Source organism: Rhodohalobacter mucosus, from assembly GCF_003150675.1.
Classification (GTDB): domain Bacteria; phylum Bacteroidota; class Rhodothermia; order Balneolales; family Balneolaceae; genus Rhodohalobacter; species Rhodohalobacter mucosus.
Genome location: NZ_QGGB01000007.1, coordinates 346,029 through 398,890 on the forward strand (window position 1 = coordinate 346,029; position 52,862 = coordinate 398,890).

A 52,862-nucleotide genomic window follows, 5' to 3' on the forward strand; every position below is an offset into this window, starting at 1 on the left:
TACGATCATTTTGTGAACTGGATGAGTGCCATACGCGACGGGGCGTCCGTGGTTCAGGACAGTACATTCGGACTTCGGGCAGCGGGTCCGGCACTTCTTACCAGCGTCAGCCTCAGAGAGAAGAGATCCATCGATTGGGATCCGACAGCCATGAGGGCCGGTTAAACATAAACCAAGTTGAATGATAACGATGAAGAGTAAAAGACGATCCATTTTTTTCACCCTGATACTGATCACACTGACAGGCACTATGGCATATGCTCAGCACAATACCCTTACGGAAGAGGAGAAGGCGGACGGATGGATGCTGCTTTTTGACGGCGAAAGCACAGAGCACTGGCGCGGGTACAACATGGATGAGTTTCCCGACAGGGGATGGCATGTGGAGGATGGTGCACTGGTCTATCGTCCCCCGCAGACCGATACCTGGAGCTCAGCACTTGATATCATCACGCGGGAGAAATTCAGTGACTTTATGTTCAAAATTGAGTGGATGATTGAAGAGGCCGGAAACAGCGGCATCTTTTATCATGTGCTGGAACAGCCAACCCAGGCGATCTACTGGTCCGGACTGGAGATGCAGATTCTTGACAATATCAATCATCCCGATGCAGACCAGGGAATTGCGGGCAACAGAAAAGCGGGGTCCCTCTATGACCTGATCCCCGCCGATCCGCAGAACACGCGCCCCCATAACCAATGGAACTCCGTTACCATCGTATCGGACGGACCCAGGGTAGAGCACTGGCAGAACGGAGAAAAGATACTTGAATATGAGCGCTGGACCCCGGAATGGTTCGAGATGATCCGGAACAGCAAGTTTAACGGTCACCCCGAATTCGGTGCGATGCGGGAAGGGCATCTTGGCCTTCAGGATCACGGGGATGTGGTAAAATTTCGCAACATCAAGATCAAGGAACTTTAGAAGTACGTAATTAGCAACAGAATCAGAACATAAGTAAGTACGTGTATTATGAACCTAAACCTGAAAGCCAGACAGAACAATACCTACGACGCTATCGTGGTGGGTACGGGAATTAGCGGCGGCTGGGCTGCAAAGGAACTGACTGAAAACGGATTAAACACCCTGGTGCTGGAGCGGGGACGTAATGTGCGCCACGTTGAAGACTATCCGACAATGCTGATGAAGCCCTGGGAAATACCGTACAATAACCAGGTTCCGCCGGAAGAGGCGAAACACTATCAGAAGCAGATGCGAACCGGCTATACAATCCGGCAGACCACGAAACACTGGTGGGTCCGCGATACGGATCAGCCCTATGAAGAGGTCAAGCGATTCGACTGGATACGTGGATATCACGTGGGCGGCCGATCCATTATGTGGGGCCGCCAAAGCTACCGGCTGGCCCCGATGGATTTTGAAGCCAACGCAAAAGATGGCATTGGAGTGGACTGGCCGATTCGGTATGACGACCTGGCACCGTGGTACACGCATGTGGAGAAGTTTGCGGGCATCAGCGGAGAGGCTCTGGGACTGCCTCAGCTGCCCGACAGTGATTTTCTGCCTCCATGGGAGCTGAACTGTCTGGAGGAGGTGCTGAAAGAGACCATGGCCGAACGATTTAACCGCGTGCTCACAATCGGCCGGACAGCAAATATGACGCAACCGCACAACGGCCGCGGAAAGTGCATGTCGCGAAACCTCTGCAGCCGGGGTTGTCCCTATGGCGGATATTTCAGCAGTAATGCATCTACGCTTCCGGCTGCTGCCGCGACAGGAAATATGACCCTGAGGCCTCATTCCATCGTCGATTCAGTGATTTACGATGAAGAGCTGGGTAAAGCAACCGGTGTAAGGGTGATTGATGCCGAAACACTGGAAACGACTGAATACTATGCAAATGTCATCTTTCTGAACGCATCCTGCATGAATACGACCCTCATCATGATGAACTCCATTTCCGACCGTTTTCCGAATGGACTTGGAAATGATTCCGGTGAGCTGGGGCACAACGTAATGGACCATCACTTCAGGGTAGGTGCAAACGGCGAGTACGACGGGTTTGAAGACAGATATTATTGGGGCCGCCGGCCAACCGGATTTTATATCCCCCGTTACCGAAACCTGGAAAGAAATGACCGTCCTTACCTCCGGGGGTTTGGCTACCAGGGAGGAGCCAGCCGGGAGGGATGGCAGCGGGGCGTACGTGAGCTTGCCATTGGCGAACCCCTGAAGGAGTTTGTTCAGGCCCCCGGAAGGTGGACCATGGGGATGACCGCATTTGGCGAAATGCTCCCCGATCACTCCAACCGTGTGTACCTCGATCGCGATAAAACGGATAAGTGGGGTCAGCCTACACTGGTTTTCGATGTGGAATTCAAGGAAAATGAGTACAAGATGCGTGAGGACATGAAAAATGACGCGGCTGAGATGCTTGAGGCGGCCGGGATGAAAAATGTGCGGACATTTGACGATCCGGGCGGACCCGGCCTTGGCATTCACGAGATGGGTACCGCCAGAATGGGGCGGGATCCGAAAACATCGGTGCTGAACGGATGGAACCAGGTTCACGCCTGTAAAAATGTATATGTGACGGACGGGGCCTGCATGACCTCAGCCGCCTGCCAGAATCCATCACTGACCTACATGGCATTCGCTGCAAGAGCAGCCAACCATGCAGCTGAAGAACTCAAAAAAGGAAACCTGTAAGATCATGGAAAAAATCGACAGAAAAGAAGCGATCAAACGAGCCGCGGCACTGATGGGGGGCGTGGTTTTTGCTCCCAGCATCCTGGGTGTTCTGAAAGGATGTACCGCATCGCCCGGGCCCTGGCAGCCTGAACTGTTCAGTTCGCGACAGGCGGCGTTTACTACAGCCATGGCCAACACCATTCTACCCGGCGCCGCCGAGCAGGGCGTCCCTGCATTTATCGAAAGCATGGTGAAGGATATCTATACCGAAGAGCAGCGTGAGATGTATATTGACGCCATGGACACACTTATCGAGAAATGCGTTGTTGAAACCGGCAGCGACTTTGCGGAGCTTGATGAGCAGGCACAATTTGATTTTGCAACGATTGAAAACACAAATGCAGTTGAAGCCGGATATGCGGAAGGCCCGCAGTTTTTCCTGATTCTGAAGGAACTCACCATGGTAGGATTCTTTACATCGGAATACGGGGCTACGCAGGTGCTCAGGTATCAGGAAATACCGGGTGTTTACCAGGGGTGCATACCGTTTGAGGATGTGGGTAAAACCTGGGCCACAAGCTGAAACTGACTTAACTTATGTCGGGTTGCCACCGGGGCATGGAAGCATGAGTTGTGATCTTGTTCCGCAACCGCGATAATCAATTCATTACCTAACGATATGAGCATCTCTCCTCAGCCGCGTCCCAAACTTGGTTTCTGGGAAATATGGAACATGAGTTTCGGATTTCTGGGTATTCAGTTTGGGTTTGCACTCCAGAATGCAAACGTGAGCCGTATTTTTGAAACGCTTGGTGCCAATGTAGACCTGATTCCGCTTCTATGGCTCGCGGCTCCGGTTACCGGCCTTGTCATTCAGCCGATTGTCGGATATTTCAGCGACCGGACCTGGACCCGTCTTGGTCGCAGGCGACCCTATTTTCTATGGGGAGCCATTTTTGCCTCTGCGGCGCTTATTGTGATGCCCAATTCTCCCGTTCTCTGGGTGGCTGCGGGGATGCTCTGGATCCTGGATGCATCCATCAACATCTCCATGGAACCGTTTCGTGCATTTGTGGGCGATACGCTGCCGTCCGAACAGCGCACCAAGGGTTTTGCCATGCAAAGTTTTTTTATCGGAACCGGTGCCGTGGTCGCATCCGCGCTTCCCTGGATGATGACCAACTGGTTCAATGTGGCCAACACCGCTCCGGAAGGGGTGATACCGCCGTCCGTGAAGTGGTCGTTCTACATTGGAGGTGTGGTCTTTCTGCTGGCGGTTATGTGGACCGTTTTTCGCTCCCACGAATACTCACCGGATGAGCTGGAAGCTTTTGAAGCGTACGATGATTTACAAATAAGCGGAGCTGATGAAGCAAAACGGGATATCCCGATCGAAGCCGGGGAAGGGAAAAAGAAAGTGACGTTTGGAAACATCGCACTCCTTGCGGGATTGTTGCTCTCGTACTGGGTCTGGTCGGGGAGTTACGACAGTGAGCTCTACATCCTCACCGTGGGCACGGCCGTGCTGGGGCTGGTATCTCTGATGGCAGGGTTCCTTCAGAAATCCGGCAATACAAGCCAGGGTTTGGTGGTTGTGGTTCACGATTTTCTGACCATGCCCAAAACCATGGTGCAGCTCGCGGTGGTACAGTTCTTCTCCTGGTTTGCACTTTTTGCAATGTGGATCTATACAACCGCAGCCGTTACATCCCACATCTATGGAACCAGCGACACCACATCCATTCTATACAACGAGGGAGCCGACTGGGTGGGAATTCTATTCGCTGTTTACAACGGTTTCGCGGCCGTCATTGCCTTTGCGCTGGCGCCTATGGCAAAAGCAACCAGCCGCAAGATTGTTCATGCCATTGCGCTGATTGCGGGCGGACTCAGCCTGATATCGATCTACTTCATGCCGAACCCAAATCTTCTCATCATTCCGATGATCGGAATCGGCCTTGCCTGGGCCAGCATCCTTGCTATGCCCTACGCCATCCTGGCCGGGTCACTCCCCGCGAGTAAAATGGGACTCTACATGGGAATTTTTAACTTCTTCATCGTGATCCCGCAAATTATCGCGGCCAGCATGCTGGGTTATATCACGCGCAACTGGTTTGAAGGGGAGGCGATCTACTCCCTGATGCTGGGAGGTGGCGCCATGATCATTGCCGCTGCATCGATGTATTTTGTAGATGATGTGGATAACCCGGATGCGTGATTGGTTTGGTGTTTTCTCTTAATAGTTCTTCCCAGAAACCCCTCGAAAGTGATTCGGGCGTTGATGAATATCCAGCCTCGGGGTTCAGATGGGTGCTTCATCCAACCCCGGGTTGCACCCGGGGCTACTGAGATTCAACGCCTCCGGCGTTGGAGGCAAGAAGGCATATCTGGCGGCGCGGTAAGGAGCTTCCTGCATTTTGGATTCTTATGCGCCGCCCCTGTCAACTCCGCTACCTGTCATCCCGACTAAGTGATCCGTCCCGATTTTTTGCGGGGCGGAGCCCGCATGGAGGGAACCCCCAAGCGTCTCATTTGGATAATCCTTACTGTAAGCCCCTCGACAAAAATCCGGGCGTTGATCAAAATCCGGCCTCGGGGTTCAGATGGGTGCTTCATCCAACCCCGGGTTGCACCCGGGGCTATTGAGATTTAACGCCTTCGGCGTTGGAGGCAAGAAGGCATATCTGGCGGCGCGGGAAAAGAACTTTTATCAATTTAGAATTCTTATGCGCCGCCGCTGTCCACACGAGGACTGTCATCCCGAGTGAGTGAAGCGATCAAATCGAGGGATCTCCCAGCGTCTCAATTGGATAATCCTTCCCATTAACCCCTCGACATGAAACCGGCATTGAGAACAGGCCTCAGGTTTGATTTAAGAAAAAATATTACTTCAGGAAACTTCATACATCGCTCATCGCTCATCGCTCATCGCTCATCGTCCATCGCCAGTCGCCAGTCATCCACTATTTTTCATGACTCTTTTCTTAGTTGCAACAGTTTTGTAAATTGGTTGCAACCAATATAAGGGCCATCGAATGTCTGAAAAGAAAAAAAATATCGTTTGGTTCGGGATGAAGCTCACTCCTGAAGAAAAGCGGAAGATTGAACTTCTTGCCGATAAGAAGGGGATGTCTCAAAAAGAGATGATTCTGAGCCTCGTGGAAGAGGAAGTGCTGGAATACACCGTAACACTCCGTGAAGGTTCGCTGCTCGATCGTGCTCAAAGCCTAACAGGCGTTTTTGAGGGCCCTGATGATCTTTCTGTAAATCCAAAATATCTGGAAGGATTCGGTGAAAAGAATCTTCATTGATACAGGTCCCATGATATCTCTTTTGAATAAAAGAGATTCGCACCATCTCTGGGCCACCCAACGCCTGAATCAAATGGATGAACCCATGACCATTGTCACGGCATCCGTTACGGAAGTTCTTTTTATTCTTAAAAGAATGGGTGTTACGGCTGCGCATTTTTTTAACTGGGTAGATGAAGGCATCCTGGTTGTCGAAAATCCTTATCCGGAAAAGAAAGAGCTCATTCACAGACTTTACGGTAAGTACAGTGATATCCCTGTTTCTTTTGCGGATATTTGTCTGCTCGCCGCGGCTTATTCCAATTCAAATGTATCTGTTTTTACACTCGACAGCGATTTTCTGTTATTCAGGAATTCAAAAGGAAAACCACTGGATCTCATTTCACCTTTTGCCTGATATCCGCCTGAAAAGTTCCTATCATTCAGGCTGAATAAATGCTTCGAAATTCACGAAGCAATAGTTTAACATTACAACTCATAAACTTGTATTAAGCAAAGTGAACCACCCCCGACCCCTCCTTGCCCCATAGGGATCCCTGCGGGGAAAAGGAGGGGAGACTCTCTTCCAAAATTCGTATATAGAGTTCACGTTAAACAGATATTTAATGCGACTGGACCCCAAATATTTCAACCTGTTTATTGCCATTTGCGCACTGCTCACGCTGATTGTGATCATCTATGGTACTATCAACTACAGCAACCAGCAGGCACTCGAATTTCGCGACAATCTGGAGGCCGTACAGCTCGATACGCTCTCATTCAACCGCTTCAACAGTGATGAAATCATATCCCTTACACAGTTTGAGGGCGAACCGGTGATTATCCAGTTCTGGTCCACATGGTCGGGCAAGTCGATTGGGGTGAACCGGTTTCTGGATGAGTATATTGATGTGCATCCCTCACTCAGGGTGGTCGCTGCCATTGTACGTGACGGCGATGAACAGGTAAGCCGCTATCTTTCAGAGAATAATCATGACTTTATCATCGTGCAGGGAACCGAATTTTTTCAGGAGATTCTCATTCCGGGCGTACCCTCGCAAATTCTGATCAGCCGGTCGGGAACGTTGTTCGACGCTCAGGTGGGTGACGATATCGACGCCCTTCGCACAAAACTGGACAGCCTGTTGCGCGATGGCACTTAATCCCCCTACAGACTCCGGATACGTAATGCTAAACGGGAAGATCCTGCCCAGAGACGGGGCGCGGATATCACCCGAAATGAACGGCATCTATCACGGAACGGGCGCATTCGAAACCATGCTATCCGATCGCGGGGCCATCTTCCGGTTCGAGGATCACGTACAGCGACTGCAGCGGGGCCTGCAGTACCTCGAACTGCAATCGGACGCATTTCAAGATGCCGAATATTTGCGAGGTGATGTGGAGAAGCTGCTTGATGCAAACGGACTGCAGGAGAAGCGCTCGCGGGTCAGAATTCAGGTATCGGAAGCCGGCGACGGCGGGTACTCGACACAGGCACCGCTCCCCGGCATCACCCTCATAACCGCAGATGAATTGCCTGATGCGGCCGTGAATCCTGTTCGCCTGGTAACCTCTCCGGTCCGCACCATACCGTCCGCATCCAGGCCAGCAGAACTGAAACTGAGCAACATGCTTCACTACCGTGACGCAATGCGCCGTGCCAAACGAAAGGGCGCGGATGATGCACTGCTGTTATCAACTGGCGGAAGGGTTGCCGAAACCGCCATTGCAAATATTTTCTGGTTCAGGAAAGGCATAATCCGGACACCCTCACCGGCATGCGATATCCTGCCCGGAATCATGAGGGATGCGCTGAAACGGATGGTGAAGGAGTCTTTTGTGGAGCAGTTTGAAATGGAGGAAGGCGGTTTTCATCCGGAAGATCTTCATGGTGCAGAGTGCGCATGGATCACCAACAGCGTTAGGGGTATCACTCCCGTATCAAGTTTGGATGAAACAAATTTTGAAACAGAACATCCTTCATTTATGTACCTCAAAAAGAAGATGTCCGGCTACATAAAAGCGGGTTTGGAATGACATGACGGATCAACCGATGCGATTTGAAACAATCGAACAGGTGGAGAAGTATCTGGAGTCCATTCCCAAATTCGGGTTAACAGGATCGGGAGCAGCCAATTTCAACCTCGACCGGATGATTCGTTTCTGCAGCCGTCTGGGGAATCCGCAGGATCGTTTTCCGTGCATTCATGTGGCAGGAACCAATGGCAAGGGAACCGTTTGCCAGATGCTGGCTGCAGTCTATCAGACGGCAGGTTATCGAACAGGTCTTTACACCTCACCCCATCTGCTGGATGTGAAGGAGAGGTTCCGGATCAATGCAGAGGAGATCGATGACAGCTCACTTCTTGCATTTTTCCGGGAGAACGATGCCCTTATCGCGGAAGAGAAGCTGACTTATTTTGAACTGACCACCGTGATCGCATTCTGGTATTTCAGCCGCGAGAAGGTGGATATCGCCATCCTTGAAACGGGACTCGGCGGGAGGCTGGATGCGACAAATGTAGTGAATCCGCTCGTGTCGGTCATAACCTCCATTGGTATGGATCATGCGGATATTCTTGGAGATTCGATCGAAAAAATCGCCGCAGAAAAAGCCGGAATCATCAAGCCCGGCAAACCGTTCGTGATTGGAAATTTGAAGAAGAAGGCGCGTGAGGTGATCTGCAGGATCGCTGCTGAAAAAGGGGCTGAGTGTCTCGAAGCGGATACGGCGCGCCCTGTAGTGGAGGATGACACGTTTCAGTTCGAAGGAACAGGACGGTACAAAGGTGTCCGGTTTCACAGCAGCGCTGAGGGCAGAAAGCGGATCGATGCGATCAATGCAGCCATGACGATGATGGCAACAGAAAGAGCCTGTGAACGTTTAATGGTAAAGCCGGAAGCAATAACAGAGGGAATTGAGCGTCTCAATTCACTTTTTCCCCGTCATGCACACTTTGAGCGGCTTCTGCCGGATGTAGAATGGTACTTTGACGGAGCCCATAATGCAGAGTCCGTAGAGATATTGATTGATGAACTGCTTTCAAGGGCACCGGCGCATGAATGGACAGTTGTTTTGAGCTTCATGAGCGACAAACTGACCGGGGAGGTCGCATCGCTGTGGAACAGATTCCCCCGGATCCTGTATTATGTGCAGGATCGTGAGCGGGCGGCGAGGGAGGAACAGATGAAACGCCATTTTCCGGAAGGAGAGCAGATAACAGACCTGAAGGAGGTTTTCAGCAGAGAACAGGAGCTCTCAAAATCAGAATTAGTAATTTTTAGCGGAAGTTTTTACTTTTATGAAAAGATACGGCGCTGGATGGGAACCATGTCCGCCTGACAAAAAAACTACTTTCCGCACTACGCAGAATTAAATCCCCTGAGCGTTCCGCTGCTTTCAAGTTGTACGCTATACCCTGGATGAATTTCACTCAAGAATCAAACTCTCATTATGTCGGAGAATCAGACCGATCTCGATTCACGTATCGATTTCGATAATTTATATCAAAAAAAGCTACCTGAACTGAAGGAAATTGCGAAAGCAATGGGGATCAAAGGCGTTTCCACCCTTCGAAAACAACCGCTTATTGACAGGATAAAGAATGCGGCCGGAGGTGACCAAAAATCATCAACGGGAGCCGGTTCAGGTGAAGAAAGCGGCCCGATGTCCGTACAGGATGCTGTTTACGGAGCACAGTCTCATATTCAGACCTACGATGAACCCGGTAAATCCGGCGGCGACAGAAAACGCAGAAACAAGGGCGGACAGGATAACCGCCATCAGAACAAGAAGCCGAATAAAAATCATGTAAGCAATGTGCTTCCGGAATCGGACGCGCCCACGCTTCAGGAGCGTCTGAACGATATCATACCGGAACTGGGCAAGTTTCTGCTGAACGAAGGTACCCTTGAAATTCTGCCTGACGGATACGGTTTTCTGCGATCGGTGAACTATAACTACAAAGCCAGCCCTGACGATATTTACGTATCACCCTCACAGATCAAGCGATTCCGCCTCAAGCAGGGCGATTGCGTTATCGGGATTATTCGTCCGCCCAAAGTGGGTGAGCGTTATTTTGCGCTGCTTCGTGTGGAAGGCGTGAACGGTAAAATTCCGCGCGATATGGACAACCGCGGTGATTTTGAGGATCTGCTGCCCGTCTATCCCGATATGCGGTACAAGCTGGAGAACAAACCCTCTGAATACACCACGCGATTGATCGACCTTTTTGCACCTATCGGCAAGGGACAGCGCGGGATTATTGTGGCTCAACCCAAGACCGGAAAGACAACCATACTGCGGAACATTGCCAATGCGGTAAATGTGAACCACCCGGATACCAAGATTATGATCCTGCTGATCGATGAGCGCCCCGAAGAGGTGACCGAGATGCAGCGCACGGTAAAGGATGCGGAAGTGGTAGCCTCCACATTTGACGAGAAACCCGAAAACCACATTGGACTGTCCGAAATCGTCTTTGAAAAAGCGAAACGCCTGGTAGAGAGCGGTCAGGATGTGCTGCTGCTGATGGACTCCATTACGCGCCTTGCGCGAGCCTACAACGTGGCGGGAAGCACATCCGGACGAACCATGACCGGCGGTGTGGATTCCGAAGCGCTCAAGGCCCCGCGTCAGCTTTTCAGTTCCGCACGGAACATTGAGAACGGAGGCAGCCTCACCATCATCGCCACCGCCCTGGTGGAAACCGGCTCGCGAATGGATGACGTGATTTTTGAGGAGTTTAAGGGTACGGGTAACATGGAGCTGGTTCTGGACCGGCGTTTGGCAGAACGGCGCATCTTTCCCGCTATCGACATCTTCAAAAGCGGTACCCGCCGCGAAGAGCTGATCGTCTCCGATGAGGAGAGAGAAAAAGTTGTCCTGCTTCGCCGCTACCTGAACAACCACAACCCGTTTGAGGCGATGGAGTTCCTGCTCGACAAGATGAAAGGAACCAGGAACAATGACGAGTTTCTGATTTCGATGAATAAGTAATTCAGGTACAGGGTACAGGGTACAGGGTACAGGGTACAGGGTACAGGGTACAGGGTGCAGGCAGACGTCAGACGTGAGACGAGAAATTTGATAAATGATTGTCTTACTACTTGGATCTCACTACTCAATACTCAATTTCGCCTTTTCACTTCGTGGGAATCGCCTTCGGCTCGGAGCTCTGTTGTTCGGTTGAATATTGCCTTCAGAATGGTTCATTGTTCAGAATAGATCTGAGATCGTATATCGCCATTCTATCTTCTGAGATCACGCCCTGGCACTGTCCCGGAGGGACAACTGATCGGTAGCCCCAATCGGGCGCAAAAGCCGCCTCCGGCACGGATTGTCGAAAAATCGGGAAGCAGAATCCGGAGGTAAATCAAAGTCATTTGGGAGAAGGTTCATGATGCATGGCGTATGGTTGTACGCTTCAGGTTACATTCTGCAATCTTCAGGCACCACAAAAACAAGCTGAAGGCTGAAAGCAGATTATTCCTCAAGTCCGCAAGACGGCATATGCGAGCAGGGAATTTATTCCCCGGAAATGGGCAAAGGACAAAGAGTGCAGATTTCAGGGCGCGTGATACAAGCAGCAGTCTCCAAGCTTCAGCTAACCGTTTTAAAGTATAGTATGTTTACGTGGTAAATAGCACTTCTTCAGTTCTTCTGTTCATCCGTTCTTCCGGTCGCCTGTTTCTTTCACTTCTTCGGTTCCTCTGTTTGTCTGTTCCTCTGATTGTCGGTTGATCAGTTGTGCGGTTGCTCTCACTTTATCGGTAAAGATCTGAGAACATATATCGCCAATCTCCAATCTGAGATCATGCTTTTTCTGTCCCTGGGGGACTGCATGCAGATAATTTATTCCTCTCCATTCGATTTTTTGCATTCCCATTTTTTTCCTTTGGGTCTCATGTTAATTGAGTTATTGGGTTTAGCTCCAATCAAGCCAAAAAGAAAAGAGTCCCATACACAGTTTCATCTTTTCAAAAACTGATAGGACAACCAAGCGCCCTGCTGATTACAGTCTTGCACGAATAATTCTGAATAACTGCACTCATAATAATATCAAATGGAGAACAAGTGGTACACACAAAAAGGAGAGGTTCATTGAGAGGGAAGATGCAGAGTCATGCATACTGAGGTATGCAGCTCTGCATCTTAATTTTCAGGAACTCTAACAAAGTAATAACTAACTGGAATGACAAAAAAGCCGCATAAATATTCAGCACCAGCAGAGGCTTCGGATGTAGAAGAAATTATTTTGGCAACCATGCTGATGGACAATGGAATCATTCCGGAAGTTTCTGAACTACTGCAGGAAGAAGATTTTTATACTGAAAGACACCGGATTTATTTTAAGCAAATCGTCCATCTGCATGACTCCGGACGAGTTGTTGACCTTTTAACCCTTGAAAGCAGGTTAAAGCAAATCAATCAGTTTAAAGGGGAAGAAGATTCAGCACGTCTTTCAGATATCTTGATAAGCGCAGGTTCCTCTTCCAACATCAAATATTATTGCCAGATTGTTAAGGAGAAATCAATTCTTAGAGATCTTTTTAGGTTCGGAACGGAGATATCTGCTCTTTCTGTGAATCCCGCAACTGATGCTTTTGATTTGATTGATCAAACAGAAAAGAAAGCGTTTGAACTCTCATCTCAAACCTATTCAAGAAAATCGTCAGAAGTTTCTTCAGAATTGGTGAGTGTAATTAAAAAGATCGACGAACTTAGAAGAAACCCAACGGATATTACGGGGGTTGTATCGAGTCTTGATACTGATAAGCTAACTGGTGGTTGGCAGCCGGGAGAGCTCATTATCATCGCTGCACGGCCTTCTATGGGGAAAACTGCTTTTATGCTGACATGCGCCAGAAATGCACTGGCAAGAAATGAAAGCAACATAAATGGGGTCGCAATTTTTAGTCTTGAGATGAGTAACGAAGCGTTAACCAAGAGACTGTTAACGATGGAAGCCAGGGTTAACGCCCTAGATGCTACCAGAGGAAGGTTGGATGACATTCAAATGAAATCTCTCTACCGTGCAGCCGAAAATCTGTCGAGCTTAAAAATCATTTTAGATGACACACCCTCCATCAGTATCAGTGAGCTCCGGTCAAAATGCAGACGGATAAAATCCGAACATGATGTTGGTTTGATCGTGGTGGATTACTTACAGTTGATGCAGGCGGGATCTGACGAAGTCTATAACAGGGAACAGGAAATTGCTGCCATAAGCAGGGGGTTAAAGTCTATAGCTAAAGAGCTGAATATTCCGGTCATTGTGCTTTCTCAGCTTAGCAGGGCAGTTGAGCAAAGGGGTGGTGATAAAAGGCCTCAACTAAGTGATTTACGGGAATCCGGTTCTATAGAGCAGGATGCTGACCTGGTAATCTTTTTGTACAGACCGGAATACTACGGCATTACTACGACAAGTGAGGGGAGGCCAACGGAAGGACTGGCTGAAGCTATCATTGCAAAGCAACGAAATGGACCTACGGGTACCGTTACCGTGCGTTTTATTAAGGAGTATGCGAGGTTTGAAAATTTGATAAATGAATAGTCCTTGGAACTTAATTAGTCTTTAAAGCTCTATATCATATAAAAGACATGTCTTAGTTGGGTGCTATATATGTTATTATTCTTGATCAGTTGAAAAATACTTCTAAAATTGTCCTCACAAGTATGGGAAGGGCAGAAAAGAATATAACCGATAAAGTTGCAACGATGGATTTAAATTTGAAAGGCCATACGTTTAGATTTTCGATTTTCTCTCTAAGTTCCAGCAGGCTTTTCATTCGTTCCAGCTCAATTGTGTCCCCGGAATTCAAATCACTGTAAGAATTCGGAAGAAGATCATGGATGTGATCGTCAAGGTCATTGAGCATCTTAATTTTTTCTTCCTTCAATTTTTGAACAACGGGAGCGGGTGTGATGAATAATATGCTCAGGAGGATCATACCGGAAAAGATACCGTATGAGATCACGATACTGTTTATTGGGATCAATGAAAACAGGACACTGGTGAGGCTTAGAGCTATGTAAACACTTGCAAGTACAGCCATTTTGCGTGTCATACTCAACAAAAAGTCGGTTTTACCCGAATTGGCCTGCCATAAATCGATATTGATAAGTGGTGCAATTTTATAAGTTTGTTCTATATACTTCACCAGGCTGTATACTGCGGCGCCTGTCACAAAGTTTACAGCAAACAGGAATACTGCAAGGGTTAATTTTAAAGAAAAATGTTCGGGCCAGATATCAAATAAAAATGGAGTCAGTGAGACTGCGGTACCATAAAGCAAACCGGCAATCATCATGCCAGGGAAATGTAATATTTTTGCGCAGTACTCTTGATACCTTCCAAAAATTTCTTTTTCCGCTTCAAGATCCATCGAACTTGAAAAAAAATTCAGTCCGCGATTAGTAACGTGTTTTGCCATGGATGAAAGTCCAAAAACAAGAATGACAGTTGAGCCAAACAAAAGCCCCACGAATATGGAATCAACAATGTTTTGGGTAACGAACCACTGCAATATGAGGTAAATAAGCCCTGTAAGAATTGTTGGGGCTATAAAGGAAACTTTTGCCTTCGGGTTCGTAAAAACTGCCCGATATTTATTCTCCGTGTCCATGTTATTCAAGATGGTTGCTTATGCATTCAATCAACTTTAACGGGTTCTCCAGCATCACACTATGACCTGAATCCGGTATTTCTATGATTGGGGCGTCGTTTAAATGAGCAGACAATTTCTCCAATGTTTTTGGTTTAGCCAAACGGTCATATTGACCTCTCAAGAGTGTAATTTTAGAAGTAGGGTAGTTGATTTCTGGACTGTAAGGCTCTAGCATGATAGCCAATAGGTTATGGGCGGATTGTGGGTCGACATTCTTTATGGAGTATATCAATGGGTTTGCATCGATTGAGCGATTCCAGAGTGTTATAACATTTAGATCCTTTACAAAGATCTTTAACACCCGATCCGGTAGGCCACGCAAAGCCCTTAGAATCCAGTTAAGTTGAATGAATTTTGATAATGCAGGAATGTAATTAGGCAGACCATCTGATGGACAACCCAACAAGAATAGGTGCCGAAACTTAAATTTATGATTTGATAGTATGTGAAGACAAAGAATGGCACTCAGCGAATCAGCGACAATGACCGGTTTTTGAGTGTGATTGGTTACTTCGTTTATAAAGTGATAAATATACTCAGCATAAGATGTCATGGTAACATTTTGAGGCTGAATAGGGGATGATTTCCCAAAACCCGGAAGGTCAACCTCAAATGTTGTAAATGCAGATGAAAAATGTTCTGCAATATCTTTCCAAACCCGTCCGGAGTGGAGCCAGCCGTGAAGAAAAATCATTGGCGGACCCTGTCCTTTCTCTAAATAGTGAATGGATATGTTTCCAATTTGCTTGGATTTAGATAATCTGTCTCTCAATAGCGAATGATATGAATGCAGGCAACTATTAGTCTAAGATCAAGTATCAGAAAATGAACTATTCACAATTAAAAGGCAAAAGCAGATCCTGTTAACAAGAAATCGATTCTTGATTCTATGTAATTAAGCTATGACTGAATTGAAAAAACCAAAAATAACTTTTTGTGACAATAATCCGGATGTTGTGAACTCGTTAAGGGAGGCTTTTTCTGCAGAGTCTAATGTGTATTTTGTCGAAGGAAATATTCTGGACTATGCCCGTGATACAATCTTTTCGCCTGCAAACAGCTTAGGTTTTATGGATGGCGGAGTAGATCATGATTATGTTCGATTTTTTGGGATTAAAATACAAAACAGCGTGAAAGAGGTATTCGCTGCCCGGCCAGAAGGATTTGTGCCCGTTGGGGCAGCCGAATTGGTACTCACAGGGCATGAAACGATTCCGAGACTTATTTTGGCACCCACGATGTTTGAACCTATGGTTATACCGTCATATAACATTTTTCGTTCATTCCGTGCAGCTCTGAAAAAATACCGGAAACTAGGTTTAGAAGGGGAGATTTTTACACCCGGATTCGGGACCGGAATTGGCCACGTCTCAGCAGAGGATGCAGCAAAAATGATGCTTATGGCTTATCAGTCAGTATTTCAACACAATGAAGCTGAGTAAAATATGGGTATGCTCATTTTCCAATCATGATTAATGTTGCATGGCATAGTAATTAATTCTTTATCGAGCGATGTTGGAAATTATTACATCCATATTTTCTCCATTTCAAAATATCGCTTCTATCATTTGCGATTTTATAATCACATTTGAACTTTCAGGCATTGGTTATAAAAATTAAAAGACCCTTTGATAGGAGTATATATCTCCAATTGCACCAATCTTCGATTTATTTACCGTTGCCCAGAGTCCAACCTTACTATAGAATGAATGGCGGGAAAATTACACACTGTAAGTGATACGCTATGGTATCTTAGTTCACTCATGAGAGTAAGACATATAGACAAACTAAAAACAAATGAAGGGTCAAACTAGCATGGAAGAATCAAAAAGGAATTTTGTAAAAGACGGTGATAAATATATATACGTTGGGGAGATTGAAACCACAAATCTTCCGCCTGGCATTTACGTGCCATTTGTTTCTGACAACGGATTTACACTTGAAGACACTTACCTAGGGGAAAGGGACAGAAGCTTGTACCGACATGAAGAGAATACAAAGAACGCAAAATTCATAGGTTATCATTTGAGAAATTCGGATAAATTCAAAATCAATAAAGCTGTAAACATTCAAATACCTAATAAGCAGATTCTTCCTTTAGAAAATTATAGTCCAAATTTTAAGGCAATTTCAGAGAGGATTGAAGTTTTTCTCAAAAAAATCAATTCAGATAAGACCAATAACCAGTTCAAAGAAGATAAATATCTGATTGCAGGTGAACCTGGAACAGGCAAATCTGAGTTCGTGAAGAGAGAATGTAAAAAAATGGTCTTGCTATATGATGCTAGAGTCATTCTGATCCACAATCAAGATGACCTAAGGGCAATGTATAGCGCACATGGTTTCTCTACCATAGAAAAGAGTTTTAAAGATGAACTTATTGTTTATGTGTTTGAAGAATTTGATTCATTAATTGAAAGTTTTGGTGAAAATATATTCAAGGAATTACTGGATTCGAAGGTTCGTAATAGAAAGCAAATAACATTTATGATCACGAATTATCCGGACAAGTTACCTGTAGCTATTACTAGAAAAGGCCGGATTGATTACATTGAAATGATTGGGCCTAAAAGCTTTTCTATAAACTTTATTTATGACTTATATGAAACGTTGATTGGCGAACAACTACCTAAAAAACATAGAAATAGTGATTGGCTTGAAGAAGTAAAAAACAGGTTGACACCGGCTGAGATCGTCAATCTAATCAAAGAATCATACTTCTATAACGAAGATATTGACGAGACCTGGAGAAGAAGAAAAGTGAAAACTGAAGAAGAAGAAATCATTTTAAAACGAAATGGTGTAACAGGCTTTTAATGAATCACGAAACCATTTTTCACGATTTCCCATACTCCACTGAAGCGTCCCCATGCATTATCCAGCCGGCGGCATCGTCTTGAAACCATGCCGGGTGGGTCTGTTGCAGCCATTGGAGTGTCTGCCCATACGCCTGTCCGGCGCTTTGGGGCCGGGTGAGCCACCTGCGGTAAAACTGTTCAGCTATGGCCCGGCTCCGGTTGTCATCAATGGGCCACAGGTAGCCAATCACGCAGCGCGCTCCGGCGGCCAGCAGCCCATAGACCAGTCCCATGACTTCATCGTTCAGGTCCCCCTCCCCGTAGGTCCCCTCACAGCTGCTCAGGTAAACCAGGTCGACCCCTGTCAGGTCAAGTTCCCCATCGAGCAGCTGCCGGGCGGAGAGGGTCTGCCCGTCCAGCTGGATGTAGGAGGCTGCCGGGTCGCTGCCGTCGTAGACCCCATGGGTAACCAGGTGCAGCACGCTGATAGTTTGGTCTTGAAGCTGCCGCCGCAGCCCCGGGAGCCTCATCTGTCGGCCTTGCAGCAGGATGGCCTCCGGTACCAGGGCGCTGAGCATGGTACACTCGTCCTCACCATGGTCTAGGCCGCTGTCCAGTGGTGGGCCGGCAATGAGCAAGCGTTTTGCTGAGGGAGTATCTTGGGGCTGTTTACCCGACAAATGTACGGCCAGGGAGAGTGCAGGGGTAATCCTGGTTGGTACCTGGCTGGCCAGCGGGCCGGGCTGCGGCTGTCCATCGTACCAGTGCACCGGCGCGGATTGCAGCGGGAGTACATGGAGCATTCCGTGGGGTTCAATCAGGATCTCGGTGGGCAGTTCTTCTAGCTCGTTTAGCTCGTCAATCCAGGGCTGCAGGATCCTATCGGCAGTGGTCTGTACCGCCCAGTGGTGCATCTTTTTACGGGCCATGGCAAGAAACCGGCCGCGCTTGGCCCGCAGTGATAAGTCTTTTGTGGCGCGCACTGCCGGCCAGCTAAAACTGCCCTGGTCCCAGTCGTCGGTGATGTTCAGCTCATCGGCGGTTTTCCACAACTGGTACTTGGCCTCTTCAAGCGTCTCATCCCACCAGGGTGGGTCGTCGCTTTGCTTGTCGCCAACAGGCGCATCGAAGTCCTGGTGGGTGAGGGGGCCTGCCTGCGTAAACGCATCCTGCCGGCTGCGGGTGCCCCACATAAAGGGCTCATCCTGGCTAGAGGTGGAACCACCGCGGGACATGTATTCTTCCAGCCACTGGGACCGGCTCAGGGCCAGGTAGAGCTGGCGGATGGTATCGTCGGGCAGGGAGAAGGATTTAACAGACAGAGGCAGCTCGCGGTCTTCTTGCACCTGCCACAGGGGTACCAGATAGACGACCAGCCGGTCGCGGCCGGTAAAGCTGTAGCTGACCAGCAGGGGGCGCCCGCCTAGATAGTTGCTCATCAGTGATCGTTTAAGCGACAAGGCCAGCTGCACAGGCTCAGCCACGACAGGGCAGGGCAGGGGGTACTCGCCGGAGCCGGAGTGGCCAAACCTGATTTGTTCGCTCAGGGTTCGCCCTTTGTGGCAGTGCCAGTGGAAGGCCTGCCGGAAGTCGGCGACCTGTTCGTGCAGCAACACTTTTTGAACCTGCTCGAATAAAATTGCATACGTGTTTTGCAAGGCTAGCCGCTCACCGGCCGTTGGAAGGCCCGCCCGATGGGTGTTGAACTCCTGCAGGGCCCGTAAAATGGTCTCGTGCGCAAGCTCATACCTACCAATAACAAGATATACATGACTTTGCACGCGTAAACTATTCCATTTCACCCCAAAAGCGTTCTGCGGATCCAGTTGCTCAGCCTGCTCAAGGCGCTGCAATGATTCAGACCATTTTTGAAGACCAGATAGGCAAGAACCGAGATTAAATGCTGCCACTGCAAAATTATTTGTGAAGCAACCCGGATTAATCGATTCAATTTTCTCATGAAACTGCAACGCTTGGCGGCATGGATTTTCAGCTTTTATAAACTTGTTTTGTTTAATAAGACACTGCCCAAGATTTAATGTCGATCTTGCTAAACCTGTGGTATGCTTCCCTGGAGATAAATTCTCTAAGAGTTCGAACAGTCTATTCGCTAGCCTGAAGAATTTTTCAGACTGCTCATTCTTATATTGTCTGATTAAACTTAAACCCAAATTTAATGAGGTAATTGCCACCATATCATTGAATCTACCTGAGTTGGCAGTTTCAAGTTGCTTATATAGTTTGAGTGCTTTTTTGAAAGGCTCCTCAGCTAAGGACTCCTTTCTTTGATCCAGAAATATTTTTCCAAAATTAAACGCTGTTTGAGCTAGTTCGAGTGTATATCTCCCTGGATCTCTCGATTCTAGAACCAGATAAAGCTGATGTGAATAATTGATGACTTCTTGGGCATGTTTTAATTTATCTTGATTTTCAAGACTACTTCCAAGATTATTTGCTGATGAAGCCAGAAGTGAGGTATGTCTTCCAGGTTCAATTAGTTCGAGTCGAATGTAGAGTGATAATGCTTTTTTGAAGAGTTTTTCGGCCTGTTTGTAATTACTTAGATGTTGATGACAAAGCCCTAGAAGATCAACCACTAAGGCTAACCAATAGGTGTACTCCCCAGGACTCTTTGCTTCAAGAGCCCTGAATAGATGACGAGCTTTCATGAGGGGATGCTTGGCCAGGTCCCACTCAGCCTTATTAATATGAATTTTAGCTTGTTGAACTAGCCTTTTAGCCTCTTCATCCATTTTGCTTTCAAATGAATATCTTTGTATCTCGATTCAATATTTATATTGATGAATTAGAAATAATTAAGGGATAATTACTTGAAAAGAATATTGAAACGTAATGGCTATGAGAATAGAAACTCAGGTGTATACCCCTCTTTTATAAGTACAATCAGATCTTCTGATGGAATACGAATTTTGTCATTAACCATTTTGAAAGTTTTTCCCGAAGCTCCTTCTTTATGGAAGGTTATAGTTAGTGATTTCAGACTTTCATTCTCATCTTTTTTTATGGCAGAGAATTCTATTGATTTATCAACAGTATCAAAATGCATTTTAATCTCAAAGTCATTATTTGGTAAAATGAAAGATACAGGATAATTTTCTTCTTCGTTTAGTGCCTGCAGTACTATGTTAGTAAACAAATTGCTTTGTTCGTCTTTGTTGCCTTCACCAATTTTAGAAATGTTACGCTTTAAAATGGGATTCCAAATACTCAATCCCCTTACGTACATAGCTGAAAGAAGCGTTACTAAAAGGATAAAAAGCTCATCTTGAGAATCGGCTTCAATTAGTTGATCACGATATTCTGGATCGAGTTCAAGATCAACAGATTCACCCTCATATATCGAAGGTGATTTCTTTGCCATGAAGTTCTTCAATGCATCTTGACGCTCCTTTCGAAACTCTTCTCCGTAAAAATGTAGAAGGGTCTTTAGCTTGTTTTCTGTCAGTGAAATATTATGTTCACTTTGCAAAATACCAGAGAGATGTTCCAAACATGTGTCCCTAAGCTCAGTGGCTGCTTCACTGTTACTCACCTCAAATGTGTCGATCAGTTCAGCATTATTCGAACCTTCAAAGTATAACTGATGAAGAAATTCTGTTTGTTGTTCTTCCAAACTGTACAAACTTCTCATTACAGGCTCTTTCAAATACTTGAGTATTTTATCAGTTTCTTCTATTGACTCGAGTAGATTTTTATTTTCCATTTTTTTTTATAATTCTGGTTGAATTTATATACCTGTTTCCAAAGCAAATACTTTGTAATAGGTTGGATAATTAGTACAAATATCTTCCCACCAATCTGGTTTTGTTTGGTTCAAATGATTCATGATCTCTCCTAATTCGTTCAAACGTCTCTTTTTTTGTGCTCTTAAACTATTTTTATTTAAACCGGGGAATATAGTTTCGAACTCATCATAGTAAAATGTTGCAAGTTTTTTTTCATTCTTTTCTGTAGTGTACCTTTGTTGTTCTACAATTTTTAACTCCAGCCAAGAAAGCGTAATAAACCAATGAGGAACTTCGCTGCTCAGAGAATTTGATGGAATGTAAAAATCGTCTTGATATTTAATAACATAACTATAAAATCTTAGCACAGATTCTGGTCTGTTCTCAAGAATAGAAATGTCGAGATTATTAAATAGGACAATGAATGTATTATCTCCTAATATATTAAGTATATCCTTTTTTGATATATCAATGAGAATGTTGTTCTCTCTGTTTGGTGTATTTAAATCATCTGGTGGAGCAGTTGATTTTGGAGATTTCATTTTTAAAGTTCTATTCCTGATGACTCGGTATAAATACCCCTCTATATTATCAGTATCATAGTTACTGAGTCCCTGCCATACGAATTGATGCTTATCTTTTAGATTACTTAGATTTAAGATCAAATTCCCGATCACATCGTGAACTGCAAAATCCGTACCCCGCACACTGTAGTAAGCTTTCTCGATTGTAGTGAAATTCTTATAAAAAAACAGAGAACCAGTACAAGTTGCTAATTCTTTAAAACCTTTTTTTGATAATAGTATCGTATTCTGGATATACTCCCTGTTAGTCCAGACAGCATATGCTTCCTTCAATCTACCTTTCTGAGTTAGTTGCTCAATTTTACTTGCTTCTTCAACTATTACATCGAAATCTTTTGCCATAAAGAGAGATTTGCATTTACCTTAAATAAAATCAATTAAATATTTTAGTAAAATATTTAAGATCTTTCAAATTTAAAATTTAGTCATTAGAATCTAGACTTGCCAAAAAAGTGAGATTGTCTGTTAGTTCTTGTAAAGATTCGGACTTAAGGATTTCATCCATGTATCTAGCTATAAAGGAACCTGTAATGTTTGCATATTCAGGTTGAATTGATCGAAGAGGTTGCCCGCTACGGCTAAAAACCCCAGCCAGGATGGAAATTTCACCCGGAGTTGTAATAAATAAAGAAGCTGATCTATTTTGTTGAGTTGTGCCTGTTTTTCCAGCTATCATATCTCCTGACCAACCAATGGATTGAACTGTCGGGTGAAGTACTCCGGACGGATGTTCTACACTCTGAGACATTCCAAATACGATGTCTCTGGCTATATCTTCTTCCCACAACTTTTTCATCTTGGTCTCCTGATTAAGCTTCATCTGAAGTTGATTTGGGATGCTGCCTAAAGGCGGTACGAATGCATGTAGTACATGGAATAGATCGATGGGTCGTACTGCTTTTGGGCCCAAAAATGAGGCAGGGTTATCATCAAAATAACCCCTGAGAACCGTATCTGAAAGCTTGTTTCTCAATTCAGATGAAACCGGGCTAACTGCGATCTCTGCGACTGGCACATTTAAGGATGAACTTAGTGCTTCCAACACTGTCACATCTTTTATGTCTTGGGATAGCACTTGTGAATTTTCTACGTGCCAATTTCCATTTCTTTCTGTCGCGAAGATCCGGGGTTGTACGGGAACTTTTGTATAGAGTGTATTGCCCTGATTTAAAAATTCGGAGTATATCAGGGGCTTAAGTACCGACCCCGGTGCCCATACAGAAACTTGTGTAGCTTGGTTTGTGCCAAAAGGGTCAACGGAACCAATCATGGCGATGAGCTTTTGATTGTGTGATATGAGTATGAAGCCATCTGCGTCCGTGACACCTGTAATTGACATAACATCATCTGTCATTCCGAGAAGGGTATTCCTGGCTATGGAGCTTATGTCTGCATCCAATGTCGTTTGAATAATCTTTCTATCGCCAAACATTTGTGTCAGGTAAATATCAGCTTGTCTCATCGTCATACGCTGTTCAAATGCCCCATTGCTTACATGTATAGAAGGAATTTGAGCTGCTAATTGATTTATTTCAAAATCAGTGAAGATTCCGCTATCGGCAAGTCGGTTTACTACTGAGTTGTATCTTTGTTCAAATTTATCAGAGTTATTAATATAGGTGTTAGGGGCAGGAAGAATAGCGACCAGGGCAACCATCTGCTTAGTTGTTAGTTGGTTTAGTGATCGATTGAAGTATTCATAAGCTGCCTGGTGGAAGCCTTTCAGATCTCGACCCAGAAAGACGCTGTATGCGTAGAACTCTATCAATTCTTCATCTGTGTATTTTTTTCGAAGACCTGTAGCTATCAGGAGTTCTTTGACCTTACGAAGCAAGTTCCGCTCATAGTTGTCTAGAATAACGCCCCTTGCAAGCTGCTGAGTGATACCGCTGGTTCCTTTGGGTATTCGTTTGTGAAATACTCGGTCGAACATCTCTCGAAGTGTTCGAAAGTAATCGATGACAAAAACCCGTTTGAATCTATGATTTTCGGTGTAAATAAGTATTTCACTAAATGTCGCAGGCAGTCCATTTGGCGGTGTACCGGCATAAATAAGATCCCCTTCAGCCGAGCGGATTTCAGGCTTTGATTGGTAAAGTGCCAACAGAGAGTCGGCGTTCATGAAATTTTCTGCCGCTTTTTCTCCAATTAAAAGTTGTAATGCAGGTTTGGGTACTGTCAACATTGCAGCTCCCATCATTTGTTGAACAGGAGCAATTGGTGTTAAAAGTTCTGCTAAAATGAAAAGAGTAATCCCTATGACAAGAATTGTTATTGGATTTAAAGGGATTTGACCATTTTGGTGGGCTTTAGACCGGGGTTTTCTTTTATGCCCGTTTTTATTCGTGGCAGCCTTATTCAATGAATTTGTAAATGCACTTGTTGAAGAATTCTTTTCCTTAAACAATCTATATGTATCTCTTGCATCGTCGATGCTAAATTTGGAAGAATCCTTATTATTAATAGACGTGTTTACGATGTCTTCATGGTCGGCAATAGCTGCCTTCATTTCATTTTTTATGATTTTTCGTTTTGCTTTTTTTTCAAATCTGTCTTTTTCATTATTTAGTCTGATACTCCTGCTGTAATAACTTTCATTAAGCGCTTTCATGAAAAGTGGACTGATTTCAAATAGGAGAAAGAGTATTTTAAGTCCCCAACCCACACGCCAAAGAATTTCATCTTCCTGTTTTAGAGACTCTAAAACCTTTATGTTTTTTGCTAATCCCTGGTTTACATCTTCTTTTTTTTCACGAAATGCTTGACTGATTTCAGCCAGCACTTCTCTCTCTTTTGCCTCTTGATTAACAAGTTCAATTTGCAATTCATCTAGTTTAATCTGTACTGACTCAAGTCGTTTTTCGGCAGCATCGTATAAATCCCCTTTTCCTGGAATTCCGCTACCCCATCCTGCAACAATTTCTCCTGTTTCTTCAGCTTCCATACGGATTCTCTGGCGGTCTCTATCTTCTCTGTAGATGGATCGTATTTCTATAAGTTCTTCAATACGATCCTGGATGCGAGGAAGTCCGTATCGAATGGATAGACTTTCTCTGAGCTCTTCATTATAGATTCTTGTCTCTTCTTGAATGGCTTCATGGATGGGTTCTCGGTTGATTCTTAGCTCCAAAGGTATAGCGATAATAATGGCAAGTACCATTGCCAGTATAAGGCGTGGCAGAAGTGTCCATTTATTGAATTGACTTACAATAAAGCGGTCTAATGAAAAAACAAACGCAGAAAATAACAGACCTAGTGGAAGTGCAGAGTACACGCTTTCTGTAATGATGTAGGCTGCATATGTGCCAGAAATAAGGGCAAAGAAAGCGGTTAGAAAAACAAATATGCCAAGCTGCAACTGAATATTTCTTGAGGATTCGTAATGATCAGACGGCAGTTTTTCTAGTGCGGACTGATCAGTCATGCTGCACCATAGGAAAAAATCAGTAATGGGATTCATATCATCACTCATTTGAGTTTGTCTATCAGTTGATATTCTATTATCAACTCCTTACCCACATAAGTGATTAATCAATGGATACCGAATCAGTTGACCAGCATAATTATCTATTATCATTGCTTTGGGCCCACCTCACACGAATGTCCCCATGCAGTATCCAGCCGGCGGCATCGTCTTGCAGCCATGCCGGGTGGGTCTGTTGCAGCCATTGGAGTGTCTGCCCATACGCCTGTCCGGCGCTTTGGGGCCGGGTGAGCCACCTGCGGTAAAACTGTTCAGCTATGGCCCGGCTCCGGTTGTCATCAATGGGCCACAGGTAGCCAATCACGCAGCGCGCTCCGGCGGCCAGCAGCCCATAGACCAGTCCCATGACTTCATCGTTCAGGTCCCCCTCCCCGTAGGTCCCCTCACAGCTGCTCAGGTAAACCAGGTCGACCCCTGTCAGGTCAAGTTCCCCATCGAGCAGCTGCCGGGCGGAGAGGGTCTGCCCGTCCAGCTGGATGTAGGAGGCTGCCGGGTCGCTGCCGTCGTAGACCCCATGGGTAACCAGGTGCAGCACGCTGATAGTTTGGTCTTGAAGCTGCCGCCGCAGCCCCGGGAGCCTCATCTGTCGGCCTTGCAGCAGGATGGCCTCCGGTACCAGGGCGCTGAGCATGGTACACTCGTCCTCACCATGGTCTAGGCCGCTGTCCAGTGGTGGGCCGGCAATGAGCAAGCGTTTTGCTGAGGGAGTATCTTGGGGCTGTTTACCCGACAAATGTACGGCCAGGGAGAGTGCAGGGGTAATCCTGGTTGGTACCTGGCTGGCCAGCGGGCCGGGCTGCGGCTGTCCATCGTACCAGTGCACCGGCGCGGATTGCAGCGGGAGTACATGGAGCATTCCGTGGGGTTCAATCAGGATCTCGGTGGGCAGTTCTTCTAGCTCGTTTAGCTCGTCAATCCAGGGCTGCAGGATCCTATCGGCAGTGGTCTGTACCGCCCAGTGGTGCATCTTTTTACGGGCCATGGCAAGAAACCGGCCGCGCTTGGCCCGCAGTGATAAGTCTTTTGTGGCGCGCACTGCCGGCCAGCTAAAACTGCCCTGGTCCCAGTCGTCGGTGATGTTCAGCTCATCGGCGGTTTTCCACAACTGGTACTTGGCCTCTTCAAGCGTCTCATCCCACCAGGGTGGGTCGTCGCTTTGCTTGTCGCCAACAGGCGCATCGAAGTCCTGGTGGGTGAGGGGGCCTGCCTGCGTAAACGCATCCTGCCGGCTGCGGGTGCCCCACATAAAGGGCTCATCCTGGCTAGAGGTGGAACCACCGCGGGACATGTATTCTTCCAGCCACTGGGACCGGCTCAGGGCCAGGTAGAGCTGGCGGATGGTATCGTCGGGCAGGGAGAAGGATTTAACAGACAGAGGCAGCTCGCGGTCTTCTTGCACCTGCCACAGGGGTACCAGATAGACGACCAGCCGGTCGCGGCCGGTAAAGCTGTAGCTGACCAGCAGGGGGCGCCCGCCTAGATAGTTGCTCATCAGTGATCGTTTAAGCGACAAGGCCAGCTGCACAGGCTCAGCCACGACAGGGCAGGGCAGGGGGTACTCGCCGGAGCCGGAGTGGCCAAACCTGATTTGTTCGCTCAGGGTTCGCCCTTTGTGGCAGTGCCAGTGGAAGGCCTGCCGGAAGTCGGCGACCTGTTCGTGCAGCAACACTTTTTGAACCTGCTCGAATAAAATTGCATACGTGTTTTGCAAGGCTAGCCGCTCACCGGCCGTTGGAAGGCCCGCCCGATGGGTGTTGAACTCCTGCAGGGCCCGTAAAATGGTCTCGTGCGCAAGCTCATACCTACCAATAACAAGATATACATGACTTTGCACGCGTAAACTATTCCATTTCACCCCAAAAGCGTTCTGCGGATCCAGTTGCTCAGCCTGCTCAAGGCGCTGCAATGATTCAGACCATTTTTGAAGATTGGCAAGACACAAACCAAGCAAAAACGATGCCTTGGACAGTTGAGTGGTATATTGATGCGGGTTCAACGTTTCGAGCTGCTGGTAAAGCTTTTGGGCGCGACGGCAGGGCTCTTCTGCCTGGCCCCACTTGTTCTGATATACAAGGCACGCTCCTAAATAATCGGCCGCATTGGCAAGTTCGGTAGTGTATTGTCCCGATTTTGAAGATTCGAGCTGCTCATAAAGCTCTACAGCCTGGATGAGGGGCTCTTCGGCTTGATCCCAATTTTGCCGATTGCCAAGGCACACTCCTAGATTGGAAGCTGAACAGGCTAGATCGGTGGTATATTGACTAGGCATTAAAGATTCAAGTTTTTTGAAGAGTAGATATGCTTTTAAATCATAACTTTCTGATTCTATTTGTTTATTCAGTTTACTAAGATAAACTCCAAGTCTACCGTATGTATGAGCCAGTTTGCTAACAAATTCTCCAGGGTGTTTAAGTTCGAGTTTTTTATATAAAGTAGACGCCTTTAAAGTATAGATTACTGCCTTCTTATAAGTGCTTTTATAACCTAGATTCATGCCTAGACCGAAGTATGAATCAGCTAATTTATCGGTATACTTTCCATGATGCACCAACTCTAACTTTTCATACATATTACAAGCTATTCGATGGTAGGTTATAGCTTCCTCATAGTTATAAAGATCAGTATTACACGAACCCAAATTGTATGCGGTTCTTGCCAAATCAGAGGAAAATTGACCTGGCAAGGTCACCTCCAATTTTTTATAAAGTTTAAATGAAACAAGATTAAATCTGTTGGATTCTTTATATAGACATTTTCTACCTAAATAAGCTCCAATCCTTCCGGATACACTTGCTAGCTCATTAATAAATTTTCCCCCGTTTAGATATTCTAGCTGTTCATACAAAGTGTATGCTCTTCTTGCATATGTTTCTGCCTTGTTATAGTTATTTTGTTTAGCACCACATTCTTCTAAAATTCTAATTACATTAGTTAAATCAATGATATGTTGCCCTGGATTCGAGGATTCGAGCTCTTCGTAGAGCTTTAAGGCGTTCAACATGGTTTCTTCGGCTTGGTCCAACTTGCTCTGGCCGAATAGACACACTCCAAGATTGTGGACCGCATTTGCAAGTTCGGTAGTGTATTGTCCCGATTTCGAAGATTCGAGCTGTTCGTAGAGATTTACGGCATGTCGACATGGCACTTCGGCTACTTTCCAGCATTTTAGATTTAGTATTGAAAAACCAAGCCTTGAAGCAATATCAGCAAGTTCTACAGTGAAATAGATGCCGTAGTCAACTATCAAGTCTGAAAGAGTTCTAGAAACTAATAAATAACTCTGTTCATGGTCGATCAACTGTTTAAATATATTTTTAATGGTATATGCAGGAAGATCATTTTTTGAAAAGCTAGAATGACTTCCCGAACTAAAATTTCTTAAGATAGTCACCCAGCATTGGTGGGCAATCCAAAATCTGGAGGCATTGATTGCACATGAACTCAGGAAAATTAAATATGTTAAGTATTTAGAGTTTTCTTTGATAGAAAGATTTTTAGTTGAGGTTTGAAAAACATTGTCTAATAATAGGGCAACCTCTTTCTCAAATTGATTTTCCGGATTTTTCAGGACTTCTTCGATATGGTTAAGTAGTTTCATGGACCTACTGAGTAAATCAGTTTTTTCGGAATTTTTTAATTCATTAATAATGAGCTGTAGCCTGCTTAGTATATTGGGTTGCAATGTCCAGACCCACAGGTTCGGATCATTACTCAAATCCTCGAGAAGTGCGACCTCTTTACCCAGGTTTCTTACTTCCATAATAATTTGGCCGGCTTTTTAATCTTGCTTTGATTTTGTACTAGCTTAATAGGACGATTTAACGTAGTAACCTTTCTTTTTTGAACCAAAAACCTTGTCACTTTTTGCCAAATGTGTGTTAGAATATTTGCTGAATTCTTTGCCCCAGCCATATTTTTTCCGTCAGAAGGATTTTTTTGAAGGGTGGGTGTTGATGATCCAGATCTGTCTTTTGTTATCTGATGGGACGTAATTTTTTGAGGATTTATATTTTGTAAGAGTTGTTTCCGTTCACACCAGGGGCAGTCACGTAGGTGTTCACCAAAAATATGTTTTTTGTTTTCACTGCAACTCTGCAAGTAAAGTTCGCTTGTATCTAACTCTTCTCTCCACTCGTTTGCAGTTGGTCGAATAGATGGATCATGAGAACCATCTCGAAAACAGCGGATAAATAATTTTTGAATATGTGGGTCGAGCATTTCAAAAGGAGGACTGCCTGAACGAGGCTTGTATTCCTGTTTTCTCTCAGGATCGTACGTCCAATGCTTTTGCTTTATGTTATGTGCTACATTGGCCTCTCCATTTCCATATTTGTACGACCCTGAAAAGGGATGCATACCTTCCATGAGTAATTGAAAAAAAAGTACGGCCATCGAAAATGCATCGTGCTTTGTACCCCCGTTAAAAGATGCGTAGTTTTTATTCTGGTGCTCCGGAGGTGTATAATCCGGAATACCGACCCTGCAAGTATAAATTTTACCGGTTGACGGATCTCTTATTTCAAAAGAATCACAATCGATCAGAGTTACCAGAGCGTTCTTTTTGACTAAAATATTACTCATGTTTAGATCGCCTACTGCGAAACCATTACTATGTATTTCTTCAATTGCAGAAGCAATATTCCGGCAAATTCTTATTTGTGTTCGGTAATTTGCATGTGCATGCTGCTGTTTCCTGGATTTAGGAAGAAGATAGGAAAATGCAGAACTTCCTTCGGCGAGTGGCATTATAAATCCAACTGTCATTCCATTTTCGTTTACCACAAGGTCTTTAGGCCATGCTATGCTGTGATGTCCCATAGTCGCCATTGGATCGTTGGGAGGATTATGAATCATCACATTTAGTTTATTTGCTCTATCCTGAATCACTTCGTGATAGATTTTAGCAACGGTATTCTTTTCGTTTTGTAGGCGATAAACACTTCCCTCACCTCCTCGCAATAGAGTTGACGGGTCTAGATGTAATCTTGTTCCAGTTGATTGGATCCAAAGCGATTTCATTCTGATAGTGCTATCTTATCATTTTAATTCTGAGCCATATCGTCTGTTAGCTTAGAAGAGATACCTCCTGCCACCAGAATGCAGCAATCATCAAATGTTCTCGATTGTACTCTATTCGAGCGAAGATATTTTTCTAATTCGAGATTATCTCTTTGTTCATTATTGCTTACACTTGCGATCCGGATCAGTGGATTTAAAAATGATTGCCGGGGTTCCTTTTCCTTTTTATCAAATGCGATACGCGCCAATCCATCTGTGAATAGGCAAACACCGTTAATTGGTTTCTGTACAAAGCCGGATTGGATGACTTTCAAGGCATCCTCTGACGTAATAAATGTGGTAATATTTGCAAATTTACTATGATCTTCTGTAAGCTGATGAAGTTCATAATCAGTGTTTTTATGATTTGAGTCAATAGCTGTCTGTACAACGATACCTCCATCTCCAACTTGGCCATAAGCCACGAAGTGCTCAGTTGCAACAATGATGAGCAATGTTGTGGCAAATGCATCCATCGTAATCTGTAATGAATTCGCTCCATTGTTTAGATAGTTTGTACGGTCCTGAATATGGTTTATGGTTTCTGAGAAACATTGATCTATAAGTTCCTTCCATTCCCGTCCTGCATCCTGTTTTTCAGACTCTGGCCAGAGGTCTATTACACTACTGAGCCATGTAACTGCAAACTTCGTTGCCCATCGTGAACCTACAGAAGAAAATGGAGCCGAGTTCGACCCGGCACCATCTGCAACAGCTGCAATCAATGTCCCATTATCTATATGATTGTAGTAGAAGGCATCTTCATTTGGTTGCCCCTCATTGTGGTATGATCCCTTTTGTGAGGCTGCTAAAACATGAAATTTTGGATTCGAACTCATTTTTGTATTGTGTTTGGTTCGTGATTTAAGCTGTAATTGGTTTAAAGCAATTAGCAGGCGGCAAAGCCAAGGTTTGTCCAGGCTGTGAGGAGCTAATTATCGTCACTGATCTGCTGATGAATTCAAACATGGCTTTGAAATCCATATTCATTAATTCAACAACCGGTTGATTCACTGCAAATGCCTGCAGTGCATTGAAATTCGCAGTTGCAGTTCCAACAGGAAAGAAAGTACAAATGTCATTTACGGCATGTACTTTTTTGACAGCTATATCCATCATGGTCGGATTTTTTGGTTCCTGTTGACCATCAGTGACTAGAAAAATGATTGATTTATAATAATCAAGACCACTAGCGTCATATGCTTCCAGACGATTTTTCAAAGAATCCACTCCTTGGTTTATAGCCTCAGCTAGTGGAGTTAAACCTGAAGCTTTTAAAATGGGTGGTGTAAAATTGTCGATCGTTGTAAAATCCTGAAGTACGTTAACCATTCCGCCAAAAGTAATAATCTGAGGTTCTACTACGAATCGCGCGATCTCATTTTTCATAATTTCACTCTTAAGTATCTTAAGGCCTTCGTTAAGTTCATCAATAGCCTTGACACCATCGAATCTTCCATTCATGGATGATGAAGTGTCAAGAATCAGGATTAGTGGCAACCTTTTCCCATAACCTAAATCAGCACCTTCATTTACTTCGTTGAATCGGCTATCCAGTTCGTGTTCATTACTTTCCAGATCTTGCGGATATACATCGATGTAATCATTCTTACCAGGCATAGTTGTCACCATTTATTTGATATTGTGAGTATTCACTGAAAATCAATACCACCTTACTTTTGTATTAGTGGGTTAGCATTTCAGGGATATTTACTAGGAAGAGTAAACAAGAGTATGATTGCGTATCAATCAGGCTTAGGATTATCTGGTCAATTCAAGAAGAGTCAGATCTATGTAGTAAAAAATAGTTAGGCCATCCTGCCTTAACTGTACAGAACGGCCTATAAATTTGACCGGGTATCGAATTAATTCAGCTAGTATCTTTTTGGCTTGAATTAATTCAACAAAATAATTTCCAAATTTGTATCTCGATTCTACCGGTCTGAGATGATTCTGGAATGTTCAAGGACAAGCAACGCCAATAGACGAATGATAAGATGATTGTTGGCATTGTTTGCAACGTCAGATGCAAGATCACAATCAGTTATAATTTTTTTGATCTCTGATATTTCATGTTGCTGCAGTCTACTGATCATTGGTTGAAATTTCTCTACATATTCAGCTACGGATATATTATATGCCACATTCCATTCTGCAAATTCATCATGAATCTCAATATTGCCGGAGTTTTCAATCTCACCAAGACAAAATAGTGAATACTGATAGAGTTGAAGATGTATCTGCTGTATAACTTCTTCTCTCAACTGCCCAACCATTAATGATGCATAACATAATTGATGTCTTTGCTCATCAAAACTGAATCCATCATATATTGCAAGAGATTCTTTCATTTCGATATCATTTATCCTTAGTTCGTGTCTCAGTTTTGTTCTTTTGGTCTCCAGTAACTGCATTTTCAATGCAATGCGGAAGAAATTTTCTATTATGTTTGTTGTGTCCTCTGTAAATCGGTGTACACATGAATTTGTTTTATTTTCAAATTCTGCCGCTTTAATGATCTGATTTTTCCAGTTTTTTGTTACGGCCTTCAATTTAGGATCTCTTATTTCAATTGATTTAATAACATTATCCAATAACTCTTCGATACTTGTTAGATTATTATCCTTCATAATATTCACCATTAATTGATTTTATTTATTTTTATGAATTACTAAACTGATTCAATTCAGATACCATTTTTGCGAAATCTCTTAATGGTTTTGATAAGCTTTTATCTTTTGATGAAGTAACAGCAACCTTTTTATTGTTAATTATGTGCAGTAAAGTGTCCCTAGTTTGATTTGGTTTAATAGAGAATTCAATTTCAATTTCATTTAAATAGCTTGAAACTTTATTTGTATCTAACAGTTGAGTAATCAAATCAACGCAATAATTTTCTTTTTTTGCCCCGGCTAGGTCAAGTGTGTAATCAATAAGCTCTTCGTAAAGTCTTATTTGTTTTTTATTATTCAGCTTACCAATAAAGAGCCCTCCTAAAACTAGTTTATTTTTCCTATCAAGAAGCGATCCTTGTAATTCAAAATGTTCAATCAAACTAGACATAGTTTTTTCAAGGTCAGCTTTCATTGATATAAGCTTGGATTCCAGTAGTCGGATTTGAAGCTCCATTAAAAGATATTTGGACACCATGTAAATACTTTCATTATCGAAATCGACTATTTTATCGTAAAGTAAAGATTCATTGATCTGTGCTACTTTTTCAGATTTCCAACGATCAATAGTTGGCTGAAGACATGGATGTTTAGCAACTTCGTTTGCCACTTTTTCTAATTCGATAATTTCATCAGCAAGTCTTTCTATTGTAAATTTCTTATATGCTTTCATAGTATTTTCTATTCAGAGTGATATACAATTGATGATGTTTGATTGAATCTGTTTGTCCTGTTGCTACCTTTTAGAGGAAAGATCAATCTGCTACCGTATCACTTGAATTAAAAAAGTACAAAGTGAAACTAGTTGGCTGCTTTTTTTTAGCCAAAAGGTCTGTCACTAACATAGTGTCTACTGGATAGATCAATCAGCCTTGAAAGAATCGTTTATATTCACACCGAAAGACAATGATACAGTCTTTACTTAACTAGATTGAATTAACTCTCTCCCGATACTCTTGATTAAACTAAGCTAGTTTGGCCTCTAGATCAGAAATACAATTTGATACTATAGTTGTTTAAAATTGCTATATGGTCAATAGTCATCACAAAGAAGGTACCTAGGTTGTAGCTTATCACAATCATTTATATCACTTACAATATGGTCATTTGGTAGTGAGTAAGAAATACGATGTATTATTACAATTTTGTATTAAAAGTCGAATGGCTCATCTAAATAGATCAGAAGAATTAGACTGTAAACTTAATTTAATCTGACAAAATTATTTTGAGGATGGTGAACTCATGTGATACGCAATTTAGACAAATATTGCTTACGTAGTAAAGTTGACAATTAACCTTGTATCGAAATTGTCAAGTAAATCAACATCTATCCTACAATGCTAGAGAAACTAAATAACAATCATCTAGTAGAATATCTGGCTAAAATTGAACCTAAAGTTTCTGGTGATACTACTTTAGATTTGTTTATGAATCAGCAACGACAACCTAAGATCAGCTCGGACAATTTAGGTATAAAACTATTTGAGCATTTTTATGACATTAAAAATATGATGCTTAGCTATGATCACCGATCAAAAGAAATGATAAATACGTTAAAATTTCTACTAGGTGACGACAAAATTATTTCTAAAAACTTTATTTCTAACATCATATTGTTTCTTCCATTCCTTAGGAGGAAAAATATATGTGTAGATCATAATAACCCACATTATATTTTAGAACAAATTGTAGTAAAATATAAACCTCCAGCTTTTTTGTATTCAGTTTGGGATCAGCCACTGGATGTTCGAAATGTCAAATGGTTAATTTGGTTTGTATGTCTATCACAGGGCGCAAGTCTAAAAAAAGTTTCGAAGTTATTTAATTGGAGTTACCCTGTTAAGCTGCAAAAACACTTATATCATGTACCTGCACATTATGATACATATTATGGAGTGCTTTTTGCTTGGATAATGTATAAGAGTGGTAGTATAAGGGATGCTACTCTAATAGTGGATTACCCTTTTTTTTCACATGGAATTGATCTCACGGAACCAAAAGAAAATGACACATTTATATCGTACTGGCATAGTTTTATTAATTGGCTACTGAAACAGAGTAGTAAATTAACAGATGCTGAATTGTATAGCTTACTTCACTTTAGTGAAATCATTTACAAGAATGAGTCTCAAGTTTCAAGAGGGAATATCACTTGGAAGGGCAGGTCAGCAAAAAAAATGATTGAGGAGTACCAGAGGTTATTAATGAATTGTGATTATAAACACCCATATCTGCATTGGGAAAAAAGGTTCAAGAGTTGGTTTACTGAGACAAATGATGGAGATGTATGGTCTATTGAAGAAATCGACAGCAGTTTACAGTTAAAAGAAGAAGGAGAGATTATGCAACACTGTGTATTTGATCATTTAAATGAAGTGCTTAATGATCAAATTTCGGTATTTTCGCTAACTAGGAATAAAGTAAAGCAAATCACTATTTCTTATTCACTAGATCACTTTGATATACTACAAATTCGTGGGAAGAGGAACAGGGCACCAAACAAAAAGGAAAAGCAAATAATCGGTTTATGGCTTGAACAATTAAATTCTAATTAAACATCCTTCAGCACGTATCTCTTTTTCTTATCAAGTGAGATTTGGCCGGATTTTTTGTAGAGGGAGTGGTAGAAGAACATCACTGCTTTTTCTTTTAGAGCCTGACGCAGGAGGATTGTTTTGGCTTTTTTGGACTGGAGTGGGTCCAGATCTACCATCTTCATGGAGTAGTGGTTAAGGTGGTATTCGGTGGGGATCAGGTCGCCCATGTAGTAGCCGGCTTTTTCGCTGCTTTCGATTTTAACGATCAGGTGACCGGGAGTATGTCCGCCGGTTTTCATCAGGGTAATGCCGGGGATCAGCTCGAAAATGTCGTTCTCCATGAATGTGAACCGCTCTTCGGCGGCCAGCCTGTAGAGCTCATCCAGCCGGTATCCGGCACCTTTTACGTTTGTGCCCTGTTCCGACTCGGTCAGTGCGTGCTCCCATTCCAGCCGGTGCAGATGGTATTTTGCATAGGGAAATACGGCACAGGTTTTGATATGCTGATCAACGAATGTGCAGCCTGCGGCATGATCGTAGTGCAGGTGGCTGAGGATTACGTGGTGGATATCCTCCGGACGCAGGCCGAAGATGTTCAGATTGGTCACCACATTGGAGGTATCGCGGTAACGGCTGTTGTAATCGAGTCCCCAGCCAAGGCCGGGATCCACCACAATATTGGTTTCACCGTTGGTAATCAGAAGGGGATCAATGCCCAGTGCAGAGGAGTACCTGCCGAGCGAGGGGTCGTCGGCCGCATGACGGATGCGACCGGGATCCATCTTTTGAAAGGTACCGTCTTCGAACAGCTCAAAAAAACCTTCGCTGAGCTGTTCTATGGCAAAATCGCCGATCTGCATAAAGGATTTTGTTGTGTGATGATGATATCTGGTCAGCCTTGCGTCAGACCTGAATTAACTATAATCAAAAACCGGGGCTAATGGCAAATCAAGTTCTATGTCAGAATTCTTAATGAATTATCAAGTGGCTGAAATAGAATTGATGCAATTTAAATAGCTTGTGATCTCTACATAATGAGTCAAAACCACCCCCTGCCCCTCCTTAAAAAGGAGGGGAGTCTATTTGCCTTCTATCTGATCCTGAATTCACCCAATGCTTATTCCCTAATCAATCAATATCAATTCTGATCGGCAGCAATGCCCAGTTCATGCCGAGCGGCTGGCTGAGCAGCATCTGCACATCGGTCAGATCGTTTTTGGCCTGCTGTGGAATCCAGCTGGTCAGCATCGCTTTCATCTGTGAATTTGCGGAACCGAACAGCGCCTCATAGATATCCTTTTTCTTTGGGAAGGTCTCGACACGGTAGGCCTCAACCTCCGCCATTTCGGCCGCTACCTCGATGGCACGGTCCACGTCTCCGAGAAGATCCACCAGGCCTACTTCAAGAGCGGCGGCTCCTGTATACACGCGCCCACGGGCGATCACATTTACCTCGTCTCGTGTCATGCCGCGGTTCTCGGCCACACGCGCCAGAAAGGCTTCATAGCCGTTTTCGATCGACTCCTGAATAACAGACCGCTCGGAGGGCGTAAAGGAGTCCGAAAGGTCGTAAAGATCGGCATATTCATGGGTTGTGAGCGTTTCATAGTCGATACCGATCTTGTCATCAAAAAACTCTTCAAAGTTGAAAAGCAGGTTGAAGATCCCGATCGATCCTGTGATCGTGTTCTCGGCCGCCATCACCGTGTCGGCTCCCATCGCCATATAGTATCCGCCGGATGCGGCAACGGACCCCATGGATGCGACAACCGGCACCTTTTCAGAAGCTGTTTTCAGATGATGCCAGATCAGGTCGGAAGTGGTGACCGCTCCGCCCGGGCTGTTGATGTGTACTACAATCGCTTTCACATTATCGTCATCCAGGGCGTCATCAAGCTGTTTTTTGACGCTTGATGCGGTGATACCGCTTGTGTTTCCGAACGGGTTGTCGGGCAGGTTCGGCAGGATAGCGCCGCTGGTATAGATCACGGCAATCTTGTCCTGCGTTTCGGGCATCTCCACCCCGGCACTGGCATAACTTACGCGTCCGTATCGGCCGAAGGAGACGGTTGTCAGGTCATCGTCCTCTTCCACGCCAATACGCGCCTTGATCATCGCTTCCACTTCATCCTCAAACGCAATGGCGTCAATCAGTCCGTTTTCGAGCGCAAAGTTGACGCGGTCAACTGGAGGGGTATTCAGCAATTCATTGACCTCTTCAGCACTGTAGCCCGTTCGCTCCATCACTGCATTGACAAACGTATCGGTCGCTGCGTTGAGGATCTCACGGGTTTGCTGCCTGCTTTCCGGAGAGCTTGAGGTATTAGTAAACGGCTCCACGGCAGACTTGTATTCACCCACCCGGAAAATTTCCGGCTCAATGCCGATCTTATCCAGCATGTCGCTGTAGAAGGTGAACTGTGCCACGAATCCGTCGAACTGGAAACCGGTTTGAGGAGGCGAAAAGATGCTGTCGGCCGTGGTTGCCAGAAAATAGGACTGTTCATTCATGCCGATATCGTCGGTGCTGAAATAGAGCGGCTTTCCGCTCTCTTTGAAGTCAGTAAAATATCCGCGGGCCGTTTCCAGGTTTGCCCACGAGGAGCCTACAAGGTTTGTTTTTACCCAAACAGCCTCAATATTGTCATCTGCGGCGGCTTTTTTTAGAGTGCTCTTCAGTGTTTCCAAAGAAAATCGTATACCGGCCTCCGGATTGAAAAGTTCGTCAACCGGATCTTCAACAGCCTTGGCAGGGATGCCGCCGGGCAGGTTGATGGTCAGTACGGTGTTTGAGCGGATATAGGGTTCGGGTTCGGCTGAACTGCTCACCAATGTTGCGAACAAAATCAGTACCAGAATCAAAATACCCAATATGGTTCCCAGAATGGAGGCCAGAAATGTCTTGAAAAATTGCATTATAGATCAGATTACTTGTTAAATTTACCCCGCGTGAATGAGAGCGGCGCCGCATGTGTTGGTTAAACTTACTAAAACCAATAATTCATTCCACGAATTTTTATCTGTACGAAATATGAAACAATTTGATTCACTCATTATCGGTTCAGGACACAACGGCCTGGTTACCGGTTGCTACCTGGCCAAAGCGGGAATGAAAGTTGGGGTACTGGAACGGCGCGACACCATCGGCGGAGCCGTCTGCACGGAAACCATGTTTCAAAGCGAGGAAAACCCGAATGGTTTTCGAATGGACGTGGGATCCTCTGTTCATATCATGATCCATCAGACCGGTATTATCGAAGAGCTTGGCCTCACGGATTACGGGTTGGAGTATATCGAGATGGACCCTTTCATGAGCTATCCGGTGCCGGACGGGAAAGGGGTGATCCACTTTCACAAAGACCTGGACCGAACGCTGGAGTCCATTGCAGCTGTAGCCCCGGAGGATGTAGCCAATTACAAGGAGTTCATCGATTTCTGGGGACGGATCAATCGCGGCGTGCTGAAAGCGTTTATGGTGCCGCCTACGGGGAAGAATATATTCACCGAAATGGCCAAGGGGCAGATCCGTGACGGGTCGATGTTCAAAAAAGGGGAGCAGATCGACGGGCTGCAGAAAATCCTGGGCAGCTACGGGGGCGTGGTGGAGAAATCTTTCAAAAACCCTTACCTGAAAGCGGCCCTGACCTGGTTTGCCGCTCAGTCGGGCCCATTGCCCGACCAATCCGCCACGGGCGATTTTGTGGGCTGGCAGTCGATGCTCCATGAAAGCGGCGCAAAGCATCCGAAAGGTGGGAGCGGTATGCTTACCCAGGCAATGAAAAACCTCATTGAAGAGTACGGCGGCGAGGTGATTGCGGATTCTCCCGTCAAAAAAATTGACATCGCAGACGGAAAAGCGAGGGGCGTGGTTACGGAAAATGATGACTACTACAAGGCAGACCTGATCGTTTCCAACGCGCACGTGCAGACCACCATGATGAAACTGGTTGGCCGTGAACACCTCGATGCTTCCCTTTTTACAAAGGTGGAGAATATTCAGGTGGGCAACGGGTTCGGTATGGTGATCCGCTGCGCGGTGGAGGAGCTGCCGGAGTATACAGCCGCACCCGGTGATCCGCTGATTCACAACGGCATGCAGCTGCTGGCCCCGTCGGTCGGGTACATGAACCGCGCCATCGGTGATTATATGAAAGGGAATCCGCCGGAAGAGCCGGCTGTCCTCGCGATGACCTTTTCCAAAATCGACCCTGAAGTGGCCAAAGACGGGAAACACACCCTCTTTGCCTGGGCCCAGTGGCATCCGTATGAACTGTCGAACGGCCGGAACTGGGATAACATCCGCGAACGGGAAGCGGACAAGATCTATGGCGTGGTGGAGAGATACGCGCCCAACATGAAGGGGAAGCTGATCGACCGCTACATTCAATCACCGCTCGATATCGAGCGCAAGCACGGACTGCTGCGCGGTAACGTAATGCACGTGGAGATGAATTTTGACCAGATGTTCATGTTCCGTCCGGTTCCGGAGCTGAGCCGGTACGAAACCCCTATTGAAAACCTCTATCTTTCCAGCGCATCCTGTCATCCTGGCGGCGGGGTATTTGGAGCCGCCGGGTACAATGCGGCACAGGTGATATTGAAAAAAGGAACTAAAAAATTCTTTGGGAGCAAAAGGTGAAAAATCATTTCCCGGATTCGCACGCAGAGATCCATCTTGGAACCATCCTCAACAACCTGCGCACCATTCACAAGAGAGCAGGTACGGAGAAAGTGTTTGCCGTTGTGAAGTGCGATGCCTACCGGCACGGCGCCGTACGCGTATCGCGTCACATTGAGGATGCTGCTGACTGGTTTGGCGTGGCAAGCGTGGATGAGGGGATTCAGCTTCGGATGGGAGGCCTTAAAAAACCGATCCTGGTCTTCAATGTTCCGGGGTATGACACGGCGGCGGCCTACCATACACACAACCTCACAGCGACGGTCAGCCATAAAACCCATTTTGATACTCTCATGGACGGCACACGATATCAGCTCAATTTTGACACGGGGATGGGACGGTTCGGCTTTATGCCGGAGGATGCAGCAGACGTGCGGCAGCTGGCCGTAATGAATCAGCGGCTCTCCTGCAGCGGGATCTATTCGCACTACGCCACCGCCGATGATCCCGGCTCCGATTTTGTTCGTAAGCAGTATGAACGATTCAGCAACATCACAGAGCTCTTCAAAGAGATCCCGCTCCGCCACATGAGCAATACGGGAGCTGTCGCAAATTATGATATCGGTCATTTCAACATGGTCCGCACCGGGGTCGGGATGCTTGGGTATAACTCCGGTGAGAAGCGGTATGACTGGCTGAAACCGGCCCTTACATGGAAAACCCGCATTGTGCAGATCCGCAAAATCAAAAAGGAAACACCGGTGAGCTACTCCTCAACCTGGAAAGCACCGCAGGAGGGGTACCTGGCAACCATTCCCGTTGGATATGGCGACGGCATTCCGCGATCACTCAGCAACAAGCTGAAGGTGTGGATTGACGGTGAGCTCTATCCGCAGGTGGGGAATGTAACCATGGACAATATCATGGTTTTTTTGGGTGAAAAACAGCTTCCCGCAGAGACGGAAGTGACGCTGCTGGGCGGTGAGGGATGGAATGCACACGACTGGGCGGAAAAAGCGGGAACCAACGTGCATGAAATTCTGACCAACATAACCGGCAGGGTAGAGAAAATTTACGGTGAATCCTAAAATTCCGTATGATCTGACGGAGTGCAATGGAAGTCTCCCCTCGAGGGGAGTACCGCCGTCTGGCGGGGAGGGGTGTTACGTAGTGAAATTAAGGGTATTATTTAATTTTATAGGGACGAACCTCAGCTTAGAGGGTCATTCCCCAGACTCTCACGAGCCTCTCCCCCTTCCCACATAGTGATCCCAATGGGAAAAGGGGGACTATTTCGTTTCAATTCCTTGACTTACCTCATGGACACCTGATGCGAAATCTATCAGTTCACGATGTTGGTGAGTTCAATATCGTACTGAAGCGTCGATTCACTGTATTCTGCGGTGAGGCCGGCTGTAACGTCTGCGTAGCCCTGTTCAGGCGAAACGATGATCGTGCGGATTTCACCTACTTTCATCCCGGTCAATCCTTTTCGTAAGCCGGACGTATAGAGAAGAATCGGGCTTCTGGGGTTGATAATTCCGTTTGAAAGTCGAATCTGGTCTACGCGCTGGTTTGTAATGGGAAGGGCATTTCCATTGCTGAAGGAGCTGTAGATAATATCACCGTCAAGCGACCTGAGCGTTACAAGAAAGGAGATCTGATCGCGCTGGGTTACTGAAAACGTACCGGTTCCCTCTTCCAGAACATGCACGTCAATTCCGGGTTCTACGGTAACCGGGTCCACTTCAGTGTAATCGAAAGCCGGAGGCACGGTCGAAAAGTCGGGGGGCTCAAAGCTGAACGGATCCGTAGTGTCGCAGGAGGATAGTATAAAAATGACCAGAAGGGCCGGTATTAATCTCAAAACCGAAATTTGCATGATTGCGTGATGGATAAAATTCTTTTTCAAAAGCCTTTACAGACTTAAGAAGTTAAAACTAATTGGTGAATGAATAAAATATGAATCGAGGATAAAAGCGGCCTGTTAATCACTCTGATTGTCACCCCAACATATAAACAGGGTGCTTTGCATCAATTAAGAACCGCTCTGATTGCCAAACGCTTTTTCGAGCTCTTTCTTGCGTTTGCGCGCAGCAATTTTGCTTAGAAAAATGGCGAACTGGTAAAGAATGAGCAGGGGGAGTGCAATCATCATCTGTGAAATGGGATCGGGCGGGGTTAGAAACGCCGCAACAATAAGAATGGCAACCAGCGCATGGCGGCGGTATTTGCGCATGATGTCGGGATCGAGCAGGCCCACTTTCGACAGAAAGTAACTGATTACGGGCACCTGAAAGATCACGCCGCATGCCAGCGTCCAAACAGCCACAGATGTAAAATATTCATTGATATCGAACTCATTGCTTATAAAGTCGGAGATCACGAACTGGGTGAAAAACTGAACCGCGAAGGGAACCAGGATCAGATACCCGAAAGCTACACCCAGCAAAAAGAAGAAGGTGATGAAAAGCGAGTTCAGAAATGTTTTGATCTTTTCGCCTGACTCCAGTGCGGGCTCCACAAAAGCCCAGAGCTGAAAAATAAAGAGCGGTGACCCGATAATGATGCCGGTGATGATGAGCGTGCCCCAGTAGGTAAAGAACTGTCCGGGCAGCCGTCGTGAAATCAGAGAGAGTTCAACGGGATCGATGGGCATCAGGCGGTACATGAAAAAGTCTGTGCCTGCGGGACCCAGGATGAGCTCTTTGATGATAAAGTCGCGAAAAAAGAAGGCCACCAGTACACCCGCCAAAACGCCAAGAAGTCCTTTCAGGATCCTCCAACGGAGTTCTTCCAGGTGGTCAAGAAACGACATATTAGCGGTCGGATCGACCTTGGGAGGCTTGGCCTTGGGGAGAATCCGCCCCATGATACCCCGCTTCGACTGTTCCGTACTATCGCTCATCCGTATCGGCTATCTGTCTGTACTTTGTTTTATTGTGATGAATTTGTGTAAAAGGCATTCAGAATCAGCAATCCGCTGATCAAAGGGTATTTATGGAGTGGTTGCGAAGTCGTAGAGTGGAAACATGTCACACATCTCTTTCACCTGTGTTTTGACGGAGTGAATCACATCTTCATCCTCCGGCTTTTGAAGAACGGTATCGATCAGGCGTACAACCTCTTTAAACTCATTTTCACCGAAACCGCGCGTCGTCAGGGCAGGCGAGCCGATCCGGATACCGGATGTTACAAACGGGCTTTCCGTATCAAAAGGGACCATATTTTTATTAACGGTGATACCTGCACGGTCGAGGGATTCTTCCGCAAGCTTACCGGTCAGGCCTTTGCTGCGCAGATCCACCAGGATCAGGTGATTGTCGGTGCCATCGCTGACCAGGTTGTAACCGCGGTCCATAAATTCATTTGCCATGGTTGTGGCGTTGGCTTTTACCTGTTTTTGATACGACACGAATTCGGGCTCAAGCGCTTCGCCAAAGGCTACGGCCTTGGCTGCAATTACGTGCATCAGCGGTCCTCCCTGGCTGCCGGGGAATACGGCGGAATCGAGCACTTCGCTCCAGTTTTTGGTCCGGCCTGATTTGCGTGCCGTCACACCCAGCTTGTTTTCACCGTCATTACCGACCAGAATCATGCCGCCCCGCGGACCGCGCAGTGTTTTGTGCGTAGTTGTAGAGACAACATCACATACCGGAAGCGGATCATTCAGTTCGCCCGCCGCAATCAGCCCGGCCGTATGCGCCATGTCCATCCAGAGAAAAGCACCCACCTCGTCGGCGATGTCGCGAAATGCCTGGTAGTCGAAGTCGCGCGTGTACGCGCTGGCTCCGATCGAGATCATCCGCGGATTTACTTTTTTAGCTTTATCCCGAACCTTGTTCATATCAATTCGGCCGGTGTCCTTTTCCACGCCGTAAAATTCAGGGTGATAGATGATGCCGGAGAAGTTGACGGGCGAGCCGTGCGTGAGGTGGCCGCCGTGCGCCAGATCGAGGCCCAGAAGGGTGTCGCCGGGCTGCATGAAAACCAGGTAGATGGCTGCGTTGGCCGACGCACCGGAATGCGGCTGTACATTCGCGTAATCGGCATTAAAAAGTTTTTTAGCCCGCTCACGGGCAAGATCTTCCGCAACGTCCACGTGCTCGCAACCGCCGTAATACCTTTTACCGGGATATCCCTCCGCATACTTGTTGGTAAGTACGGAGCCCATGGCTTCGATAGTGGCGCGGGATGCAAAGTTCTCAGACGCAATCAGCTCAAAATTTTCATTCTGGCGCGTGGTTTCCTTCTCAATAATGCTGAAAATTTCAGGGTCCTGCTCTTTAAGTGCTTTCATTTTATGTAAGGATATGAATCAATATTACTTGTCAGTGATTGCGTTAATCTTATTTACGCGGCGTTCGTGGCGTCCACCCTCGAATTCGGCTTTAAACCATGCTTCCAGGATCTCCCTGATCTGATCGGTTTTGAGCTCGCGCCCGGGGAGGCAAAGCACATTGGCATTGTTGTGTTCACGTGCAAGGCGTGCAACGTGTGTGGAGTAGACAAGAGCCCCCCTTACATTGGGAAATTTGTTGGCCGCCATACACATGCCCTGACCGCTGCCGCAGATCAGAATTCCCGAATCATATTCACCCGAACTCACCTTTTTGGCTACCTGTACGGCAAAATCGGGGTAATCAACGGAGTCCGCTGAGTGTGTCCCAAAATCTACCGGCATGTGTCCGAATTCTTCCAGTATCTCTTTGGTCTCCTCTTTGGCTTCAAATCCGGCGTGGTCACTGGCTATGGGAATAATCATGGGCACATTTTTAAGGGAAAAATTGGTTTCTCAAATATCTCGAAAAAAACAGTGAGCACCAAGGCAGGAATTGGGCAGAAAAGAGGATTTGAGAAAATTTGGGCAGTATCGTATGGGTTCTCGCAGATTTCTCAGATGAATCGCGGATATTCTGCGGAAATCTGCGATTAACTCAGTCCCGCAGGGATCACTATGCGGCGCAAATCTGCCCCGCTGGGATGCCAATGGCACGAGTAAACCTATGGCCGCAGGAAATTCGTAACCACCGAATCGGAGGATATGCTTCCGAACACGCCGATTCCACCGTCGATGTTGTACCTCAGATTAGGGATCTCTCCGGGCGACAAGGTGGATCCTCCCAGCTGCACTTCCTGCGAGCGCAGCAGTTCAGCAACATTCCGGTCTACCGAATTGGTGACAACAGTTGTCTCCCCGTAAAAAGCAGCTCCGATCCATGGAAAATTCAGAAAGATGGTGCCGTCTGCCATGATGTCGAAATTGCCCTCATTGATCAGGCCCGAAGAGTTGCTGAAAAAATCTTCAATTTCAGCGTCACCGTCGTTAACCGCGGCAAGATAAAAAGGCGTAAGACTCTCCGGTGTGGGGTTGAGGGCCAATGCGTCAAAAACAAACACGTTTTGATTCTGGGTTTGAACCGTCGGAGCCAATACAATTTCAAGCTGTTCATCCGACTGATACACCACAGATTCCCGTACGTCATTAATCACACTGATCTGATCGGGGACGGTGGTCACGGCACTCAGCTGTTCATCCCGGTTGCTGAAGGTGACGTCAATTCGGTAGCTTCGCCGGGCTTCCACGATGTGGGTGTCGTCCTGAGGTATGTAGATTCCTGTGGCGGCTCCGGATTCGTAAGGGAAAACTTCTGCCGTTCCGCCGTTTTCATCCAGCAAGGTTATGCTGACAATGGCACCGCTTAGAGCTGCACTCTCGAATGTATATTCAACGTCAATCGGCAGTGTTCGGGTGATCCTGACAACCGGAAGCTGACGGCCCGCAACCAGGTAGGATTCTATTTGTACCAGTTCGCGGTACTCATCCTGTTCATACAGATCACATCCGGTACCCAGGATCATCAGCAGAGCGAAAAGAAGCGTAAACAGATGAAATGTATTGATCTTCATATATGAATGGGAGTTAAAAATTCACGGTGTAGGACAGAGACGGGATGATGGGTAAAAGCGGGATATCCTGCCGCTCTACGGGGTTCTCGTCAAAATCATAGTTGTAAAACCAGATATTTCTGCGCGAGTAAATGTTGATGATCTGGATCTGCCATTCCGCATCACCCAGGTCAAAAAAGCGCCCGAAACGGCTAAAGGAAAGATCCATGCGGTGGTAGGATGGCAGTCTCGATGCATTCAGATTGCCCACGGTAAATACGTCGCGAGGCGCATTGCCCCATGGAACGGACGTGAGCTGCGTTCGCCCAAGCGGCTCTGTGAACGCCTGGCCCGTTGCGTAGCTGAATACACCCGACACGCTCCACCGGTCGGAGAGCTTGTAGGTTGCAACCACATTCATATCGTGGGTACGGTCGTATTTGGGCGGATAAAACCGCGCCTGCTGCGGATTGTCCGGAATATCGGTGTTGAAGCCGGGGAATTTTCTGCGGGTCACGCCAAAGGTATATCCCACGAAACCGCTCAGCCGGCCGGTCTTTTTCTCGATAAAAAGCTCAAATCCATATGCGTAACCGTCGCCGATCCGGAACAGCTGATCGTAGTCGAGCCCGGAGGGATCGGTTACAAAGGGATCCAGCTCAAACAGATCGCGCATGGTGCGGTAATAGATCTCCGCATCAAAGCCGTACCCTTCGAAGGGGAGGGTCTTGGCAGCGATCACAAACTGGTCGCCGAAGGAGGGGGCCACACCGTCGTCGGATGTAAGCCAGATATCAAATCCGGAGAAAGCCTCGTTGGTTATGAGGGTGAGATACTGGTGATATCGGCCATAGGCCGTCTGCAGCCGGATAGACGGATTCACCCTGTATTCGAGTGAAAGCCTCGGCTCGAGCCGTGCATACGAGCCTTCCGAGAAGGTGTTTAACCGCACTCCGCCGTTGATGACCCAGCTGTCTGACGGACGCCACTCGTTCTGCAGGTAACCCGATAAATATGTGGATTGAATCCTGTTGTTGAAGGTGGTTTGGTTATCAAATTTGTCGAGAAAACGGAGGTTGAGCGTGCCGCCCCAGATGCCGGCCGACACGGTATGGTACTGGTTTGGCAGATACTCCAGATCGGCCTTCAGGCTGAAATCAAGAATGGAATTGTTCCGTTCAAAAGGGGTGCCTGCAATGCTGAATTCGGGTTCATTGAAGTAGCGTGAACCTGTAGCGGTAACAGATCCGAAAAGCTTGTCGCTGAATATGCGGCGCCATTTGCCGCTCACGGTCTGATTGCCATACAGGAGGCTGATATTGGCGTCCTCCAGAAATGGCAGGCGTACCTTGTCGAATCCTGAATAAAAGGCCAGGGAGAAACGATCGTTTTCGGTAGCGTCAAAATTGATTTTGCCGTTGATGTCATAGAAGTAGAACAGATCGGGTACGGTATCGACGGCCTGCCTTAGAATGGCCAGTACAGGTTCAAGGGTGGAACGGCGCACAGCCAGCATCCATGATCCTTTTGAAAAGGGCCCTTCAATGGAGGCGCGCGATGCCAGCAGACCAATGCTGACGGCACCCTGTGTTTCGTTACGGTTTCCGTCTTTGTTGAATACGGTAAGCACGGATCCCAGCCTGCCGCCGAATTGAGCCGGATACCCGCCCTTGTACAGTCTCACATCCTTAACGGCGTCGGGGTTAAACGTGGAGAAGAACCCAAAAAAGTGGCTGGGATTGTAAACGGTGGTTTCATCGAGAAGGATGAGGGTTTGATCGGGACTCCCTCCCCGGATATAGAGTCCGCTTGAGAAGTCGGATGCTGCTTTGACCCCCGGCAGCAGCTGTACGGAACGGAAGACATCCGGTTCCAGAACGGAAGGAAGATCTTTGATGAGCTGAGTGCTGACCTGTGCGCGTCCGATATTGCGCTGTTCCTCCAGTTCGGCCTCCGAATCCACCACAAGAGCTTCCAGTTCAACCCCTTCCGGTATCAGTTCAATATCGAGGCGCAGTGTTTCTCCCACTTCAAGCGTTATTTCCCGCTCAAATCTGCGGTAACCGATATAACTGGCGGCAAGCGTATAGGTGCCGGGAGCTACGTTTGGGATGGAATAATATCCGGACGTATTGCTGGAAGTGCCGCGGTTGATCTCAAGCAGTGCCACATTGGCCGATAGCAGGGTTTCACCCGTTTGGCTGTCAGTGATGTAGCCGTTCATGGATGCCGTTTCCTGGGCAAAAAGGCTGTCCGGGATCAGAAAAAGACCGATATAGCAAAATACAAACAGTAAAAGAGGGTACTTTTTCACGCTAAAATTGATTTTTGGGGTAATGTGAATCACCTGGAGTTCGGGATAAAAAGAGTGCTGAACATACCAAACGGATATTAAAAGAACATAAACTCCTGGGCATAAACCGTTTTGCGTGGCGTAAGGTTTCCTGAAGTTTCAGGGTACAGGGTGTGAATAGATTGACGAACAACGATTCCCGATGAACGAACTGCGAACTGCAGGGTACAGGGTACAGGGTGCAGGGCGCATGGCGCAAGGCGCAGGGTGCAGGTACAGGGACGATGTGAAATAAATCCAGTATTCACAAATCTATCCCAATACTTTCGAGCCTTCCTTAGGTCTTCCGTCTCAATACTCAATACTCAAAATCAAGATACTTCTTAGATCGTACACCGCATATCTCCAATCGCATATCATTCTCCTCTCTCTTTTCACTTCTGCCTTTTGCCTTCTCCCTCACAAATACTATTTGACCCAGAAATTCGTTATATTACTGAACTGCAGTATAAAGCAGAATTTCTTTGACATATTGGGGGTGTACCGGATTCGACGGGTTGAGTACAATTGCAGGCTGCATGCCGAGATTGACCGATGAATCTCGTTAATCATTCATCATGGACTAAAAGTAGTTGACAACAATTACTCTTACCGACTCGCAGCATAAACTGACGAGTCCGTTCCCTTGGGTGCCTTGCCAGTAGGTCCCATTGCGAGCGCCGACTAAACTGGCTTTTCCGAAGGGCGTGTCTGCCGCGCGGCTGGAGAACTTAATGCAGAATAGGTTGGAGTTGTTTTGCTGCTGAGCATGGCTTCATCCGAAACTCAATCAGCAGCTAAGCATGTAGATGCTTGACGATTTGCCTTCTCGGACGCGGGTTCAACTCCCGCCACCTCCACTCATTTACAATCCCCGCAAGGTTCACAGCTTTGACGGGGATTTTTTATAGCAGGGTTAGAGTTAGCTTACGGTTATTCATTTGCGAAGCAATGCTTCGCGGTTCGACTCCCGCCACCTCCACTTAACTTCAATCCCCACAAAGTCTGATACTTTGGTGGGGATTTTTTTTGGCTTATTCTTTGGTTGGGCTTTATTTCTCATTTGCGAAGCATGCTTCGCGGTTCCCGCATAGCGATCCCTTCGGGAAACTCACGCCAGCTCCACTACATTCAAACCCCCGCAAGGTTCAATCTCTTGTCGGGGTTTTTTATTGGAAAATAATCGGGTTTTGACCACAAATCTCAAGCGGGGCTCTGCTCCGCGCTGCTCCTGCGGGGCTCCGCTCCGCGCCGGTAGGCCATCCTGCCACCATCCCTAACAACACCCACCACCGGGCGTGCAGCACCCCTGAACTTCTTCAGCAATGGCAGATGCCGGAGCCACATCACAACTTTCTTTAGCCAGGCAGTCGGTATAGGTGGGGGTGAGTCTAAATCGTCCCTCGTCAAACTCAAGGCCAAACTTGCTCACCGTATCCATCTGGTATTCAATTTCCACCTCGGGATCTTCCCCGTCAAACACCCTGTGCGACGCATCGATAATGCGGCCTGCCATAGATGGTTTTAAACGGTGATGGGTGTCATCGGCGCTCCAGAGCTGAAATACCGCGGTTTTTTTCAGATGTATGGTTTTACCGCAGTCGATGAAGTGTTTGGTTAGAAGGCCGGCTTCCGTAATGTGAAAGTGGGGCGGTACAGAGGTGCCGTCGGGCAGAATAAACGTGAGTCTATCCACGCTGTCAAGATGTTGTCTGAAATCGGATAGCTTCATGATGATGATAAGAGTTAGTCTTACAGAATTATTTAATCGTAAAATTACGATTAATGCAATGAATATCAATGACGGGTTTAATTATTCCCGATTTAACTTATCAGACTATGCGATATTCCACCGTGGCATACAGTATCCGGCGGTAATCTGAAGTCCAGTTTCTTATCGGATATATTCAATGGACGGGCAGGCATAATTCATTGAAAATTCCATATTATCTTCAGCCTGCTGAAGAATTATATCGCGATTACCGAAATTTCATCCTACACAAGAACCGGAATAGATTGATGCTCCACATCCTGCTACATTTTATGGTCCCTCTGGCGGCTGCATGGCTTTTTTACAGAGACCGTATGTGGACGGTTTACCTGATCCTGATCGCCACTATGGCGGTTGACCTGGATCATCTGTTGGCCGATCCGATCTATGATCCCAACCGCTGCTCGATTGGATTTCATCCGCTTCATACCATACCGGCCATTGCAGCCTACGTCATTCTTTTTTTGCTGCCGTTTCTGCCTGAAAAGTTTACTACAAAAATGGCATCGCAAAAAACCATAAATCTGATGCACCTCATCGGCTTGGGCCTGGTAATTCATATGGTGCTTGACTGGCTGGATTGCTTTTGAGCAGTGCTACTGTATGTGAGTATAGTGAAAAGGCAAAAGGCAAAAGGCAGAAGGCAGAAGAGAGAGGGGAGACGTCAAACGTCAGACGTGAGACGGGAGAGGAGAATGATATGCGCTCGGAGATATGCGGTGTACGATCTAAGAAGTATCTTGTTTTTGAGTATTGAGTATTGAGTATTGAGAAGTCAGACGTCAAATGTCAAACGTGAGACGGAAGAGTATGATCTCATATATCTGTGCATCTTGCCCGTTGAAGCCTGAAGCCTGAAGCCTGAAGCCTGAAGCCTGAAGCCTGAAGCCTGAAGCCTGAAGCCTGAAGCCTGAAGCCTGAAGCCTGAAGCCTGAAGCCTGAAGCCTGAAGCCTGAATCAGATCTCAATCATCTCCGTCAAATCAAGCGCTTTTCGATATACTTCTTCGACGTCATCGCCCAGAAGCGTGTAATGCGCCATTTTTCGGCCCGGTTTGCTTTGCAGCTTTCCATAGATGTGAAGATGGCCGTTCTCTTCGCGCATCGATTTTTCTGCAAACTCAACACGTGACAGGCGCTGATGGGTGCCCAGCAGGTTGATCATCACCGCAGCAGGTTTGGTGAGTGATGGATCGCCCAGGGGGAGTCCGCAAACGGCGCGAACGTGGTTCTCGAACTGGGATGTTACACAGCCTTCAATGGAGTAGTGACCCGAGTTATGGGGGCGGGGCGCCGATTCATTCAGCAGTACCTCGCCACCTGAAGTGAGAAAAAATTCGTAGGCAAAGATTCCCTTGCCGTCTATGGCCTCGGTCGCTTTCATGGCCAGCTCCTGGACACGCTTCTGTACGCTTTCCGAAACAGGGGCCGGTGTTTTGACAGCCACGCAGATGTGATGCTTCTGCACGGTTTCACAGACCGGGTATACAACCTCGCCGGTCTCATTGCGGGCCACCTGTACAGCCAGTTCATGTGTAAAATCCACAAACGCTTCAGCAATGATGTCTCGTCCCTCATTTCCGCCCAGGTTTGAGAACGCTTTCAGCGCACCTTCCGGATCCTTAACTGTTTTATTGCCGTATCCGTCGTAACCGCCCTTTGAGGATTTAAGCAGATAGGGCCATCCAAATTTTTCACCGAAATCATTCAGATCCTTTTCGGTCTTGACCAGCCGGTAGGGAGTGACCGGAATGCCCGCACCTTCGAAGGTCTGCTTTTCAATCAGTTTGTTCTCAATCATCGCAAACGAATCGGGGGAAGGGTAGATGGGCGTGCCCGATTCTTTCTGAAGCCTGGATAAAACGGGAGAGTCGATAAATTCATTTTCCAGTGTGATCACGTCGCACGCTTTTGCAAATTCGAGCATCGAATCAGATTCCGAAAACGTGCCGGACCATGATTTTGGAGTCATAAACTGTACCGGTTCATTTTCAGTGCGGTCGGAAAAGACGGCAACCTGCATGCCGTACTGAAACGCGGTGTTGGCCGACATGCGCGCCAGCTGTCCGGCCCCCAGAAAGCCGATGGTAAACCCTGATTGAAGCGGATGTTTCATAGCGGAGCTGTATGATCCATTTTATGGTTGTTGAACAGAATTGATTGTGAGATCAAAGTTACGAAGGTTTTGGGTAAGATGAGTTGGGAGTTGGGAGTTAGGAGTTGGTAGTATTGAGTAGTGAGAAGGCAAAAGGCAAAAGGCAAAAGGCAAAAGGCAAAGGGGAGACGTCAGACGTCAAACGTCAAACGTGAGACGGGAGGGATTGATCTCAGATTTGAGATTTGCGAACTATGATCTCAGAAAGAATTTCTCATCAACTTTTTTGTAGCCCTGTAGCCCTGTAGCCCTGTAGCCCTGTAGCCCTGTAGCCCTGTAGCCCTGTAGCCCTGTAGCCCTGTAGCCTGCTGCGTGTATTTCGCAGTCCCGACCCCTCGGGATAGCCTGCACCTGCCACGTGGGAATTAATTCCCCGCTCGTATATGCCGTCCTCCGGACTCTGCCGCCTGAAGCTTTTTGCCTGAACCCCTTGGTCTACGAAGCTTTCCTGATCTACAAAGCTTCAATGTAGTAGATGTAGGTGCCTAAAATAGGTTGACATAAATTATCACTTATAAACCGATTCTTTATGTCTAAAAAATATCTTCGGCAACGCCGGGAGTTTTCACCTACCTTGCGTAAACAAATTGTCGGGTTGATTGA

At 46.2% G+C, this 52,862-nt stretch carries 42 protein-coding genes and 1 other RNA gene (1 of these 43 only partly in view); 19 read left to right on the forward strand and 24 right to left on the reverse strand.

What is annotated here, in order from left to right; all coding sequences use genetic code 11:
• The 11 genes from DDZ15_RS11035 to rho all read left to right on the forward strand — a co-directional run.
• Positions 1 to 165 carry the end of a Gfo/Idh/MocA family protein gene (locus DDZ15_RS11035; RefSeq protein ID WP_109647138.1) on the forward strand. Its footprint begins 1,236 nt before the window's first position, so the window shows 165 of its 1,401 coding nt (coding positions 1,237-1,401); its start codon lies off the left edge, out of view; it ends in the stop codon at positions 163 to 165.
• Positions 166 to 190: 25 nt separating this feature from the next.
• Complete coding sequence (locus DDZ15_RS11040) at positions 191 to 925, forward strand: 3-keto-disaccharide hydrolase (RefSeq protein ID WP_199222945.1); 735 nt, start codon at positions 191 to 193, stop codon at positions 923 to 925.
• Positions 926 to 973: 48 nt separating this feature from the next.
• On the forward strand, positions 974 to 2,671 hold the full coding sequence (locus DDZ15_RS11045; RefSeq protein WP_109647140.1) for a GMC oxidoreductase: 1,698 nt from the start codon (positions 974 to 976) through the stop codon (positions 2,669 to 2,671).
• Between the two features lie 4 nt (positions 2,672 to 2,675).
• Positions 2,676 to 3,236 carry a gluconate 2-dehydrogenase subunit 3 family protein gene (locus DDZ15_RS11050; RefSeq protein WP_158278684.1) on the forward strand — a complete coding sequence of 187 codons (561 nt, stop codon included), beginning with the start codon at positions 2,676 to 2,678 and terminating at the stop codon, positions 3,234 to 3,236.
• Positions 3,237 to 3,332: 96 nt separating this feature from the next.
• Complete coding sequence (locus DDZ15_RS11055) at positions 3,333 to 4,871, forward strand: MFS transporter (RefSeq protein ID WP_109647142.1); 1,539 nt, start codon at positions 3,333 to 3,335, stop codon at positions 4,869 to 4,871.
• Between the two features lie 817 nt (positions 4,872 to 5,688).
• Positions 5,689 to 5,964: a hypothetical protein gene (locus tag DDZ15_RS11060; RefSeq protein ID WP_109647143.1), complete on the forward strand. Its 276-nt coding sequence runs from the start codon at positions 5,689 to 5,691 to the stop codon at positions 5,962 to 5,964.
• A gap of 10 nt (positions 5,965 to 5,974) precedes the next feature.
• A complete protein-coding gene (locus DDZ15_RS11065) occupies positions 5,975 to 6,361 on the forward strand; it encodes a PIN domain-containing protein (RefSeq protein ID WP_146198575.1) in 387 nt (128 codons plus the stop codon).
• A gap of 208 nt (positions 6,362 to 6,569) precedes the next feature.
• Complete coding sequence (locus tag DDZ15_RS11070; protein WP_109647145.1) at positions 6,570 to 7,106, forward strand: TlpA family protein disulfide reductase; 537 nt, start codon at positions 6,570 to 6,572, stop codon at positions 7,104 to 7,106.
• Positions 7,096 to 7,983 (forward strand): aminotransferase class IV, encoded by an 888-nt coding sequence (locus DDZ15_RS11075; RefSeq protein WP_109647146.1) that lies wholly within the window; start codon positions 7,096 to 7,098, stop codon positions 7,981 to 7,983. Before DDZ15_RS11070 ends, DDZ15_RS11075 begins: the two co-directional genes overlap by 11 nt.
• Positions 7,984 to 7,999: 16 nt before the next feature.
• Positions 8,000 to 9,289, forward strand: coding sequence for a bifunctional folylpolyglutamate synthase/dihydrofolate synthase (locus tag DDZ15_RS11080; protein ID WP_158278685.1), 1,290 nt, complete (start codon positions 8,000 to 8,002; stop codon positions 9,287 to 9,289).
• A 111-nt stretch (positions 9,290 to 9,400) separates the two neighbouring features.
• Entirely contained in the window at positions 9,401 to 10,945 is a 1,545-nt protein-coding gene (gene rho, locus DDZ15_RS11085) for a transcription termination factor Rho (RefSeq protein WP_109647148.1), read from the forward strand.
• A 667-nt stretch (positions 10,946 to 11,612) separates the two neighbouring features.
• Here rho and DDZ15_RS11090 read toward each other — a convergent pair.
• On the reverse strand, positions 11,613 to 11,834 hold the full coding sequence (locus tag DDZ15_RS11090; protein WP_109647149.1) for a hypothetical protein: 222 nt from the start codon (positions 11,832 to 11,834) through the stop codon (positions 11,613 to 11,615).
• Between the two features lie 306 nt (positions 11,835 to 12,140).
• Here DDZ15_RS11090 and dnaB point away from each other — a divergent pair, with 306 nt between their 5' ends.
• Positions 12,141 to 13,502 (forward strand): replicative DNA helicase, encoded by a 1,362-nt coding sequence (dnaB, locus tag DDZ15_RS11095; RefSeq protein WP_109647150.1) that lies wholly within the window; start codon positions 12,141 to 12,143, stop codon positions 13,500 to 13,502.
• A gap of 85 nt (positions 13,503 to 13,587) precedes the next feature.
• Here the strand turns inward: dnaB and DDZ15_RS11100 are convergent, their stop codons facing one another.
• Both DDZ15_RS11100 and DDZ15_RS11105 read right to left on the reverse strand, forming a co-directional pair.
• Complete coding sequence (locus DDZ15_RS11100; protein ID WP_109647151.1) at positions 13,588 to 14,574, reverse strand: hypothetical protein; 987 nt, start codon at positions 14,572 to 14,574, stop codon at positions 13,588 to 13,590.
• Position 14,575: 1 nt separating this feature from the next.
• Positions 14,576 to 15,310, reverse strand: a complete 735-nt coding sequence (locus tag DDZ15_RS11105) for an alpha/beta fold hydrolase (protein ID WP_109647152.1) — start codon at positions 15,308 to 15,310, stop codon at positions 14,576 to 14,578.
• Between the two features lie 208 nt (positions 15,311 to 15,518).
• Between DDZ15_RS11105 and DDZ15_RS11110 the strand changes: the two genes are divergently transcribed.
• Positions 15,519 to 16,058, forward strand: a complete 540-nt coding sequence (locus DDZ15_RS11110) for a macro domain-containing protein (RefSeq protein ID WP_109647153.1) — start codon at positions 15,519 to 15,521, stop codon at positions 16,056 to 16,058.
• Positions 16,059 to 16,431: 373 nt separating this feature from the next.
• Positions 16,432 to 17,433 carry an AAA family ATPase gene (locus DDZ15_RS11115; protein ID WP_158278686.1) on the forward strand — a complete coding sequence of 334 codons (1,002 nt, stop codon included), beginning with the start codon at positions 16,432 to 16,434 and terminating at the stop codon, positions 17,431 to 17,433.
• A 19-nt stretch (positions 17,434 to 17,452) separates the two neighbouring features.
• Here DDZ15_RS11115 and DDZ15_RS11120 read toward each other — a convergent pair whose 3' ends face one another.
• From DDZ15_RS11120 to DDZ15_RS11165, 10 genes are all read right to left on the reverse strand, one after another.
• Positions 17,453 to 20,167 (reverse strand): CHAT domain-containing protein, encoded by a 2,715-nt coding sequence (locus tag DDZ15_RS11120; protein ID WP_109647155.1) that lies wholly within the window; start codon positions 20,165 to 20,167, stop codon positions 17,453 to 17,455.
• A 104-nt stretch (positions 20,168 to 20,271) separates the two neighbouring features.
• Positions 20,272 to 21,138 (reverse strand): hypothetical protein, encoded by an 867-nt coding sequence (locus tag DDZ15_RS11125; protein WP_109647156.1) that lies wholly within the window; start codon positions 21,136 to 21,138, stop codon positions 20,272 to 20,274.
• Positions 21,139 to 21,162: 24 nt separating this feature from the next.
• Positions 21,163 to 22,086 carry a hypothetical protein gene (locus DDZ15_RS11130; protein ID WP_109647157.1) on the reverse strand — a complete coding sequence of 308 codons (924 nt, stop codon included), beginning with the start codon at positions 22,084 to 22,086 and terminating at the stop codon, positions 21,163 to 21,165.
• Between the two features lie 79 nt (positions 22,087 to 22,165).
• The gene (locus DDZ15_RS11135; protein ID WP_109647158.1) at positions 22,166 to 25,216 is read right to left on the reverse strand and encodes a DUF4407 domain-containing protein; all 3,051 of its coding nucleotides are present in this window, start codon (positions 25,214 to 25,216) and stop codon (positions 22,166 to 22,168) included.
• 91 nt (positions 25,217 to 25,307) lie between these two features.
• Positions 25,308 to 28,988: a CHAT domain-containing protein gene (locus DDZ15_RS11140; protein WP_109647159.1), complete on the reverse strand. Its 3,681-nt coding sequence runs from the start codon at positions 28,986 to 28,988 to the stop codon at positions 25,308 to 25,310.
• A complete protein-coding gene (locus DDZ15_RS11145) occupies positions 28,979 to 30,247 on the reverse strand; it encodes a helix-hairpin-helix domain-containing protein (RefSeq protein WP_109647160.1) in 1,269 nt (422 codons plus the stop codon). Before DDZ15_RS11145 ends, DDZ15_RS11140 begins: the two co-directional genes overlap by 10 nt.
• Before the next feature lie 23 nt (positions 30,248 to 30,270).
• Positions 30,271 to 31,125, reverse strand: coding sequence for a PP2C family serine/threonine-protein phosphatase (locus tag DDZ15_RS11150; RefSeq protein ID WP_109647161.1), 855 nt, complete (start codon positions 31,123 to 31,125; stop codon positions 30,271 to 30,273).
• A 25-nt stretch (positions 31,126 to 31,150) separates the two neighbouring features.
• Positions 31,151 to 31,906 carry a vWA domain-containing protein gene (locus DDZ15_RS11155; protein ID WP_109647162.1) on the reverse strand — a complete coding sequence of 252 codons (756 nt, stop codon included), beginning with the start codon at positions 31,904 to 31,906 and terminating at the stop codon, positions 31,151 to 31,153.
• 314 nt (positions 31,907 to 32,220) lie between these two features.
• Positions 32,221 to 32,916 carry a hypothetical protein gene (locus DDZ15_RS11160; protein ID WP_146198576.1) on the reverse strand — a complete coding sequence of 232 codons (696 nt, stop codon included), beginning with the start codon at positions 32,914 to 32,916 and terminating at the stop codon, positions 32,221 to 32,223.
• A gap of 31 nt (positions 32,917 to 32,947) precedes the next feature.
• Positions 32,948 to 33,631: a hypothetical protein gene (locus tag DDZ15_RS11165; protein WP_109647164.1), complete on the reverse strand. Its 684-nt coding sequence runs from the start codon at positions 33,629 to 33,631 to the stop codon at positions 32,948 to 32,950.
• A gap of 664 nt (positions 33,632 to 34,295) precedes the next feature.
• Between DDZ15_RS11165 and DDZ15_RS11170 the strand changes: the two genes are divergently transcribed.
• Complete coding sequence (locus DDZ15_RS11170) at positions 34,296 to 35,513, forward strand: PcfJ domain-containing protein (RefSeq protein WP_109647165.1); 1,218 nt, start codon at positions 34,296 to 34,298, stop codon at positions 35,511 to 35,513.
• On the opposite strand, the gene DDZ15_RS11175 is transcribed toward DDZ15_RS11170, so the two are convergent.
• Positions 35,510 to 36,355, reverse strand: a complete 846-nt coding sequence (locus tag DDZ15_RS11175; RefSeq protein ID WP_109647166.1) for an MBL fold metallo-hydrolase — start codon at positions 36,353 to 36,355, stop codon at positions 35,510 to 35,512. The two genes, DDZ15_RS11170 and DDZ15_RS11175, sit on opposite strands and share 4 nt — an antisense overlap.
• A gap of 268 nt (positions 36,356 to 36,623) precedes the next feature.
• Positions 36,624 to 38,411, reverse strand: coding sequence for a signal peptide peptidase SppA (sppA, locus tag DDZ15_RS11180; protein ID WP_109647167.1), 1,788 nt, complete (start codon positions 38,409 to 38,411; stop codon positions 36,624 to 36,626).
• A gap of 115 nt (positions 38,412 to 38,526) precedes the next feature.
• Here sppA and DDZ15_RS11185 point away from each other — a divergent pair, with 115 nt between their 5' ends.
• Together DDZ15_RS11185 and alr are read left to right on the forward strand one after the other, a co-directional pair.
• The gene (locus DDZ15_RS11185) at positions 38,527 to 40,134 is read left to right on the forward strand and encodes a phytoene desaturase family protein (protein WP_109647168.1); all 1,608 of its coding nucleotides are present in this window, start codon (positions 38,527 to 38,529) and stop codon (positions 40,132 to 40,134) included.
• Positions 40,131 to 41,201: an alanine racemase gene (gene alr / locus DDZ15_RS11190; RefSeq protein WP_158278687.1), complete on the forward strand. Its 1,071-nt coding sequence runs from the start codon at positions 40,131 to 40,133 to the stop codon at positions 41,199 to 41,201. Before DDZ15_RS11185 ends, alr begins: the two co-directional genes overlap by 4 nt.
• 254 nt (positions 41,202 to 41,455) lie before the next feature.
• Here alr and DDZ15_RS11195 read toward each other — a convergent pair whose 3' ends face one another.
• The 6 genes from DDZ15_RS11195 to DDZ15_RS11220 all read right to left on the reverse strand — a co-directional run bounded on the left by DDZ15_RS11195 (position 41,456) and on the right by DDZ15_RS11220 (position 48,316).
• Positions 41,456 to 41,980 (reverse strand): FKBP-type peptidyl-prolyl cis-trans isomerase, encoded by a 525-nt coding sequence (locus tag DDZ15_RS11195; RefSeq protein WP_158278688.1) that lies wholly within the window; start codon positions 41,978 to 41,980, stop codon positions 41,456 to 41,458.
• A gap of 171 nt (positions 41,981 to 42,151) precedes the next feature.
• Positions 42,152 to 43,021, reverse strand: a complete 870-nt coding sequence (gene tatC, locus DDZ15_RS11200; RefSeq protein ID WP_242979001.1) for a twin-arginine translocase subunit TatC — start codon at positions 43,019 to 43,021, stop codon at positions 42,152 to 42,154.
• Between the two features lie 90 nt (positions 43,022 to 43,111).
• On the reverse strand, positions 43,112 to 44,413 hold the full coding sequence (locus DDZ15_RS11205; RefSeq protein WP_109647171.1) for a serine hydroxymethyltransferase: 1,302 nt from the start codon (positions 44,411 to 44,413) through the stop codon (positions 43,112 to 43,114).
• 24 nt (positions 44,414 to 44,437) lie between these two features.
• Positions 44,438 to 44,878, reverse strand: a complete 441-nt coding sequence (gene rpiB / locus DDZ15_RS11210) for a ribose 5-phosphate isomerase B (protein WP_109647172.1) — start codon at positions 44,876 to 44,878, stop codon at positions 44,438 to 44,440.
• A 239-nt stretch (positions 44,879 to 45,117) separates the two neighbouring features.
• Positions 45,118 to 46,023 (reverse strand): DUF4249 family protein, encoded by a 906-nt coding sequence (locus DDZ15_RS11215; RefSeq protein WP_109647173.1) that lies wholly within the window; start codon positions 46,021 to 46,023, stop codon positions 45,118 to 45,120.
• 13 nt (positions 46,024 to 46,036) lie between these two features.
• The gene (locus tag DDZ15_RS11220; protein ID WP_242979002.1) at positions 46,037 to 48,316 is read right to left on the reverse strand and encodes a TonB-dependent receptor; all 2,280 of its coding nucleotides are present in this window, start codon (positions 48,314 to 48,316) and stop codon (positions 46,037 to 46,039) included.
• Positions 48,317 to 48,829: 513 nt separating this feature from the next.
• Between DDZ15_RS11220 and ssrA the strand changes: the two genes are divergently transcribed.
• Positions 48,830 to 49,197: a transfer-messenger RNA gene (gene ssrA, locus DDZ15_RS11225) on the forward strand.
• Between the two features lie 413 nt (positions 49,198 to 49,610).
• Here ssrA and DDZ15_RS11230 read toward each other — a convergent pair.
• The gene (locus DDZ15_RS11230) at positions 49,611 to 50,066 is read right to left on the reverse strand and encodes a DUF6428 family protein (protein ID WP_109647174.1); all 456 of its coding nucleotides are present in this window, start codon (positions 50,064 to 50,066) and stop codon (positions 49,611 to 49,613) included.
• Between the two features lie 287 nt (positions 50,067 to 50,353).
• Here DDZ15_RS11230 and DDZ15_RS11235 point away from each other — a divergent pair, with 287 nt between their 5' ends.
• Positions 50,354 to 50,695, forward strand: coding sequence for a DUF6122 family protein (locus DDZ15_RS11235; RefSeq protein ID WP_109647175.1), 342 nt, complete (start codon positions 50,354 to 50,356; stop codon positions 50,693 to 50,695).
• Between the two features lie 192 nt (positions 50,696 to 50,887).
• Here the strand turns inward: DDZ15_RS11235 and DDZ15_RS16740 are convergent, their stop codons facing one another.
• Together DDZ15_RS16740 and DDZ15_RS11245 are read right to left on the reverse strand one after the other, a co-directional pair.
• Complete coding sequence (locus DDZ15_RS16740; protein WP_109647176.1) at positions 50,888 to 51,073, reverse strand: hypothetical protein; 186 nt, start codon at positions 51,071 to 51,073, stop codon at positions 50,888 to 50,890.
• Positions 51,063 to 52,220, reverse strand: a complete 1,158-nt coding sequence (locus tag DDZ15_RS11245) for a 5-(carboxyamino)imidazole ribonucleotide synthase (protein WP_109647177.1) — start codon at positions 52,218 to 52,220, stop codon at positions 51,063 to 51,065. The genes DDZ15_RS16740 and DDZ15_RS11245 overlap by 11 nt, the downstream gene beginning before the upstream one ends.
• Between the last annotated feature and the right edge of the window lie 642 nt (positions 52,221 to 52,862).

Excerpts from the sequence above, each read along its gene's own strand:
- DDZ15_RS11040 (WP_199222945.1), top strand. The coding sequence starts at position 191 with ATGAAGAGTAAAAGACGATCCATTTTTTTCACCCTGATACTGATCACA.
- DDZ15_RS11045 (WP_109647140.1), top strand. The coding sequence starts at position 974 with ATGAACCTAAACCTGAAAGCCAGACAGAACAATACCTACGACGCTATC.
- DDZ15_RS11050 (WP_158278684.1), top strand. The coding sequence starts at position 2,676 with ATGGAAAAAATCGACAGAAAAGAAGCGATCAAACGAGCCGCGGCACTG.
- DDZ15_RS11055 (WP_109647142.1), top strand. The coding sequence starts at position 3,333 with ATGAGCATCTCTCCTCAGCCGCGTCCCAAACTTGGTTTCTGGGAAATA.
- DDZ15_RS11060 (WP_109647143.1), top strand. The coding sequence starts at position 5,689 with ATGTCTGAAAAGAAAAAAAATATCGTTTGGTTCGGGATGAAGCTCACT.
- DDZ15_RS11065 (WP_146198575.1), top strand. The coding sequence starts at position 5,975 with ATGATATCTCTTTTGAATAAAAGAGATTCGCACCATCTCTGGGCCACC.
- DDZ15_RS11070 (WP_109647145.1), top strand. The coding sequence starts at position 6,570 with ATGCGACTGGACCCCAAATATTTCAACCTGTTTATTGCCATTTGCGCA.
- DDZ15_RS11075 (WP_109647146.1), top strand. The coding sequence starts at position 7,096 with ATGGCACTTAATCCCCCTACAGACTCCGGATACGTAATGCTAAACGGG.
- DDZ15_RS11080 (WP_158278685.1), top strand. The coding sequence starts at position 8,000 with ATGCGATTTGAAACAATCGAACAGGTGGAGAAGTATCTGGAGTCCATT.
- rho (WP_109647148.1), top strand. The coding sequence starts at position 9,401 with ATGTCGGAGAATCAGACCGATCTCGATTCACGTATCGATTTCGATAAT.
- DDZ15_RS11090 (WP_109647149.1), bottom strand. The coding sequence starts at position 11,834 with ATGGGAATGCAAAAAATCGAATGGAGAGGAATAAATTATCTGCATGCA.
- dnaB (WP_109647150.1), top strand. The coding sequence starts at position 12,141 with ATGACAAAAAAGCCGCATAAATATTCAGCACCAGCAGAGGCTTCGGAT.
- DDZ15_RS11100 (WP_109647151.1), bottom strand. The coding sequence starts at position 14,574 with ATGGACACGGAGAATAAATATCGGGCAGTTTTTACGAACCCGAAGGCA.
- DDZ15_RS11105 (WP_109647152.1), bottom strand. The coding sequence starts at position 15,310 with ATGATTTTTCTTCACGGCTGGCTCCACTCCGGACGGGTTTGGAAAGAT.
- DDZ15_RS11110 (WP_109647153.1), top strand. The coding sequence starts at position 15,519 with ATGACTGAATTGAAAAAACCAAAAATAACTTTTTGTGACAATAATCCG.
- DDZ15_RS11115 (WP_158278686.1), top strand. The coding sequence starts at position 16,432 with ATGGAAGAATCAAAAAGGAATTTTGTAAAAGACGGTGATAAATATATA.
- DDZ15_RS11120 (WP_109647155.1), bottom strand. The coding sequence starts at position 20,167 with ATGGATGAAGAGGCTAAAAGGCTAGTTCAACAAGCTAAAATTCATATT.
- DDZ15_RS11125 (WP_109647156.1), bottom strand. The coding sequence starts at position 21,138 with ATGGAAAATAAAAATCTACTCGAGTCAATAGAAGAAACTGATAAAATA.
- DDZ15_RS11130 (WP_109647157.1), bottom strand. The coding sequence starts at position 22,086 with ATGGCAAAAGATTTCGATGTAATAGTTGAAGAAGCAAGTAAAATTGAG.
- DDZ15_RS11135 (WP_109647158.1), bottom strand. The coding sequence starts at position 25,216 with ATGAGTGATGATATGAATCCCATTACTGATTTTTTCCTATGGTGCAGC.
- DDZ15_RS11140 (WP_109647159.1), bottom strand. The coding sequence starts at position 28,988 with ATGGAAGTAAGAAACCTGGGTAAAGAGGTCGCACTTCTCGAGGATTTG.
- DDZ15_RS11145 (WP_109647160.1), bottom strand. The coding sequence starts at position 30,247 with ATGAAATCGCTTTGGATCCAATCAACTGGAACAAGATTACATCTAGAC.
- DDZ15_RS11150 (WP_109647161.1), bottom strand. The coding sequence starts at position 31,125 with ATGAGTTCGAATCCAAAATTTCATGTTTTAGCAGCCTCACAAAAGGGA.
- DDZ15_RS11155 (WP_109647162.1), bottom strand. The coding sequence starts at position 31,906 with ATGCCTGGTAAGAATGATTACATCGATGTATATCCGCAAGATCTGGAA.
- DDZ15_RS11160 (WP_146198576.1), bottom strand. The coding sequence starts at position 32,916 with ATGAAGGATAATAATCTAACAAGTATCGAAGAGTTATTGGATAATGTT.
- DDZ15_RS11165 (WP_109647164.1), bottom strand. The coding sequence starts at position 33,631 with ATGAAAGCATATAAGAAATTTACAATAGAAAGACTTGCTGATGAAATT.
- DDZ15_RS11170 (WP_109647165.1), top strand. The coding sequence starts at position 34,296 with ATGCTAGAGAAACTAAATAACAATCATCTAGTAGAATATCTGGCTAAA.
- DDZ15_RS11175 (WP_109647166.1), bottom strand. The coding sequence starts at position 36,355 with ATGCAGATCGGCGATTTTGCCATAGAACAGCTCAGCGAAGGTTTTTTT.
- sppA (WP_109647167.1), bottom strand. The coding sequence starts at position 38,411 with ATGCAATTTTTCAAGACATTTCTGGCCTCCATTCTGGGAACCATATTG.
- DDZ15_RS11185 (WP_109647168.1), top strand. The coding sequence starts at position 38,527 with ATGAAACAATTTGATTCACTCATTATCGGTTCAGGACACAACGGCCTG.
- tatC (WP_242979001.1), bottom strand. The coding sequence starts at position 43,021 with ATGAGCGATAGTACGGAACAGTCGAAGCGGGGTATCATGGGGCGGATT.
- DDZ15_RS11205 (WP_109647171.1), bottom strand. The coding sequence starts at position 44,413 with ATGAAAGCACTTAAAGAGCAGGACCCTGAAATTTTCAGCATTATTGAG.
- rpiB (WP_109647172.1), bottom strand. The coding sequence starts at position 44,878 with ATGATTATTCCCATAGCCAGTGACCACGCCGGATTTGAAGCCAAAGAG.
- DDZ15_RS11215 (WP_109647173.1), bottom strand. The coding sequence starts at position 46,023 with ATGAAGATCAATACATTTCATCTGTTTACGCTTCTTTTCGCTCTGCTG.
- DDZ15_RS11230 (WP_109647174.1), bottom strand. The coding sequence starts at position 50,066 with ATGAAGCTATCCGATTTCAGACAACATCTTGACAGCGTGGATAGACTC.
- DDZ15_RS11235 (WP_109647175.1), top strand. The coding sequence starts at position 50,354 with ATGCTCCACATCCTGCTACATTTTATGGTCCCTCTGGCGGCTGCATGG.
- DDZ15_RS11245 (WP_109647177.1), bottom strand. The coding sequence starts at position 52,220 with ATGAAACATCCGCTTCAATCAGGGTTTACCATCGGCTTTCTGGGGGCC.